Origin of the sequence: Bradyrhizobium sp. th-b2, assembly GCF_000426785.1 — a bacterium.
Classification (GTDB): Bacteria; Pseudomonadota; Alphaproteobacteria; order Rhizobiales; family Xanthobacteraceae; genus Bradyrhizobium; species Bradyrhizobium septentrionale.
Genome location: NZ_AUGA01000005.1, coordinates 277,365 through 318,826, shown reverse-complemented (window position 1 = coordinate 318,826; position 41,462 = coordinate 277,365). Strand labels below are relative to the sequence as shown.

General features: G+C 63.9%; 34 protein-coding genes and 1 riboswitch (1 of these 35 only partly in view). Of the genes, 19 read left to right on the top strand and 15 right to left on the bottom strand.

The window, feature by feature from the left end; all coding sequences use genetic code 11:
* Positions 1–619: 619 nt before the first annotated feature.
* The 9 genes from K359_RS0111025 to K359_RS0110985 all read left to right on the top strand — a co-directional run bounded on the left by K359_RS0111025 (position 620) and on the right by K359_RS0110985 (position 12,913).
* The gene (locus tag K359_RS0111025; RefSeq protein WP_029079397.1) at positions 620–1,054 is read left to right on the top strand and encodes a hypothetical protein; all 435 of its coding nucleotides are present in this window, start codon (positions 620–622) and stop codon (positions 1,052–1,054) included.
* Positions 1,055–1,850: 796 nt separating this feature from the next.
* On the top strand, positions 1,851–2,861 hold the full coding sequence (locus K359_RS0111020; protein ID WP_245284574.1) for a helix-turn-helix domain-containing protein: 1,011 nt from the start codon (positions 1,851–1,853) through the stop codon (positions 2,859–2,861).
* Positions 2,862–3,212: 351 nt separating this feature from the next.
* Positions 3,213–7,766: an S-layer family protein gene (locus tag K359_RS0111015; RefSeq protein ID WP_029079395.1), complete on the top strand. Its 4,554-nt coding sequence runs from the start codon at positions 3,213–3,215 to the stop codon at positions 7,764–7,766.
* Positions 7,763–8,341, top strand: coding sequence for an invasion associated locus B family protein (locus tag K359_RS0111010; protein WP_029079394.1), 579 nt, complete (start codon positions 7,763–7,765; stop codon positions 8,339–8,341). Before K359_RS0111015 ends, K359_RS0111010 begins: the two co-directional genes overlap by 4 nt.
* Before the next feature lie 23 nt (positions 8,342–8,364).
* Entirely contained in the window at positions 8,365–9,087 is a 723-nt protein-coding gene (locus K359_RS57210) for a hypothetical protein (RefSeq protein ID WP_156928442.1), read from the top strand.
* A 199-nt stretch (positions 9,088–9,286) separates the two neighbouring features.
* The gene (locus K359_RS0111000) at positions 9,287–10,159 is read left to right on the top strand and encodes an AraC family transcriptional regulator (protein ID WP_029079393.1); all 873 of its coding nucleotides are present in this window, start codon (positions 9,287–9,289) and stop codon (positions 10,157–10,159) included.
* A 100-nt stretch (positions 10,160–10,259) separates the two neighbouring features.
* Positions 10,260–11,456, top strand: a complete 1,197-nt coding sequence (locus K359_RS0110995) for a CaiB/BaiF CoA-transferase family protein (protein WP_029079392.1) — start codon at positions 10,260–10,262, stop codon at positions 11,454–11,456.
* A gap of 64 nt (positions 11,457–11,520) precedes the next feature.
* Positions 11,521–12,264 carry an SDR family NAD(P)-dependent oxidoreductase gene (locus K359_RS0110990; RefSeq protein WP_029079391.1) on the top strand — a complete coding sequence of 248 codons (744 nt, stop codon included), beginning with the start codon at positions 11,521–11,523 and terminating at the stop codon, positions 12,262–12,264.
* A 4-nt stretch (positions 12,265–12,268) separates the two neighbouring features.
* Positions 12,269–12,913, top strand: coding sequence for a glutathione S-transferase family protein (locus tag K359_RS0110985; protein WP_029079390.1), 645 nt, complete (start codon positions 12,269–12,271; stop codon positions 12,911–12,913).
* Positions 12,914–12,968: 55 nt separating this feature from the next.
* On the opposite strand, the gene K359_RS0110980 is transcribed toward K359_RS0110985, so the two are convergent.
* The 6 genes from K359_RS0110980 to K359_RS0110955 all read right to left on the bottom strand — a co-directional run bounded on the left by K359_RS0110980 (position 12,969) and on the right by K359_RS0110955 (position 20,154).
* Positions 12,969–13,811: an ABC transporter ATP-binding protein gene (locus tag K359_RS0110980; RefSeq protein ID WP_029079389.1), complete on the bottom strand. Its 843-nt coding sequence runs from the start codon at positions 13,809–13,811 to the stop codon at positions 12,969–12,971.
* Positions 13,812–13,887: 76 nt separating this feature from the next.
* Positions 13,888–15,213, bottom strand: a complete 1,326-nt coding sequence (locus K359_RS0110975; protein WP_035976421.1) for an ABC transporter substrate-binding protein — start codon at positions 15,211–15,213, stop codon at positions 13,888–13,890.
* A gap of 106 nt (positions 15,214–15,319) precedes the next feature.
* Positions 15,320–16,447: a branched-chain amino acid ABC transporter permease gene (locus tag K359_RS0110970; protein WP_029079387.1), complete on the bottom strand. Its 1,128-nt coding sequence runs from the start codon at positions 16,445–16,447 to the stop codon at positions 15,320–15,322.
* 15 nt (positions 16,448–16,462) lie between these two features.
* Positions 16,463–17,392, bottom strand: coding sequence for a branched-chain amino acid ABC transporter permease (locus tag K359_RS0110965; protein WP_084518351.1), 930 nt, complete (start codon positions 17,390–17,392; stop codon positions 16,463–16,465).
* Between the two features lie 9 nt (positions 17,393–17,401).
* Positions 17,402–18,187 (bottom strand): ABC transporter ATP-binding protein, encoded by a 786-nt coding sequence (locus tag K359_RS0110960; RefSeq protein ID WP_029079385.1) that lies wholly within the window; start codon positions 18,185–18,187, stop codon positions 17,402–17,404.
* Positions 18,184–20,154: an AMP-binding protein gene (locus K359_RS0110955; RefSeq protein WP_029079384.1), complete on the bottom strand. Its 1,971-nt coding sequence runs from the start codon at positions 20,152–20,154 to the stop codon at positions 18,184–18,186. The genes K359_RS0110960 and K359_RS0110955 overlap by 4 nt, the downstream gene beginning before the upstream one ends.
* 740 nt (positions 20,155–20,894) lie before the next feature.
* Positions 20,895–21,005: riboswitch (guanidine-I (ykkC/yxkD leader) on the top strand.
* A 79-nt stretch (positions 21,006–21,084) separates the two neighbouring features.
* On the opposite strand from K359_RS0110955, the gene K359_RS0110950 reads away from it, so the two are divergent.
* The 7 genes from K359_RS0110950 to K359_RS0110920 all read left to right on the top strand — a co-directional run bounded on the left by K359_RS0110950 (position 21,085) and on the right by K359_RS0110920 (position 30,832).
* The gene (locus K359_RS0110950; RefSeq protein ID WP_029079383.1) at positions 21,085–22,158 is read left to right on the top strand and encodes a putative urea ABC transporter substrate-binding protein; all 1,074 of its coding nucleotides are present in this window, start codon (positions 21,085–21,087) and stop codon (positions 22,156–22,158) included.
* A 43-nt stretch (positions 22,159–22,201) separates the two neighbouring features.
* Positions 22,202–23,020 carry an ABC transporter permease gene (locus K359_RS0110945; protein ID WP_029079382.1) on the top strand — a complete coding sequence of 273 codons (819 nt, stop codon included), beginning with the start codon at positions 22,202–22,204 and terminating at the stop codon, positions 23,018–23,020.
* The gene (locus K359_RS0110940; protein ID WP_029079381.1) at positions 23,017–23,850 is read left to right on the top strand and encodes an ABC transporter ATP-binding protein; all 834 of its coding nucleotides are present in this window, start codon (positions 23,017–23,019) and stop codon (positions 23,848–23,850) included. Before K359_RS0110945 ends, K359_RS0110940 begins: the two co-directional genes overlap by 4 nt.
* Entirely contained in the window at positions 23,847–24,692 is an 846-nt protein-coding gene (locus K359_RS0110935) for an urea amidolyase associated protein UAAP1 (RefSeq protein ID WP_029079380.1), read from the top strand. Before K359_RS0110940 ends, K359_RS0110935 begins: the two co-directional genes overlap by 4 nt.
* The gene (locus tag K359_RS0110930; protein ID WP_029079379.1) at positions 24,689–25,342 is read left to right on the top strand and encodes an urea amidolyase associated protein UAAP2; all 654 of its coding nucleotides are present in this window, start codon (positions 24,689–24,691) and stop codon (positions 25,340–25,342) included. Before K359_RS0110935 ends, K359_RS0110930 begins: the two co-directional genes overlap by 4 nt.
* 3 nt (positions 25,343–25,345) lie before the next feature.
* On the top strand, positions 25,346–28,888 hold the full coding sequence (gene uca / locus K359_RS0110925) for an urea carboxylase (RefSeq protein ID WP_029079378.1): 3,543 nt from the start codon (positions 25,346–25,348) through the stop codon (positions 28,886–28,888).
* A gap of 168 nt (positions 28,889–29,056) precedes the next feature.
* Positions 29,057–30,832, top strand: coding sequence for an adenylate/guanylate cyclase domain-containing protein (locus tag K359_RS0110920; protein WP_029079377.1), 1,776 nt, complete (start codon positions 29,057–29,059; stop codon positions 30,830–30,832).
* Positions 30,833–30,912: 80 nt separating this feature from the next.
* Here the strand turns inward: K359_RS0110920 and K359_RS0110915 are convergent, their stop codons facing one another.
* The 6 genes from K359_RS0110915 to K359_RS0110890 all read right to left on the bottom strand — a co-directional run bounded on the left by K359_RS0110915 (position 30,913) and on the right by K359_RS0110890 (position 37,637).
* A complete protein-coding gene (locus K359_RS0110915; RefSeq protein ID WP_029079376.1) occupies positions 30,913–31,608 on the bottom strand; it encodes an ABC transporter ATP-binding protein in 696 nt (231 codons plus the stop codon).
* Positions 31,608–32,357, bottom strand: coding sequence for an ABC transporter ATP-binding protein (locus tag K359_RS0110910; RefSeq protein ID WP_029079375.1), 750 nt, complete (start codon positions 32,355–32,357; stop codon positions 31,608–31,610). Before K359_RS0110910 ends, K359_RS0110915 begins: the two co-directional genes overlap by 1 nt.
* Positions 32,354–33,646 (bottom strand): branched-chain amino acid ABC transporter permease, encoded by a 1,293-nt coding sequence (locus tag K359_RS0110905; RefSeq protein ID WP_029079374.1) that lies wholly within the window; start codon positions 33,644–33,646, stop codon positions 32,354–32,356. The genes K359_RS0110910 and K359_RS0110905 overlap by 4 nt, the downstream gene beginning before the upstream one ends.
* On the bottom strand, positions 33,643–34,590 hold the full coding sequence (locus K359_RS0110900) for a branched-chain amino acid ABC transporter permease (RefSeq protein WP_029079373.1): 948 nt from the start codon (positions 34,588–34,590) through the stop codon (positions 33,643–33,645). Before K359_RS0110900 ends, K359_RS0110905 begins: the two co-directional genes overlap by 4 nt.
* Before the next feature lie 184 nt (positions 34,591–34,774).
* On the bottom strand, positions 34,775–36,013 hold the full coding sequence (locus tag K359_RS0110895; protein WP_029079372.1) for a branched-chain amino acid ABC transporter substrate-binding protein: 1,239 nt from the start codon (positions 36,011–36,013) through the stop codon (positions 34,775–34,777).
* Between the two features lie 304 nt (positions 36,014–36,317).
* The gene (locus tag K359_RS0110890; RefSeq protein WP_084518350.1) at positions 36,318–37,637 is read right to left on the bottom strand and encodes a TetR family transcriptional regulator; all 1,320 of its coding nucleotides are present in this window, start codon (positions 37,635–37,637) and stop codon (positions 36,318–36,320) included.
* Positions 37,638–37,779: 142 nt separating this feature from the next.
* Here K359_RS0110890 and K359_RS0110885 point away from each other — a divergent pair, with 142 nt between their 5' ends.
* Together K359_RS0110885 and K359_RS0110880 are read left to right on the top strand one after the other, a co-directional pair.
* Positions 37,780–38,844 carry a ketopantoate reductase family protein gene (locus K359_RS0110885; RefSeq protein ID WP_029079370.1) on the top strand — a complete coding sequence of 355 codons (1,065 nt, stop codon included), beginning with the start codon at positions 37,780–37,782 and terminating at the stop codon, positions 38,842–38,844.
* A gap of 137 nt (positions 38,845–38,981) precedes the next feature.
* Positions 38,982–39,176: a hypothetical protein gene (locus K359_RS0110880; protein WP_029079369.1), complete on the top strand. Its 195-nt coding sequence runs from the start codon at positions 38,982–38,984 to the stop codon at positions 39,174–39,176.
* Between the two features lie 276 nt (positions 39,177–39,452).
* Here K359_RS0110880 and rnk read toward each other — a convergent pair whose 3' ends face one another.
* The 3 genes from rnk to K359_RS0110865 all read right to left on the bottom strand — a co-directional run bounded on the left by rnk (position 39,453) and on the right by K359_RS0110865 (position 41,276).
* Entirely contained in the window at positions 39,453–39,872 is a 420-nt protein-coding gene (gene rnk, locus K359_RS0110875) for a nucleoside diphosphate kinase regulator (RefSeq protein WP_029079368.1), read from the bottom strand.
* 310 nt (positions 39,873–40,182) lie between these two features.
* On the bottom strand, positions 40,183–40,713 hold the full coding sequence (locus K359_RS0110870) for a chromate transporter (RefSeq protein WP_029079367.1): 531 nt from the start codon (positions 40,711–40,713) through the stop codon (positions 40,183–40,185).
* Positions 40,710–41,276, bottom strand: a complete 567-nt coding sequence (locus K359_RS0110865) for a chromate transporter (RefSeq protein ID WP_029079366.1) — start codon at positions 41,274–41,276, stop codon at positions 40,710–40,712. Before K359_RS0110865 ends, K359_RS0110870 begins: the two co-directional genes overlap by 4 nt.
* Before the next feature lie 117 nt (positions 41,277–41,393).
* Here K359_RS0110865 and K359_RS0110860 point away from each other — a divergent pair, with 117 nt between their 5' ends.
* Positions 41,394–41,462, top strand: partial view of a LysR family transcriptional regulator gene (locus K359_RS0110860; protein WP_371261144.1) — the 5' portion only. The gene runs 846 nt beyond the window's last position; the window shows 69 of its 915 coding nt (coding positions 1–69); the start codon lies at positions 41,394–41,396; its stop codon lies off the right edge, out of view.

Genomic DNA, 41,462 nt, shown 5'->3' with positions numbered 1-41,462 from the left:
GGGCGATGACAAATGTAGTGGGGACGCAGCTTCGCATTCTCGCGACATATTTGCCCGAGCTTTGCTCTTCGTTTCACCCTCTCTCTTCGCAGAGGGCGCAGGGAAAGCCGGGTGCCGATCGCACCCATGGGCCCCGAGCAAAAGGTAGAAAGCTCGGGGGTAGGACCACAGGTGTAACCGGAAACTCCGGCTTTCCCTGCGCGATGGGTTACGGCTTACTTCGCGCTCTCCCCGGCGAGACTGGGCTTGTTTGTCACCGCCTTCGCAAGACGCAATTGCGTCTTACAAGGGGACACCGGCCACAACTAGGGCGTCAGGACCACACGACTTCACCGTCCGCATCAATCACGCTTCGTCCGTCGTGATCTCAGCGTCCACCGCATCCCACACCGCGTTCGTGACGATCGCGACCCGCCCCTCCTCGGGTGAGACGGGCGAACCATACACTGAGTTGGGTGTTCTGATAAATAGAAATATTTTTGCTGTGGGGGCTTGCGCCGTCGGGCAACTCAGTGATCCGCATCTCGACGATTGCTGCGGCTGCGGTAATAAAGGGACGGGAACCAGAGGTCGCACAGGGCCTCTCGCGCGATCATGGAAGGTCGGAGGAGAAATCGCAGTGCTCGATCACATCCTGAAATTCATGACGCTCGGGACCATCATCGTCGGCATCACCGCGATCTACACCGCGCTCCACACCAACAACCGGCGGCTCGGCGCCGATATCTTCCTCAGATATTCCGACCGCATTTCCGACCTGCGACGCCGCCTGCCAACGGCGGCGTTCCTTGACGAGGGCCCTGCCGGCAGCATTGAGATGATGCCGGAAGAGCGCCGGATCGTGCATGAAGTCATCTTCTCGATCTTCGAGCTCTACGAGCTCAAGGTGAATGGCTTCATTCCGCCGGCGATCTGGAAGATCCGGGAGCCCGACATCGAAAGGGTGCTCTCCCTGCCTGTCTTCCAGCAGGAATTGGCGGCTGTGCGAGTGAGATTCGTGAGGCATCCGCGTTTTGCGGCATGGCTCGACCAGATCGGGCAAAGCAAGGCATAGCCGGGGGCGACGCCCGAACAGAGGTCGTGTCCGCCATCGATGATGAGGGTGCCGGTGATCCGGCGCCGCTCGCGCAACGCGCAGGGTCGCCGCGCAATGTGACGAGCCGTTATGACCTTCGTCATCTCGACGTTCATATGAGGATGCCGCAACCTGCGACAACATGTGCGGCTCGCGCAGCCCGCGTGTTCTGTTCGCATGGATCGCATTCGCGTCGCGCGCGGTGGATTGCCACATGATTAGGCACACGTCTTCAGTCGCGGTCGACGGGAATCCGGTGCGCTGGATTCTCGATATGTCATGTACCGTGCTTACGTCTGTTCTCGGCCGCTACGTGCGTTTCGTCTCAGCGCGAAGATCGCGAAAATTTTCTGAACACGCCGCGACGATGCGTTGCCCGATCGCATCGCACGAAAGCAATTTTGGATTTCTTCACGATGCGCGTTGCCGCTCCTCTGGTTCTCGCGCAGATTGTTCTCTAGATCACTCGAGCGATCTCGGCGATGGGCTCCCGAGCCGGATCCGGCAACCACGCGACAATACAATCGCGACAATGATGAATGCCATGTGTGAGCACGACTGCCGCAGGAACCTGCATCGGCCCTATCAGGAGCGGCCATCGTAAGCAGGGTGACATGCGCGCATCCAGAAAATCCCGCTTCTCCGTCTGCCTGAAAATTCGCCCGTCCGTCAGAGGCCGGCGACGCAACCTTGGGAATGCGCCTCCGTTGAGCCGACGTTCGTCGTTTGCGACAACGGGGGACGAAATTACATGCAAGAAGACGACAATAGGCCGGTGAGCGCAGCCAAGCTCCTGGAACAGGTTCCCCTGCCGCGCGAGCCCCGGGACATCAGGGACACCACGCCGGCGCCGCCGCGTCTCTTCTCGACCAGACCCTATCCGGCGCCGGAACAGTTTGAGGTCTGGAAGACGCGCATGGCCTCGCTGCTCGACGTGGCGCCACCGGACGGCCACGACCCTGCACGCGGGTTCGAGGTCGAATACCTCACCTGCAACATGGCTGACATCGTGTTCTCATCCGGGCAGTTTGCCGGTCAGACCTTTGCGCGTGTGTCCGAGTCGTCGCAGCGTTCCCCGGTCGATATCTGGTGGTTGTTCCGCGTGCGCTCGGGAGAAGCCTGGTTCGAGACCGGCGAGCGGCAAATCCTTGCCGGGCCTGGCGCCATGTTCATGATCTCGCTTGACGACGACTTCCGCGGCCGCATCACGGATTATGACGGCCTGGTGATTGGCTTGCGGCGCGGCGCCTTTGCGGGTGCCGCCGAGCAAGTCGACAGCGTCTGCAACACCATTCTCTCGGGCAATCTGATCGAGCTGCTGGCGGATTATCTGGACCGGCTCGAGATGCGTTTGATTCAGATGTCACCGGACGAGCTGAGGCTGGCCGGACGGGCGACCGCGAACATGATCGCTGCGTGTATCGAGCTGTCCGCCGGGCCGGAGCAGGGACGAAGCACCATCGAATCGATCCTGTTCGAGCGTGCGCGCCGTTATATAGAGGCGCATCTCGGCGACTTTGACCTCACGCCGGACCGCGTGGCGCAGCAATTGCGGATCTCGCGCTCGAACCTCTACCGTGCCTTTGAGAGCGTCGGCGGCGTTGCCGGCTACATCATGCGCAAGCGTCTGCGCGCCGCGCATGCGGAGCTGGTCGGGAGCGCCGACAGGCAGGTGCAGGAGATTGCCTATCGCCACGGCTTCAAGCTGGCATCGGATTTCACGCGCGCGTTCCGCCGCGAATTCGGCGTCAGCCCACGCGAAGCGCGCGAGCGCGCACGCGGCTGATCAACTACCGGTTGAGTTGCGGCGAGATCGTCTGCCGTGTGGCGTGCAGATCGTTCAACTTGTGAGACGATCTGCCAGCTATTTGGACGGGCTGCTGAGTGACGCTGGCAGAATTGTGTCTATCATTTTGCAACATGACGACTCGGGGCATTTTGATGGGGCGGTCGAGCGAGCGCTGGGTGGCAAGAGCGCGCTCGCTGAACGCGACACATCGCTGGCCAGGACCGGAAGGCGCGCGCACATCGCGCCGTCTTCACTTCTCCACCTGCGTTCCCAGAGAACACGCAGGTTGGCACAGTCCGCGGCGTAGCTCCCCGGCGTCTGGACAAGATGTCACAAAGGGGACGCGCCATGGCTGTCGCATGGAACTCTGTTGCACGCGTGAGATCGCAAGGCTTCGTCCGGAGCTGGGTCGCATCTGCAGATGCGGACAGCCGTTCGCTGCGCCGCCGGCTGATGGCGGTGCTGCGCCAGGCGCACCGGAGACTCGGCGTCAAGCGTGACCGGCTCGGGCTCGGCTCACTCGGTGCCGGCGGTGCGGTCGGCGCGCTGCTCGTCGTCATGGGAATCATGACCCCGCAGGCGGCGTTCGCGCAGGTTGCCATCGGCAATGGTGTTTTGAGCAACCCCGCCAACTGCACCAATCCCACCGCTGCAACTGCAGGCAGCACTGCTATTGGTTGCGGCGCCCATGCTGCCGGCACCACCGCAACCGCCATTGGCGCCAATACCAATGCGAATGGCCAGAATTCCCTGGCGGTAGGCGATTCGAACACCGCAAACGGCGATGGTTCGATCATCGTGGGCTATTCCAACTCCGTGAACGGCCTGAATGCGATCGGTATGGGTGTGTTTGCGAACGCGACCGGCACCAACGCTCTCGCCATAGGTGGGAACGCGCATTCCACCGGGGACGGATCCTCATCCTTCGGCGTCAACACCACTGCAAATGGAGTGGGTGCCTTAGCGCTAGGATCGACGGCGAGCGCCTCCGGTGGCGCCTCGATCGCGATTGGATTGTCCTCCGCTGCCTCATCTCCAAACGGCTCGGGCACGGCCATCGGGGTCAGCTCCAAAGCAAACGCCGGAGTCGGCGGCGGGTCGCCAATCGCCATCGGCACGAATGCCAATGCCAGCGGGACCGCGCCCGCCGGCTTCACGTTCGAGGCTGTTGCGCTCGGCACGGGTTCCACCGCCACGGGGGCCTGGTCGACCAGCGTCGGCCCAAGCGCTTCAGCGACGGGCACGGGCTCCAGCGCTTTCGGCACGTCGGCCACGGCGTCGGCAAATCAGGCCACCGCAGTTGGTAACGGGGCGACCGCTTCCGCGGTAGGGGCCGCAGCCGTGGGATACCTCGCCAATGCCAGCGGCTCCAACGCCGCGGCCTTTGGCATCCAGTCGGCCGCGTCGGGCATCAGTTCGTTGGCCGCCGGCAACCTCGCCAAGGCGTCAGCGGATTTCAGCGTTGCCTTGGGCAATCAGTCGCAGGCACTGAGCACCGGGGGCTCGGTCGCGATCGGATCGGGCGCAATCGTCAACAGTGCAGCGACGGGCGGCATCGCACTCGGCAACAATGCGGCATCCGCCGGCATCAGTTCGATCGCGACCGGCGTTGGAGCCAGTGCCGCCGGCACAAGTTCGCTGGCGATCGGCACTGCCTCAAATGCGAGTGCCGCCGCCAGCACTGCGGTTGGCAACACAGCCGTTGCCAGCGGCCAAAACGCCTCCTCATTCGGGTCTGGAGCGAGCGCGGCAGGAGACAACTCTCTCGCGGCCGGCGTCAGCGCCAACGCCAGCGGAGTCGCCAGTACCGCGCTCGGCATCGGCGCCAAGGCGTCGGCTACAAGCGCCATCGCTATTGGTAACAATGCCGCGGCCAGTTCCGCCAACGCGGTGGCCTTGGGCACCAACGCGGTGGCGACCGGCGGCCAGGCGGTCTCGATCGGCGCGAACAACACCGCCTTTGGCAACGGCGCGGTGGCGATCGGCGATCCCAGCTATGCGAGCGGCACCGGCGCCTTCACCGGCGGCGCGAATAACATCGCCAACAGCGACGGCACGGCCAGCGCCACCGCCGCCAACCAGGCCAACGGCGCCGTCGCGATCGGCAACAACAACAAGGCGATCGGGCAGGGCTCCGTGGCGCTCGGCAATGGCTCCACCGCGGGCGCCGCCGGTCTTGCGGGCAATGTCGCACTGGGCAACGGCGCCACGGCGGCGGCAAAATCCGGCGATGTCGCGCTCGGCTCCGGCAGCGTCACGGCTGCCGCGGTCGGCACGCCAAATGCGGTCGTCAATGGCATCACGTATGGGAACTTCGCCGGCACCACGCCCGGGTCCACGATCAGCGTCGGCGCGGTTGGCGCCGAGCGGACCATCACCAACGTGGCGGCGGGCCGGGTCACGCAGACCTCGACCGATGCCATCAACGGCTCGCAGCTCTACAGCGTCGCCAACACGCTGACGAGCCAGATCGCCGCCGGCGCGATCCACGACTACAGCGTCAACAGCACGACGCCGGGAACCGACACCAACTACAACAACGCCGGAGCCACCGGCGCCAATGCGCTCGCGGCCGGCGTCAGTGCGAGTGCCGCCGGCGCGAGCAGTGTTGCGGTCGGCACTGGCGCCGCGGCACGGGCGTCATCCGATACGGCGCTCGGTTCGGGCGCGCTTGCCGCGTCGCTCAGCAATTCGCCGCTGACCGGGGCCGTTGCCATCGGTGCGGGGCAGGCCACGAATGATGGTGCCATCGCGATCGGCAACGCCTTTGGCGGCGGTCCGAAGGCATCCGGTCGCGATTCGATAGCTCTCGGCACCGACGCGACCGCCGCCAACGCCGGCGCTGTCGCGCTCGGCTCCGGCAGCGTCACGGCTGCCGCGGTCGGCACGTCAGGCATCACCATCGGCACCACCGCCTACAGCTTCGCCGGCACGACGCCGCTCTCGACCGTCAGCGTCGGCGCCGTTGGTGCCGAGCGCACCATCACCAACGTCGCCGCGGGACGGATCAGCAACGGCTCGACCGATGCGATCAACGGTTCGCAGCTGTTTGCCGCCACCTCGGCGATCGACAGCCTCTCGACCGTCGTCAGCAACGGCCTGACGCATTATTATAGCGTCAATGACGGCGGCACCCAGCTTGCGAACTACACCAACAACGGTGCGACCGGTGCGAATTCGATGGCCGTCGGCATCGCCGCCTCGGCGACGGCTGCGAACTCCACCGCGCTCGGCTTCAACACCCAGGCCACGGTCGCCGACGGCGTCGCGATCGGCTCGGGTTCGATCTCCAACCGCGCGCTCGCGCCGGCGTCCGGCACGATCGGTGGCACCATCATCCCCTTCAACACCACCGATCTCACGCTGCTCGGCGCGGTGTCGGTCGGCAATGCGACGAGCTACCGGCAGATCACCAATGTGGCTGACGGCACCCAGTCGAGCGACGCCGTCACCGTGCGGCAGCTGACCGGTGCACTGTCGTCGTTCGCGACCACGACGACGAAATACTTCCACGCCAATTCGACGCTCGCGGATTCCCTCGCGGTCGGCAACAACTCGGTCGCGGTAGGTCCGCAGACCGTGGTCAATGGCGACAACGGCATCGGCATGGGCTTTGGCGCAACCGTGGCGCAGACCGCACCCGGCGGCATTGCGATCGGCCAGAATACGGTATCCAACTTCGCCGATTCGATCGCGTTCGGAACCAATGCGCAGGCCAGCGGCATCCAGTCGGTGTCGATCGGCGCAGGATCCCAGACGACCAATCCGACCAGTGTCGCGCTCGGTCCGAATGCCAAGGCGACGGCGCAGGCCGGCGACGTCGCGCTCGGTGCCAATTCGACCACCTCGACCGTGGTCGCGACCGCCAACACCACGATCGGCGGCACCACCTACAACTTCGCCGGCACGACGCCGACCTCGACCGTCAGCATCGGCAGCGGCGGTTCGGAGCGTACCCTCACCAACCTGGCCGCGGGGCAGATCAGCGCGACCTCGACGGACGCGATCAACGGCTCGCAGCTCTGGGCCACCAACACCTCGCTCGACGCGCTCTATACCACCGTCAACAACATCTCTACCGGCAGCGGCGGCATCAAGTACTTCCACGCCAATTCGACCGCAGCGGATTCCTCCGCCACCGGCGCGGAGAGCGTCGCGATTGGACCGCAATCGGTCGCCAGCGGCGCCAACGCGATCTCGATGGGCAATGGTTCCGCAGCGTCCGCGGCCAACTCGGTCGCGATCGGTGCCGGCGCCAAGGCGACGCAGGCCAACTCGCTGGCGCTCGGTGCGAACTCGACCACCACGGCCAATCTGAGCGATGCGGCCTATACGCCTGTCGTCGGCAAGACCGTCGCGGGGGTTGCGACCGGCGAAGTCTCGGTCGGCTCGTCCGGCGCCGAACGCCGCGTCACCAATGTCGCCGCGGGCTCGGCGGCGACCGATGCGGTCAACGTCAGTCAGCTCCAGGCGGTTGCGAGCGGCTCGATCCGCTACGACACCGATGCCTCCGGCAACACCACCAACAAGGTGACGCTGAACAGTGGCGGTAGCGGGCCGGTGACGATCAGCAACGTGGCGGCGGGCGTCGCGGGCACCGATGCGGTCAACGTCAACCAGCTCAACAGTGCGTTCCAGCAGCTCAACGGCCAGATCGGCGAGGTGCGGCAGGACGCCTGGCGTGCGGCCGCGATCGGCATGGCCGCCGCGTCGCTGCGCTATGACGACCGGCCCGGCAAGATCAGCGCATCGGCGGGCGGCGGCGTCTGGCGCAGCCAGGGCGCGCTCGCCTTCGGCATCGGCTACACCAGCGAGAACGGCCGGCTGCGCAGCAACGCCGCGGCAACCACCGCCGGCAGCGACTGGGGCGTCAGTGCCGGCGTGAGCCTGACGCTCAATTGACCCTGGCGTCGACGAGGCGGCTGGCATGTCTGGCTTTTGCAATCTGGCTCTGCGCGGCGGGGAGTGCGGCCGCGCAGGGCGCGCCGCCGTCCGCCTATGCCGTGAAGCCGTCGGACGTCGTGGTGCCGGAGGGCGAGACGCTCGGCGAGTTCAAACGGATGATCCAGCCGTTTCGGAACTGGACCCTGATCTGCGACGAGAGCCTGAAATCGAAGCGCCGGGTCTGCAACGTCACGCAGTCGATCGTCAACGCGCAGGGCGCGGTCGCCTTCAACTGGTCGCTGATTGCGACCGCCGACGGCAAGCCGCTGATGGCGATGCGCATCCCTGCAGCCGCCGGGGTCGGCGCGCAGATCGAGCTCGCCATGGGTGATAGTCCGGACCGCATCGTCGCGCAGACCGATCGCTGCGATGCCAGTTTCTGCTTCGCCACGATTGCGATCGGCAATGTGCTGAGGCGGCACATCCGCGCGGCAACGCCGTGCCTTGTGTCCTATCAGCTGCCGCAAGCAGGGCCGATCGTGCTGACGGCGCCGCTCGACGGACTGTCCGGTGTGCTGGCGAAGCTGAAATGATGGACAAGAGGACGAATACGCCGATGCGACTGAAGACCCCCATCCTGATTTTCGCGGCGGTCGTCGTGGCGGCGCTCAGCGCGGCCGGCGTCGTGGGCTATGCCCAGCAGATGCAGCCTGCCCAGGCGCAGCCGATGCCGCTGCAGCAGGGCGCGCCCGCGCCGGCCAAGAAACCCGCCGCCGCCGCGAAGCCGCAGCCGCACAAGTCGCGTCCGCAGGAAGCACAGCCGCAATCGCCTGCGGTATCGGCGCCGCCGCAGCAGGCGGCGCAGCAGCCGACGGTGTTCGACGATCATGCGCGGCAGGGCAACATCGTGACCTGCGCCAATCTGTTCGGGACGCTCGGCCGCGGTCTCGCGATGAACTCGAACTACACCGCGCAGTCGCAATGGGATGCCAAGGCCGGCAATTCCCATTCGGTGCAGTCGCTGGTCGCGCTCGCACCTGGCCAGGCCGCGCAAGGCAATGCGCAAGGTAACGCGCAAGGCAGCGCGGCGCAGCAGGCCGCCGGCGTAGTGTTTGCCTCGCCGGTTGGATCGTCCTGTGAAGGCAATCTGGTGCGGGTGACGCCACGCACGGAGAGCTGCCCGACAGTTGCCGCCGAGCTCGCCAAGCTCAATGGGCAGAGCGGCGCGCTGGGCGAGCTCTCGACCGTCGCGCTGCCGAACGGCGCGCAAGTGATGCTGATTCCGTTCGGCAATGCCTGCGTCGCGGTGACGGCGCTGCGGATCGCCGCCGGGGGATGACGCGCGGTTGATCGACGCTGGGTCACGCGCGCTCGCCGCGCCGCTTCGGTCGGCGCGACGTTACCGGTAGCCGCAATCAGCAGCATCACGGTTCCGTGCGCCGCGACAGTCCAGCGACAAGGGGCTGGATTTTTCCTCCGGGATAGTCAATTCTGATTCAGAACTTACCCATCCGTGCCATACGCGGAGGAGATATCCCATGGAGGAAGCGCGTCCGGAGCAGTATGTCCGCCAGGTCGGCGGTGAACTTGTGTCCTCCGTCATCGCGCGGTCGAAGCCGATCCGGGTCGAGCTGCTCAGCCGGACCTCGCGGCCCCGCATGAACTGGCATTTCCGCCAGCCTGAACTGACCCTGTTCTGGTTCCGCAACGGCTGCTCGCAATTGCGCGCCACGATCAATGGCCGGCCGGTCGAATCCGAATTCTCCGAGGCGGCCAATCTCGCGCTGTTTCCCGCCGGCACCGAGATCGAGGGCGAATGGTCGGTCGGGCCGGCGTTCGATTATGTGGTCGTGTTCCTCGATCCAAAGTTCGTGCAGAGCCGTCTCAACGGCGTGATCGAACGGCCGGCGCTTGCGTTCGGCCATGACCAGCTCTGCCGCGGCCTCGCCGAGCTCAGCCAGGAAGCCGCCACACCCGACAATCTGTTCGATCTGTTCGCCGAGGGCTGGGCCAGCCAGGCGCTGGCCCATATCGCGCGGCTGTCGCGCGGCACAGAACCTGCGAAGCCCTTGAGCCGCGGCGGATTGCCGGCGCTCAAGCTGCGCAGGATCGAGGAGTTCGTCCGGGCAAACCTTGGCGAGACGATCTCGCTTTCGGCGCTGTCAGATGTAGCCGGCCTGAGCAAGCGGCATTTCCTGCGCGCCTTCCAGGAGAGCACGGGCACCAGCCCGCACCGCTATGTGCTCGATCTCCGCATCGACCAGGCCAAGCGCCGCCTCGGCGAGACCGATGACAGCGTGACCAGCATCGCGCTGGCGTCGGGCTTCAGCCACGCCCAGCATTTTTCGTCGGCGTTCAGGCAGGCCACCGGCATGAGCCCGTCGCTGTTCCGGCAGCAGTGCCGGGCCTGAGTTTCGGCGCTTTTTTGCAAGTCGCGGCGGTTTCCCGGAAGCGCGGGCCTCTGCTCCATCGTACGCCGGCATGGCGTAAAATCGGAGAAGGAAGCAGCGCATGTCAGGACCATTGGCGGGAGTTCGCGTACTTGATCTGACCGGGGTCGTCTCGGGCCCGTTCGCGACGATGTTTCTGGCCGATCAGGGCGCCGATGTTCTCAAGGTCGAGCCGATCGGCGGCGACATCACCCGCCGCAGCCGGGCCAATGTCGACAAAACAGGCGAATTCTCGGCGCTGTTCATCTCGTCGAACCGCGGCAAGCGCTCGCTCTCGATCGACATGAAAACCGATGCCGGCCGCGACGTGCTGGGCAAGTTGGTGCTCGAGGCCGACGTGCTGGTGCAGAATTTCCGCCCCGGAACGATGGAACGTCTCGGGCTCGGTCCGGACGAGGTGCGCAGCAAGAATCCGCGGCTGATCTACGTCTCGATCAGCGGCGTCGGCGAAGACGGGCCCTACGCCAAGAAGCGGGTCTACGATCCGATCGTGCAGGGCTTGTCCGGCTTCTGCGATATCCAGGCGCAGCCGGTCACCAACCGTCCGCAGATGATCCGGACCATCGTGGCCGACAAGACGACGGCGGTCTATGCCGCGCAGGCGATCACCGCGGCGCTGTACGCCCGCGAGAAATCCGGCCGCGGCCAGCACATCCAGGTCGCGATGCTCGACGCGATGATCGCCTATCTCTGGCCGGAAGGCATGATGCAGTACACGGTGGTCGGCCGCGAGCAGACCACGTCGGATCCAAACGACCGTCCCGACCTCGTGTTCCAGACCTCGGACGGCTATCTCACCTGCGGGACCATCTCCGATTCCGAGTGGCAGGGCTTCTGCAGGGCCACCGGCGATCCGGAACTGGCCAATGATCCGCGTTTCGCCACGCCGGCCTCGCGCTCGGTCAACGCGACGGCGCGCATCAACAGGATGCAGGACTATATCGGCCGGCACACCACCGCCGAATGGTTGGCGCGGCTCGATGCGGCCGACGTGCCGTGCGCGCCGATCCTCCGGCGCGGCGAGATCATCGCCAACGAGCAGGTGGTTGCCCGCGGGCTGATCGCCGAGCTGGAGCAGCCCGGGGTCGGCACCGTGCGGCAGCCCAAGCCCGCGGCGCGGTTCGATGTCGATGCTGCCGCGATCGGCGGTCCGGCGCCGCGCATCGGTCAGCACAGCCGCGAGGTGCTGCGCGACCTCGGCTACGGCGATGCGGCCATCGAACAGATGATCGCCGAGAGGGCCGTGCGCGCGGTCTGAGCGGCCGCGCCACGCAACGTCACTATCCTTGAACAGAACAACCGCCGTCGGTGGGAGATGTCCTATGGCCGAGACAAACAAGACTGCCTTGCTGGTTGGCGCGGGCGACGCGATCGGCGCCGCGGTGGCGCGGCGCTTCGCGGCCGGCGGTTACACCGTCTGCATCGCGCGGCGCGATGCCGCGAAATCGAGCGCGCTGGTGGAGGAGTTGACCGGCGCCGGCGGCCAGGTGCATGCGCTCAGCGTCGACGCCCGGCGCGAGACCGAGGTGCAAGAGCTCTGCGAGCGGGTCGAACGCGAGTTCGGGCCGATCGAGGTCTGCCTGTTCAATGCGGGCTCGAACGTCAAGAAGGAGTTGCACGAGACCAGCGAAAAACTGTTCTTCAAGGCCTGGGAGCTCGCCTGCTTCGCCGGCTTCCTGGTCGGGCGCGAGGCGACACGGCACATGCTGCGGCATGGCCGCGGCACCATGCTCTTCACCGGCGCAACCGCCAGCGTGCGCGGCAGCAGCGGCTTTGCGGCATTCGCATCCGCCAAGTTCGGCCTGCGCGCGGTCGCCCAGGCGATGGCGCGCGAGCTCGGGCCGAAGAACATCCATGTCGCCCATCTCCTGATCGATGCCGGCGTCGACAGCCCGGCCATCCACCAGCGGATGAAGGTCGCCACGGGCATCGACGCGTCGGCGATCCCGCCTGACACGCTGACCCGCACGTCCTCGATCGCCGAGGCCTACTGGTTCGTGCACCAGCAAAGCCGCGACGGCTGGAGCCACGAGCTGGATCTGCGGCCCTCCGTCGAGAAATGGTGACGCCATGCCGGAAACGCTGACGCTGTGGGGGGTAGGGACATCGCGGACGATCCGGGCCCATTGGGCGCTGCACGAATTGGGACTGGACTATCACTGCAAGCCGATCCTGCCGCGCTCGGGCGAGACCAAGACGCCGGAATACACGTTGCTCAATCCGCGTCAGAAAATACCCCTGCTGCAGGATGGCGACTTCACGATCGGCGAGAGTGCCGCCATCGTCGCCTACCTGGCGCGCCATTACTCCAACCCGAACATCTCTCTTGTCCCGGTCGAGGAGCACGATTTCGCGCGATGGCTGGAATGGTGCTTCTTCATCGTGGCTGAACTGGACTCGACCAGCCTCTACGTGATGCGCCGCCACGGCCTCAAGGGCCTCGCGCATATCTACGGCCACGCGCCCGATGTGGTCGGAAAGGCCGCGGAGTATTTCCGCCAGCAACTGCGGCACGTCGAGGTCGCGTTGTCGGACGGCCGCCAATATCTGATGGGCGACCAATTCACCAGCGCGGATATCCTGCTGACCACCTGCCTGGTATGGGCGATCGATTACGGCGTCGGGGTCTGCGACGTCGCGACGCCGTACCTCGACCGCGTCACGGCACGGCCGGCCTACAAGGAGAGTGTCGCGGTCAACACTGTGAAGATCTGAGCGGTGACACGTGTCAGGGCCTCCGTGGCCGCTCAAAGGCAAACGTTGCCGTCGGCTAAGCGAGCCAACGCTTGCGCCTCTTGTAGTGCTTCACATCGCGATATGATTTTCGCTTGTCGCCGGCGATGCCAAGATAGAATTCCTTGACGTCCTCGTTGGCGGCGAGGGCGCGCGCTTCGCCATCCATCACCACGCGGCCGTTCTCGAGGATGTAGCCGTGGCTCGCATATCTGAGCGCCATATTGGTGTTCTGCTCGGCCAGAAGAAACGATACACCTTCCTTGACGTTGAGGTCCTTCACGATGTCAAAGATCTCCTCGACGATTTGGGGCGCGAGGCCCATCGAAGGTTCGTCGAGCAGGATCATCTTCGGGCGCGACATCAGCGCGCGCCCGATCACACACATCTGTTGCTCCCCGCCGGACGTATAGCCGGCGGTGGAACCGCGCCGCTCCTTGAGACGGGGGAAATAGGCATAGACCCGTTCCAGATCCTGCTTGATCGCGAACTTGCCATCCCTGCGCGTGAAGGCGCCGGTCAGGAGATTCTCTTCGACCGTAAGATGAGGGAAGGCGCGCCGCCCCTCCATCACCTGAATGCAGCCGCGTCGCACCACGTCGTTTGGCGACATGGACTTCACCTCGACGCCGTTGAACAGGATCGAGCCCTTGGTGACCTCGCCGCGCTCTGCGTGCAGCAGGTTGGAGATCGCCTTCAGCGTCGTCGTCTTGCCGGCGCCGTTGGCGCCGAGAAGCGCGACAATGCCGCCTCGCGGGACCTCCAGCGAGACTCCCTTCAACACGAGGATGACGTGATCGTAGACAACCTCGATATTGTTGACCGATAGAATCAGAGCTGCCGCTTCCGTCGCAGCGGTGACGACCTTGGCGATTGACACGCTCAGACCTCCAAACTGGAACAGGGGCCGGGATCCGGGAGTAGGCAAACCTGCCTCCCGGATCACTTGCACGGGCTCAGGTTTCTTTCGCGCAGTCGCGCGGCGTGATCTTCTTCTCCGCGGCATACTTCGCCGACACATCGGCCACGAGCGGTTCGATGAGCGATTCGTCGGCCGTGTACCAGTCGGAGATCACTTTCCAACCCTTGCCGTCCCATTGCTGGACGCGCCCGTAGCGCGCGCCCTCGTGGTCGGAGCAGGAAATGCTGACCGGCTTCAACATCCCCTCAAAGCCGAGTTCCTTGATCCGATCAGCGGTGAGGATGAGGTTCTCAAGTCCCCAACGGACCTGCTCGCCCGTCAGCGGTTTCTTGCCGAACTTTTCCTGCGCCTTGCGGATCGCCTCCACGCCGAGCATGGCGTTCGTCATGCCGCGGTTGTAGAGAACTTCGCCGATCTTGCCAGGTTCTGTCGAACCCTTGCCCTTGGTGTAGACGTACTTCTCTATCTCCGCGTGTGCCGGGAATTTTCCCGCGCCATGCTGAAGCATCAGCGACTTGTAGCCGGCGGCTTGATCACCTGCCGGCGTCACATCCGGCTCTGCGCCCGACCACCAAACACCGATCATCTTGTCGCGCGGATAGGCGACGGCGGCCGCTTCCTTGATTGCCGTGCTGTTCATGACGCCCCAGCCCCAGACCAGCACATAGTCCGGCCGATTCTGGCGGATCGCCAGCCATTGCGACTTCTGCTCGACACCGGGGTGGGTGACCGGGATCGGCGTGAACTCAAAGCCGTATTTCTGCGCCAACACCTGCAGCATCGGGATCGGTTCCTTGCCATACGGGCTGTCGTGATACAGCAGCGAAATCTTCTTGCCTTTCAGCTTGTCGAACCCGCCGAGCTCCTTGGCGGCGTGCTGGATCGCGATATCCGCCGCGGACCAGTAGGTGCCGAGCAGCGGGAAATTGTACGGGAACACCGCGCCGTTCTTGGAATCGGCGCGGCCGTACCCCATCGTGATGATCGGGATCTTGTCGGTCGTGGTCTTTTCGGTGAGCGCGAAGGTGATGCCGGTCGACAGCGGATTGATGAAGGCCGCGCCGGTTGGACCCTTGCTCTTGAGACGCTCATAGCACTCGACGCCTTTGTCGGTCGCGTAGGCGGTCTCGCACTCCTCGACCAGAAGCTTGACGCCGTTGATGCCGCCGTCGCGCTCGTTGATCAGGTTGTAGTAGTCGGCAACGCCGTTTGCGTAGGGCGCGCCATTCACGGCGTACGGTCCGGTCCGGTAGGACAGAATTGGAATGAACTGCTCGTTTTGCGCTGCGGCCGGTGCGCTAAACGCCGCGCCGGCCAAGGCGGTCGCTAGTATCAGTACACTGCGTGCAATACTTGCCATATTGATATCCTCCTCCTTAGAATCTCTCTTTTCGGTCTGCGATGCTTCCTTCCTCTCGGTTGTCAGCGGCCGCCATCCGCGTTGCGATTGAGGCGCGATCGCTCCTTCAATAGGGAAACGGCCAAAGTCTGAGCTTCTCCTTGCCGATCGATATCAGCCGGGCGAAGCCACGGGGTTCCTTGATCAGCAGATAACAGATCAAAGATCCGAAGATGATGAACTGGAGGTGCGTGATCGTTTGCGTCGACAGTGGCAGGCCGAGTTCGGTTGGAATCACATTCAGCATGATCGGCGCGATGAGGATGAAAGCCGCCCCGATGAACGAACCCATGATCGATCCGAGCCCGCCGATGATGACCATGAACAGAAGCTCCAGCGAGCGGTCGATCGAGAACGCAAGTGGCTCCCATGAACCGAGGTAGACGAACGCCCAGAGCGCACCCGCCACCCCGATGATGAATGAAGAGACCGCGAAGGCTGTGAGCTTGGCATAGAGCGGCCGGATGCCGATCAGTTCGGCGGCGATATCCATGTCGCGGATCGCCATCCACTGCCTGCCGAGATTGCCGCGAACGAGATTCTTCGCCAACACCGCCATCACGGTCACGAAGAGCAGACACAGCAGGTAGCGCTCGACCGGCGTGCGAACGACCATGCCGAAGAAATCCAGCGCCGGTGCATTGACCGATCCCGACGGGGCGTAGTTGGTGAACCAGGGAATTCGCAGGAACGCCCAATCGAAGAAGAACTGCGCGGCGAGCGTTGCGACCGCCAGGTAGAGACCCTTGATCCGCAGACTGGGAATGCCGAACAGGATTCCGGCACCCGCCGCCGTGAACCCGCCAAGCAGAATGGATGCCAGCACGGGCAACGGCGGCATCGAGATCGCGAAGCCCAGCCAGGCAAGCGGGATATGAACGCCTGTCGCCAGCTTGTAGGCGGAATAGGCGCCGATGGCCATGAACGCGCCGCTGCCGAGCGAAATCTGGCCGCAATAGCCGACAAGTATGTTCGTGCCGATGGCGGCGAGCGCCAGGATAAGGAAGGGCAGCAAGATCGCCCACAACAGATAGTCGGTGCGGAACGGCCAGATACGGAAGGTGGCCAACAGCGGCACGCCGACGAAAGCGATCGCGAGCAAGACGGCGAGCGCAATACGGTCCTGACGGATCGGAAAGATCGCCATGTCCTCCGCGTAGCTCGTCTTGAACTGGCCGGCCTCGCGATAAAGCACGACGAACTCCTTGTCTCAGATACGTTCGATGATCCGCTCGCCGAACAGCCCCTGCGGCCGCACGAGCAGCACCGCCAACGCCAACACAAACGCAAACCAATATTCGATGCCGCCACCGATGGATGGCCCCAGATACGCCTCGGCAAGCTTCTCGCCCGCCCCCACGATGAGCCCGCCGACGATGGCTCCCGGAATCGAGGTGAGGCCTCCGATGATCAGAACCGGCAGCGCCTTCAGCGCGAGAAAAGTGATGGAGAATTGCACGCCGAGCTTGGTCCCCCACACGGTCGCCGCGACCAGCGCAACGAGGCCGGCGGCAAGCCAGACGACGAACCAGATCCAACTGATCGGGATACCGACTGAATGCGCGGCCAAATGGTCGTCGGCCACGGCCCTGAGTGCGCGACCGGTCTTGGTACGCTGAAAGAAAATTGCGAGGCCGGCGACCAGGATGCCTGCGATCAGTGCGCCCCAGACATCCAGCTTGTTGACCAGAATCCCACCCGGGAACAAGCCTTCAAACAAAAACCAGGCGTCGGTCGGGAACAGCCGCAACGGGTAGACATCCGATCCGAAGATCATCTCCGCGGCGCCCTCGATGACGAATGTCACGCCGATCGTCGACATGAACAGCGTCAGGCCGTCCTGGTTGACCAGAGGTCCGATCACGAACCGCTCGATGAGCCAGGCCGTTGCCGCCATGATCACGGCGGCAAACCCGACAGCGAGGACGACCGCGACCCAAAGCGGAAAGCCGTTGGCGACCAGGAGGTCGAGGGAGCGAACCAGCGCCAATCCCGCGAGCAATACCATTGCTCCCTGAGCATAATTGAATACGCCGGATGCCTTGAAGATCAGCACGAAGCCGAGCGCGACCAGCGAATAGAGCACGCCGGACATCAATCCGCCGATCAGGACCTCGAGAAACTGACCCAGTGCGATCATGGACGCACCTCAATGCGCGACGCCAAGATATGCGTCGATGACGGCTTGACTTCTCTTCACTTCATCAGGCGTGCCGTCGGCGATCTTTACGCCGTGATCGAGCACCGCTACGCGATCCGACAGATCCATGACCACGGCCATGTCGTGCTCGATCAAGGCGATGGTCGTGCCGTAATGGTTGTTCACATCAATGATGAAGCGCGACATGTCCTCCTTCTCCTCGAGGTTCATGCCTGCCATCGGCTCGTCGAGGAGAAGAAGGTCGGGCTCCATTGCGAGAGCGCGACCGAGTTCGACGCGTTTCTGCAAGCCGTATGGCAAACGCCCAACCGGTACCTTGCGGATTGTCTCGATCTCCAGAAAGTCGATGATCTCCTCGACCTTGCGCCGATGCTCCGCCTCCTCTGCGAGAGCAGGGCCATAACGCAGCACCTGCCAAAACAGCCCCCGACGCACCTTCAGGGTGCGGCCTGCCATGATGTTGTCGAGCGCGCTCATGCCCTTGAACAGGGCGACATTCTGAAAGGTGCGCGCGATGCCGCCGCGCGCCGCCTCGAAAGGCTGCATTTTGGCCCGGGCGCGCCCCTTGAAAGTGATGACGCCATGGTTGGGATGATAGAAGCCGTTGACGACGTTCAGCATCGAGGTTTTGCCGGCGCCGTTGGGGCCGATGATGGCTCGAATTTCGCCTTTTCTGACGTTGAACGAAACGTCCCGCAGTGCCTTGACGCCGCCGAAGGCCAGTGCCACGCCCTCGACCTGCAGCAGGATTTCGTTGGTGTCCGGCGCTCTCATGCTGCTCGTCCCAGCGATTCTGTCGGACCGATGACTTGCATGTCGCGCACCTTGACCCGTGCCGCGATCGTGCCCTTCCGGCCATCCTCAAAAGTCACTTCCGTGGAAATGTCGGCGTCATGCGCTCCGTTGTAGAGTGCCGTGACCAACGGCGCATAGCGTTCGGCAATGAAGCGGCGGCGCACCTTCTGCGTGCGGGTCAGTTCGCCGTCATCCGCGTCGAGTTCCTTGTGCAGAATGAGGAAGCGGCGAATCTGGGCGCCCGCAAGCAGCTTCTCCTTGGCAAGCGAGTGGTTCACCTCGGCGACGTCTTTCGCGACCATGTCGTAGACCATCGAATGCCCGGCAAGCTCCTGATAGGATCCGTAGGCGACGTTGTTGCGTTCCGCCCAATTCGCGACCGCGACCGGGTCGATGTTGAGCATGGCGCAAACGAAATCCCTGGAGTCACCGAACGTGATCGCTTCCTTGATATTGGGATAGAACTTCAGCTTGTTCTCAAGGTATTTCGGGGCAAACATCGTGCCGTCAGCCAGCCGACCGACGTCCTTCGCACGATCGATGATCTTCAGATGCCCGGTCTTCTCGTCGAAAAAGCCCGCATCGCCGGTCCTGACGTATCCGTCGGACGTCATGGCTTCCTCGGTCTTTGCCTGATCCTTGAAATATCCGAGGAACATGCCGGGCGATCGAAACTGCACTTCGCCCGATTCCACAATGCGGATGTCGACGTTGGGCGCCGGCGGACCAACCGTATCCGAGTGGATCTCGCCATCGGGCTGGCACGTGACATAGAGGAACGCTTCGGTCTGGCCGTAGAGCTGCTTCAGGTTCAGACCGATCGAGCGGTAGAACGCGAACAGATCCGGACCGATCGCCTCACCTCCAGTGTATGCGACGCGCAGCCGAGACATGCCAAGAACGTTCTTGAGAGGCTCGTAGACCAGCCAGCGCCCGAGCGCGTAGAGCAAGCGGCCTGACGGCGGCACAGGCCTTCCGGTCAGGACCTGCTCGCCATACCGGCGCCCGACGTCGAGAAAGTAGTTGAACATCCGCCGTTTGATCGGCGCAGCGTCCTCCATGCGGACCATCAGCCGCGTCAACATGGCCTCGAAAATTCGTGGCGGAGCCAAGTAGAAGGTTGGTCCGATCTCATGCCGATCCTGCTCAATCGTGTCGCTGTTTTCGGGACACGCGATGCAGTATCCAGCCACGAGGCCCTGCACATAGCTGACGTAGTGATCGCCCGCCCAGGCCAGCGGCAGATAGGCGAGCACCATGTCCTGGTCGGTCAGTCCGTCGAATCGCGTCGTATCGATTGCGGCATCGATGCAGCCTCGCGACGACAGCATGACGCCCTTCGGCGCGCCGGTCGTTCCCGACGTATAGAGGATGACCGCGATATCAGGACCGTTGCCTGTCTGAACCAATTCATCAATTCGTTCGCCCAGCGCCGCGTCAGCGGCAAGTGCCGCGCGGCCGTCGTCGATGACATCGCCGATTGCAATCGTTCGACTATGATCATAGCCGTCAAGGCCGCGCGGCTCGTCATAGACGATCTTGTCGAGTTGCAGCAGTCGATCGGACACCGACATGACCTTGTCGACCTGCTCCTGGTCTTGCGCCGCGACCAGCTTCGCCTCGGCGTGGGCGAGAACAAAAGCAAGTTCGTCGGCCACTGCATCCGCGTAAACCGGAACGGGAATCGCGCGCAGCACCTGCGCTGCCATCATGGTCCAGTAAAGCTTCGGCCGATTGGAGCCGACCACGGCGATTGTGTCGCCCGGCCGCAAGCCAAGGCGATGCAGACCCGCGGCGTAGGCGCGCACGATCTCGGCAACTTGAGCCCAGGTCCAGCTCTGCCAGATGCCAAGATCCTTATGGCGAAACGCCGGACGCGTGCCCAACTGCGCTGCATTCCGCAGCAGCAATTTGGGGAACGTGTCAAACGATCCGCCACCGGCCATGTCGGTCTCGATCCCAAAAACCGGCGCGTTGGTTCGCCCCTGCTTATGGTGATGCCGGCCCGTTTCGGGCAACAGCCATGCGAGTGCCGCAGGTTCCAAGATGACAGCGGATCGGGAGTCCTACAAGTGCCAGATTGATGGATCTTCCCCGGAGCAGTCCTGCGGGAGAGCGGACTTGCCACCAATTCCCGAGGCGAATCTTGCAGCCAACCAATCAAGAACGTTTCTGCCAGCAGGCTGATCGGCTCAGAAGGGGTAGCCCCAATGCCCGGCGAGCCTCATCTCTGACGGGCTGAGCGCGAGAACAGAGTCTCCGTCGCTCGATCTGCGAGCCCCAGGTCAATCGAATCAAGTCACGTCGTCGGGGCGCGACGCGATAGGACAGGCTTGCTGCCATCTACCTTGCGCGCGTCCAACTAGCGTCGATCTAGGGTATGGCTGCGCATTAGAGAGCCCGCGTCGTGGTCCGCTTCGGACCGCCGACGTCGCATCGCGGCGTCAGGCCGTAGCGGCCATGCAGTCCGCGCCAGAGGGCACTTAAAAGCTTGCGCATCGAACGTCGCTCTCGACATCAGCGATAGCGTGATGCTGCGGATGTTGCCGGCGAAATGACAGCGCCATTTCTGGGCAGGCCTGCGTAGTTTTTGAGCAAACGGCCATCGCGGCGCAGCGACCCGCACCAAAAAATCTTATGAGATTCAAATACCGGCGCTGTGGCACGTGTCGTGCATCACGGGCGTTGAGTTGGCCGCTAGGGTTCCGACCTTGAGAGACAAGGTGCTGGTCCGAGAGCAGCCGCTTGCGGGGGAGACATCCCCGCAGGTGCACGGCGGGATAAAAGCCCGGGAGACCTCGTTAGCCAAGGGATTGGCGGAGCGATGGTCTTTTCGCCAGTCCCTTTTTGTGAAGTTTTCGCAAGAGGGATCGGCAATGCACAAATTCAATTTCTTCCTCCGCTCTGTAGTCATCGGCTGCGCAGTTGCGCTCGCGGCCGCTTCTAGCGCCGACGCCGCACCGAAGAAAAGCTTCAAGGTCGCCTGGTCGATCTATGTCGGGTGGATGCCGTGGGGCTATGCGGCCGACACCGGCATCGTCAAGAAGTGGGCGGACAAATACGGCATCGCGATCGAGGTCAAGCAGTTCAACGACTACGTCGAATCGATCAACCAGTACACCGCCGGCGGCTATGACGCCGTCACCATCACCAACATGGACGCGCTGTCGATTCCCGCCGCCGGCGGCGTCGATACGACTGCGGTCGTGATGGGCGATTTCTCCAACGGCAACGACGCCGTGATCCTCAAGAACAAGGCCGATCTCGCCGCGATCAAGGGCCAGACTGTCAACCTGGTCGAATTCTCGGTGTCGCATTATCTGCTGGCGCGCGCGCTCGAGAGCAGCAAGCTGAGCGAGAAGGACGTCAAGGTCATCAACACCTCCGACGCCGATATCGCGGCGGCCTACAAGACACCTGATGTCACTGCAGTCGTGACCTGGAATCCGATTGTGACCGAAGTCCTTGGCTCGCCCGACGCCAAGAAGGTGTTCGATTCCTCGCAGATCCCCGGCGAGATCATGGACCTGATGGTGGTGAACACGGCGGTCGCCAAGGACAATCCCGACTTCGCCAAGGCGCTGGTCGGCATCTGGTACGAGACGATCTCCAAGATGACGGCGAACGATCCCGCCGCGAGGGCCGCCAAGGAGGCAATGGCCAAGGCCTCCGGCACCGATCTCGCCGGTTTCGACAGCCAGCTCTCGACCACCAAGCTGTTCGACAAGGCCACCGATGCCGAAGCTTTTACGCGCAGCAAGACGGTTGGGGCGACCATGGATCGGGTGCGCAAGTTCCTGTTCGAGAAGGATCTGCTCGGCAAGGGCGCGAAATCGGTCGACGCCGTCGGCATCGAGCTCGCCGACAAGTCGGTGCTGGGCGACAAATCGAACGTCAAGCTGCGCTTCGACCCGACCTACATGGACGAAGCCGCCAAGGGCAAGCTCTGACGCCAAGCTCTGACGTATCGCCCGCCTCAGGCAGGAGCCGACCATGCGACTTGTGAACATACGGCCGGGACGGCAGACGCGATTCTATCTGCTCGCGCTGCCGTTCCTGTTGGTCGCAATCGCCTACTTCGCCGGCTCCAGCGCGCGGCTCACGCAAAACCCGAACGACAAGCTGCTGCCGGCGCTGCCCAGCATGGTGCAGGCCGTCAAGCAGATGGCGTTTGAAGTCGACCCGCGCACCGGCAGCTATCTGATGGCCTCCGATACCGTCGCCAGCCTGGGGCGGCTGGGGTCGGCGCTGGCGATATCGACGGTGGCGGCGCTCATCCTCGGCATCGTGATCGGGCTGTTGCCGGGCGCCAACGCCCTGCTCGGGCCGTTCGTGTCGGTGACATCGATGGTGCCGCCACTGGCATTGTTGCCGATCCTGTTCATCGTGATGGGGCTCGGGGAAAACTCGAAGGTCGCGCTGATCGTGATCGGAACGCTGCCCTGCATGATCCGCGATCTCGCGATGAAAGTGCAGGAGTTGCCGCGCGAGCAGATCGTCAAGGCGCAGACGCTCGGCGCCTCGACCTGGCAGATCGCGCTGAGGGTCGCGGTGCCGCAAACCCTGCCGCGGCTGATCGACGTGCTGCGGCTGCAGCTGGGGCCCGCCTGGCTATTCCTGATCGCGGCCGAGGCGATCGCCTCGGATTCCGGGCTCGGCTACCGGATCTTCCTGGTGCGCCGCTATCTCGCCATGGACGTCATCATTCCCTACGTCGCCTGGATCACGCTGCTGGCGTTCCTGATCGATGTCGGCCTGCGCGTCATGCAACGCAGGCTGTTTCCCTGGTTTGCCTCGGTGAGGGCGGAATGAGCGCGATCCGTTTCGACGACGTCTGGAAGGAATATGGCGACCACATCGTGCTCGAGCGAATCACGATGGAGGTCGAGCCGCGTGCCTTCATTGCGCTGGTGGGCCCGTCCGGCTGCGGCAAGACCACGCTGCTCCGTATGCTGCTCGGCGAGGAGCAGCCGAGCCGCGGCCAGATCCTGGTCGACGGCAAGCCGCTGCCCGGCGAGCCGGACGCCGACCGGGGCGTGGTGTTTCAGCGCTACTCGGTGTTTCCGCATCTGACCGTGTTGCAGAACGTCATGCTCGGCCGCGAATTGCGCGACGCCAAATTCACCGCCCGGCTGTTCGGCGCAGCGCGCCGCGCCGCAGCCGATGATGCCATGAAACTGCTTGCCGAGGTCGGGCTCGCCGGCCAGGAGAACAAATATCCCTCCGCGCTGTCGGGTGGCATGCAGCAGCGCCTCGCGCTGGCGCAGGCGATCATGCGCGAGCCGAAAATCCTTTTGCTCGACGAGCCGTTCGGTGCGCTCGATCCGGGAATCCGCGCCGACATCCATGTTTTGATGAAGCGGCTGTGGAACGAGACCCATCTGACCGTCGTGATGGTCACGCACGACCTCAGCGAAGCGTTCGGGCTCGCAACGCGCGTGATCGCGCTGGAGCGGCAGCGCAACCGGCCGGAGGAACGCGAGCGCTACGGCGCCACGGTGTCGCGCGACCTCGAGATATTCCCGCGCCGCAGCGCCGAGCCGCGGTCATCAGTTCAGCCAGCTCCGATCGGGACGACCCGGTCAGGCAAGGAGCATCAGCCGGGACGGCCCGGCGCTCTCGTCTTGAAGGAGCAACCATGATCCTCACAGAGGAACAGAAGGCCGAGGTCGCGGCGCATACCCGACGTTACAACGAGTTGAAGGCGGCGGGACAGGAGCACGCGCCGCGTGCGCTGCCACAGCCGACCTCGCGCGACGCCGCGCCGATCGCCGCCGACGCGATCATCCACCGGGAGACGATTCCGGCCGGCTGGTACTGGACCACGCGGCTGAACCGCGGCGAGGCACTGCGCATCGTCAACCCGCTGGGGATATCGACCGTCAGCCTGCTGGCCTGGAACAGCGCCGATCCGATCGAGCGGCTCAACCATGCCGACACCATCAAGGTGCAGTGGGCGGCGCGGCTGCAGAAGGGACGGGTGCTGCTGTCGGACATGGGGCGTGCGCTGCTTGGCATCACCGAGGATACCAGCGCCGCGCATGATGCCGTGGTCGGCAGCTCGACTGCCGCCACTAACCTGGCGAAGTACGGCGACGGCGATTTCCGCAACACCCGCGACAATTTCCTGCTGGCCACGGCCAAGCTCGGGCTCGATCGCCGCGACGTCCATCCCTGCGTCAGCTTCTTTGCGCCGGTTGCGATCGACGCGGACGGCAAGTTCGTCTGGTCCCACGCGCGCCGGAAAAAGGGCGATTTCGTCGATTTGCGCGCGGAGATGGATCTCCTGATTGCGCTGTCGAACTGTCCGCATCCGCTCGATCCGGCGGAAACCTATCCGCAGGCGAGCGTGGAGGTCGTGCGCTACCGGGCCGATGCACCCGCAGTCGATGATTTGTGCCGCACCGCGACCGCGGAGGCGATCCGCGCCTTTGAAAATAATGCGCTGTATCTCGGCCAGACCTCGGAAGGAGCCGTGCGATGACCACGCAATCCGCCCGAACCGCCGGCCGCATCGTTCTCGACGTCGAAATTCCCGCGCGCAAGCCGTGGTCGGCCATCATCCGCAAGGGACAGACGCTGCGGATCACGGATACCCATGGTCAGCAGGCGGTCGATACGCTGTTTTATCGCGCCGACGATTTTCAGGAGCGCTACAGCGGCCAGGATACGCTGCGCGCGCAGGGCTCAGCCTATGTCGGCCTCGGCACGAAAATCATGTCCAATGAAGGCCGCGTGATGCTGCGTGTGGTGGCGGACAGCTGCGGCCTGCATGACACGTCGGCGGGCGCCTGCTCCTGCGAGAGCAACACGGTGCGGTTCGGGCACCAGACCCGCTACCAGCACGCCTGCCGCGAGAACTTTGTTTTGGAGGCCGCGAAATACGGCATGTCGAAGCGCGACATCGTGCCGAATTTGAACTTCTTCATGAACGTGCCGATCGACCCTGCCGGCAATTTCACCGTGGTCGATGGAGTCTCCAAGCCCGGCGACGCCATCGAGCTGGTGGCCGAGATGGACGTGCTGTGCCTGATCTCGAACTGTCCGCAGATCAACAATCCCTGCAACGGCTTTTTCCCGACGCCGGTGCAAGTCACGATCTTCGATGCCACGATCTTCGAGCCGGAGGCGTGAGGCATGTTCAGCAAGGTTCTGATTGCCAACCGTGGCGAGATCGCCGGGCGGATCGGCAAAACATTGCACCGCATGGGCATCGGCTCGGTCGCGGTCTATTCCGACGCCGACCGCTTCACCCGGCCGGTGCTCGACGCCGGCGAGGCGGTGCGGATCGGCCCGGCACCAGCGGCCGAGAGCTATCTCAACGTCGATGCGATCATGGCGGCCTGTCTTGCGACCGGCGCAGAGGCGGTGCATCCCGGCTACGGCTTCCTGTCGGAGAATCGCAGCTTTTCCGAGCGGCTCGCCGAGCACGGGATCAAATTTATCGGGCCCCGGCCTGAGCATCTCGACGCCTTCGGTCTCAAGCACAAGGCACGCGAGATCGCCGAGCGAAGCGGCGTGCCGCTGCTGCCGGGCTCCGGCCTGCTCGAGACCATCGATGAGGCGGTGCAGCAGGCTGACGTGATCGGCTTTCCCGTGATGCTGAAGAGCACGGCGGGCGGCGGCGGCATCGGCATGCAGCTCTGCCACGACATGGCGACGCTGCGTGAGAGATTCGAATCGGTGCAGCGCACCGCGCGGGCGAGCTTTGGCGACGCGCGGGTCTATCTCGAGCGGTTCGTTGCGCAGGCGCGCCACATCGAGGTGCAGATATTCGGCAACGGCAAGGGAGACGTTGTGGCGCTGGGCGAGCGCGATTGCTCGCTGCAGCGGCGCAACCAGAAGGTCTTTGAGGAGACCCCTGCGCCGGGGCTTTCAGCAGACATCCGGCGGCGGCTGCACGCGGCGGCGGTCTCGCTCGGCAAGGCGGTCGCCTACGAATCCGCCGGCACCGTGGAGTTCATCTACGACGTCGAGCGCGAGGACTTTTACTTCCTCGAGGTGAACACCCGTCTTCAGGTCGAGCACCCCGTCACCGAGCAGGTCTATGGCGTCGATCTGGTCGAATGGATGATCCGGCAGGCGGCCGGCGAGGATGTGCTGGGCCATGCCGGCGCGCTCACGCCGAAAGGCGCGGCGATCGAGGTGCGGCTCTATGCCGAGAATCCGGGCGCCGGCTTCCGCCCGAGCGCGGGCCGGCTGACGCAGGTCAGCTTCTCGCCGGATGCGCGGATCGACGGCTGGATCGAGACCGGCACGGAAGTGTCGCCGTTCTACGATCCGATGCTGGCCAAGATCATCGTGTCGGCCGAGACCCGCGAGGCCGCGATCGCGAAGCTGACGCAGGCGCTGGATGACACGGTCGTGGCCGGCATCGAGACCAATCTCGCCTATCTGCGTGCGATCGCGGCGTCCGACGTGTTCCGCAGCGGGCAGGTCGCGACCAGCGTGCTCGGCGCGTTCGCCTATCGTCCCCGCACCATCGACGTCGTCGCGCCCGGCGCGCAGAGCGGGGTGCAGGAATTGCCCGGCCGGCTGCATCTCTGGCATGTCGGCGTGCCGCCGAGCGGCCCGATGGACGAGCGGTCGTTCCGCCTCGCCAACCGCGTCGTCGGCAACCCGGAGACGACGACCGCGCTGGAGCTGACGGTCAACGGCCCGACTTTGCGCTTCAACACCGATGCGATCGTCGCGCTGTCGGGCGCTCGAATGAAGGCATCGCTCGACGGCGCCGAGGTTGCATATCACGAGCCGGTCGCGGTGCGCGCCGGCCAGACGCTCGCGATCGGCAGCATCAAGGGCCCGGGGCAGCGCAGCTATCTTGCCGTGCGTGGCGGCATCGACGTGCCGGAAATTCTCGGATCGCGCGCCGTGTTTGCGCTCGGTGCCTTCGGTGGTCATGCGACGGGGTCGCTGAAGGCCGGCGACGTGCTGCATATCGGAGCGGAGACGTCGAGCCTTGCAGCCCCGCGACGCGCAGAGGAAAGCGAGCAGCCAGAGCTCGCGTCAGCATGGCAGATCGGCGTGCTCTATGGCCCGCACGGTGCGCCGGACTTCTTTCTCGACGAAGATGTCGAGACGCTGTTTGCGGCGAGCTACGAGGTGCATTTCAACAGCGCGCGCACCGGCGTCCGGCTGATCGGTCCGAAGCCGCGCTGGGCCCGCGTCGATGGCGGCGAGGCCGGGCTGCATCCGTCGAACATTCATGACAATGCCTATGCAGTCGGCTCGATCGACTTCACCGGCGACATGCCGATCATTCTCGGCCCCGACGGACCGAGCCTCGGCGGCTTCGTCTGTCCGGCGGTCGTTGCGCGCGACGAGCTCTGGAAGATTGGCCAGCTCAGGCCCGGCGACACCGTCCGCTTCGTGCCGGTGAAACGCGACGATCCGGTCGCCGGACCCACGGTGCTGCGGGCGCCCGAGCTCGGTTCGGCGGTGGTCGGACGCAATAATGATGGCCCGATTCCGGTGGTCTACCGGCGCGCCGGCGACGACAATCTGCTGGTCGAATATGGCCCGATGGAGCTCGACATCGCGCTCCGCTTGCGCGTGCATGTGCTGGCGCAGGCGCTCGAGGAAGCGAAGCTCGGCGGCCTGATCGATCTGACGCCGGGCATCCGCTCGCTGCAGATCCATTATGACGGCACGGCGCTGTCGCGGCAAAAGCTGCTCGACGTGCTCAGGCGGATCGAGCGCGAATTGCCGCCGGTCGACGCGATGCGGGTGCCGAGCCGCACCGTGCATCTGCCGCTATCATGGCGGGATCCAGAGGCCGAGCTCGCGATGCGCAAGTATCAGGATCTGGTGCGGGTGGATGCGCCGTGGTGTCCCTCGAATGTCGAGTTCATCCGCCGCATCAACGGGCTTGCGAGCGAGAACGATGTCCGCCGCATCGTGTTCGATGCGGATTATTTCGTGCTCGGCCTTGGCGACGTCTATCTCGGCGCGCCGGTGGCGACGCCGCTCGACCCGCGGCACCGGCTGGTGACCACCAAGTACAATCCAGCGCGGACCTGGACGCCGGAGAACGCGGTCGGCATCGGCGGCGCCTATATGTGCATCTACGGCATGGAAGGGCCGGGCGGCTACCAGCTGTTCGGCCGCACCATCCAGGTCTGGAACAGCTGGCGCACGACGCGGGTGTTTGAGCCGGGCCACCCCTGGCTGCTGCGGTTCTTCGACAAGATCCGCTTCTTCCCGGTCGACGCCGATGAACTGCTCGACGCCCGCGCCGCATTCCCGCACGGGCAATACGACATCAGGATCGAGCAGGGCGAATTCTCCTACGCCGACTATGCCAAGACATTGACGGAAGCGCGCCCATCGATCGCGGCGTTCAAGGCAACCCAGCAGGCAGCGTTCGATGCCGAACGCCAGCGCTGGCGCGAGATGAAGCTCGACGAGGCGCCGGTGGAGTCGATCGATGCGGGTGCCGTCGCGACGGGTATTCCCGACGGCCAGCTCGGCGCCTTCTCGGAGGTGCCGGGCAACATCTGGAAGATCCTGGTCGAGGAGGGCGCCGAAATTGCCGCCGGCGACGTGCTTGCGATCATCGAGTCGATGAAGATGGAGATCTCGGTGCACGCGCCCGCCGCGGGCCGGATTGCATCGGTGCCGGTGAAGCCCGGGCAGACGCTGCGCGCGGGGGATGTGGTGGCGTTGATCCGGCCGGAGTAGAGGGCGCGTACTCATAGAGGTGTGACGTCCGCTTAGCCCTAAACAGCGGCGCTGAAGCGGACGTTGCACGGGTTTTCCGACGGGCAGCAGCCGAACATCGCTGGAGTGGGCTTCTGGTATCAACCTCTGATCTGTTCTACACTATGCCAACCGGTTGGATTGCCAGTCATGGTGCAAGAGCAGCCAGCGCGAGTCGAGCGTAGATTGTCGGCGATATTGGCCGCCGACGTGGCTGGCTACTCGCGGCTTATGCACGATGACGAAGAGACCACACACGCCAAACTTGGCGGTCTCCTAACAGACGTTGTTGAGCCCGCAATCGCCGAACACCGCGGCCGCATCGTCAAGCGAACCGGGGATGGGTTCCTGGCGGAATTTCCAAGTGCGGTCGAAGCGGTGAGAGCTGCTGTACGGTTTCAAGCACGCATCTTTGAACTCACGGCCGGTGACGCGAAAGACAGACGTATTGCTTTCCGCGTGGGCGTCAATATCGGTGACGTCATCGTCGAGCCGCACGACATCTTTGGAGATGGCGTTAACATCGCGGCGCGGCTTGAGGGCATTGCAGAACCCGGTGGCATCTGCATCTCGTCTTCTGCGTACGATCAAGTCCGAGGCAAGGTTGGAGTTGAGTTCGTCGATTTGGGCGAGCAGAGCCTCAAAAACATCGATCGCCCGGTCCGCGCCTATGCCACGGTTTCGTCGACACAAGCGGAAAGCGCAAGGGCGCGCCCGACTTCACCGCCGCCTCTGTCGATTATTGTATTGCCGTTCGCGAATCTCAGCGGCGATCCCAAGCAGGATTACTTCGTCGACGGTGTAACCGAGAGCCTGACAACCGACCTGTCGCGCATCAGGGGCTCGTTCGTGATCGGCCGTCACACCGCATTCACCTACAAGGACAAATCGGTCGATCTCAAGGAGATCGGGCGTGAATTGGGCATCCGCTATGTGCTTGAGGGCTCGGTCCAGCGCAGTGACAACCGGCTTCGGGTGAACGTGCAGCTTGTCGATGCCGAAACCGCCCATCACCTTTGGGCGGAGCGTTTCGACAAAGCTGTTGCCGATCTTTTCGACGTGCAAGACGAGATCGTGTCCCGGCTTGCAAACGCTTTAAATGCTCAACTCATCGCGGCTGAGGCAAGGCGAGCAGAGCGCTCGTTGCAACCGAATTCCTTGGATCTCTATTTTCGAGGCATGGCGCGCTGGAACAAGAGTTGGACCCCAGAGCACATGAAGCAAGCGCGAGGCTATTTCGAACGCGCGCTAGAACTCGATTCTGAAAATGTGGATGCATTGGTGGGAATTGCAGCGATCGACACGGCAAGTGCCGTCCATTTTATTGTCGATGATGTGAGTTCCCGATTTCAAGCGGCCGAGGCCGCTCTTGCGAAAGCGTTGTCGCTCGCTCCGGAACATGCGGCGGCTCACATGTTTCTGGGCTGCGTCCAAGTCTGTTCAGGTCATGCAGCGCAAGGCCTGGCGGAATGCGAGCACGCACTGGTCTTGAACAGGAATCTGGCTGAAGCGCATAGTACGCTCGGTGCCGTAAAGGCAATGGTTGGCCGGGCGGCAGACACCGAGGGACACATACAGGAAGCACTTCGATTGTCCCCGCTCGATGGGGCCGTGCATCGATGGATGAGTTATGTGGCGCTTTCCAAATTGTACTTCGGAGCCGATGCCGAGGCGGTGATATGGTTACGGCGGTCCCTGAAAGCGAATTCAAATTATCCTTGGGGTCACTTCGTACTCGCCGCTGCGCACTCGCTTTCAGGTGAATTGGACGAGGCGAGAGCCGCCACGAAGGCCGGACTCGCACTTGATCCAGGTTTCAACATCCGCCGATTGAAAGCCTTTCCATTCTCCGGCGATGAGTCGTTCCGGGCCGGAATTAGGCGCTTGATCAAGGGCATGCACTTGGCCGGTATACCGGAGGGCTGACTCGGATATGTCGGAGTTGGGTGAGAACCGGCAACGCTCTGATTGAGAACAGGCTTCTGCTCGGCTCCCAAGTGCCAACCTCACACCTCCAGCCATTCCTCGCGAATGGCGGCGTTGTTCTTCAGCTGCTCTGGCGTGCCTTCGAACACTACGCGGCCGTGGCCCATGATGTAGACCCGGTTCGAGATCTTCATCGCGATCGAGAGCTTCTGCTCGACCAAAAGGATCGCGACGCCGGCTTTCGCGATCCGTGCGATCAGCTCGCCGACCTGCTGCACGATCAGCGGCGCCAGCCCTTCGGTCGGCTCGTCGATCATCATCAACTCGGGATCGCCGAGCAGCGTGCGGCAGGTGGTCAGCATCTGCTTCTCGCCGCCCGACAGCACGCCCGCCGGCGTGTCGGCGCGCGCGGCGAGGTTGGGAAACATGTCGAGCATTTCCTGCAGCCGCCACTTGCCGGGGCGGCGCGGGTCCTTGATGCCGAGGATCAGGTTCTGGCGCACCGTCAGGCCCGGAAAGATGTCGCGATGCTCCGGCACATAGCCGAGCCCGAGGCGGGCGATCTTGTGGCTCGGCAGACCCGCGATGTCCTGGCCCTTGAAGCGGATGGTGCCCTGCGGCGGCACCTCGCCCATGATCGCCTTGACGGTGGTGGAGCGGCCGACGCCGTTGCGCCCCAACAGGCTGACCACCTCGCCGGCTGCGATGTCGAGATCGACGCCCTGCAGGATGTGGCTCTTGCCGTAATAAGCGTGGAGATTCCTGACCTCGAGCATCAGTCGACCTCCTCGCCGAGATAGGCTTCCTTGACCTTCGGGTTGCCGCGGATCTCCTCAGGGGTGCCGGAGGCGATGATGTGGCCGTAGACCAAAACCGAGATGCGGTCGGCGAGGCCGAACACCACGCTCATGTCGTGCTCGACGATGACGAGCGTGCGTCCTTCGGTGAGGCGGCGGATCAGCGCGACGGCGCGCTCGGTCTCGGCGTGGCTCATGCCCGCGGTCGGCTCGTCCAGCATGATGACGCTGGCGCCGCCGGCGATCGTGATGCCGATCTCGAGCTCGCGCTGCTCGGCGTAGGTGAGCAGGCCCGCCGGCACGTCGCGGCGATGGCTGAGATGGATGTCGTCGAGGATCTGCGCGGTGCGCTGTCTCACCTCGGGCAGCTTGTCGACGTTCTTCCAGAACGCGTAGCGGTGGCCGGTCGCCCACAGCACGGCGCAGCGGACGTTCTCCCACACCGTCATGCGGGCGAACACGTTGGTGACCTGGAACGAGCGCGACAGCCCGCGCCGGTTGATCTCGAACGGCCGCAAGCCCGAGGTCACCTCGCCGTTGAGCCGGATCTCGCCCGAGGTCGGCTTGATGTGGCCGCTGATCAGGTTGAACGTCGTCGACTTGCCGGCGCCGTTCGGGCCGATGATGGCGTGGCGCTCACCCTTGGCGACGCTCAAATTGAGATCGCGGATGATGGCGACATTGCCGAAGCTCTTCTCGACGGCGTTGACTTGGATGGCAGCGGTCATGCCAGATACCCCCGATCACGGGCCACCGTCGCGGCGCGATCCCAGGCTTCCGCGACGCGCCGCCAGGTGATGCGCGCGACCAGGAAGCCGCCGACCACCAGAACCGCGGCGGCCGCCCAGGTCGTCGGCGCGGTCGGGACAAAGGCAATGCCCAGAAGGTTGATCGCGTCGCCGCTCGCGAAACGGGCGACGGTTTCGATGGTCAGGATGATACCGAGCACCAGCGCGAGTGTCGGGATCACCGCGACCAGGTAGGACGGGATCACGGTGCCAAGGGTGCCGGCGCGGATCAGCGGACGGTGCTTCATCAAAATGCCGGCGATGCCGCCCGGCGCGAACATCACGATGACGATGAAGATAATGCCGAAATAGAGCTGCCAGACCGAGGTGACGTTGCTCAGCCCGAGCTGCAGATAGGTCACCAGGATGGCGCCGAGGATCGGACCGAAGAAATAGGCGGTGCCGCCGATGAACGCGGCAAACAGCACCAGGCCCGATTGCGTCGCGCCGAGATAGGCGGAGTTGGCGATCTCGAAATTGATCGCGGCGAGCCCGCCGGCGATGCCGGCGAAGAAGCCCGCGAACATGTAGGCGAGATAACGCACCACATGCGGATCGTAGCCGATGAACTGGACGCGCTCCGGATTGTCGCGCACCGCGTTGCAGATGCGCCCCAACGGCGTGCGGGTCAGCGCGTACATCGCGATCGCCGAGGCCAGCACCCAGAACGCGATCAGATAGTAGACCTGAATCTGCGGCCCGAAGGTCCAGCCGAACATCGGCGTCAAGGCGGTGCGGTCGGTGGTGATGCCGGATTCGCCGCCGAAAACGCTGCGCAGGATCAGCGACGACGAGGCGACCAGCTCGCCGATGCCGAGCGAGATCATCGCAAACACCGTGCCGGCGCGCTTGGTCATCACCCAGCCGACCAGCAATGCGAAGGCCATGCCGCCGATGCCGCCGATCAGCGGGATCACCGGCAGCGGGATCGGCCAGTTGTGGCTGGCAACCGCATTCATGGCGTGGACCGCGAGGAAGCCGCCGAGGCCGTACTGAACGGCGTGTCCGAACGACAGCAGCCCGGTCTGGCCGAGCAAAATGTTGTAGGACAGCGCGAAGATGATCGCGATGCCGATCAGGCTGAACGAGGTCAGCGAACCGCCGGAGGAGAAGATCAGCGGCAGCACGACGAGGGCGATGGCGGCGAGCAGCCAGACGCCATAGAAGCCGAGGGCGCCACTGGACTCTTGCTTGGCAACGGCGGGAGCGGGGGTTACAGCGTTCGTCATGACTCGCGCGTCCCCAATAGGCCCATGGGGCGGAAGATCAGGACCAGCACCAGCAGCACATAGGGCAGGATCGGCGCGATCTGCGCGATCGTGACGTTCCAGATGTCGGTCAGCGGTGAGGCGCCAAGGCTCGGGTCGAGCGGGCCGAACACGCTGGCGAGCGAACCGTTCAGCGCGACCGCGAAGGTCTGGATCAAACCAATCAACAGCGAAGCGATGAAGGCGCCGGGCAACGAGCCAAGGCCCCCGAACACGATGACGACGAACAGGATCGGGCCGAGCAGCGCGGCCATATCAGACTGCGTCACCAGCGAGGGACCGGCGATGACGCCGGCGAGGCCGGCGAGCGCGCTGCCGACGCCGAACACCAGCATGAAGATGCGCCCGACATTGTGGCCGAGATGGCCGACCATGCTCGGATGGGTCAGCGCGGCCTGCACGATAAGGCCGACCCGTGTCTTCTTCAGCGTGACCAGGAGCGCGATGAAGATCACGACCGACACCACGAGCATGAAGATCTTGTAAGCGGGGTAGTTGGTGGAGAATACGGTGAAGGCGGGGAAGTCGAGCGCCGCCGGGACCCGGTAGTCGACTGGACTCTTGCCCCAGATCATCGAGACAATCTCTTCGATGGCGAAGGCGAGGCCGAAGGTCAAAAGCAGCTCGGCGACATGGCCATGCTTGTGGGTGTTGCGCAGGCCGTAGCGCTCGACGCCCATGCCGACCACGCCGACCAAGAGCGGTGCAATCACCAGCGCCGGCCAGAATCCGATCCAGCGGGTGAGCTGAAAGCCGAAGAACGCGCCGAGCATGTAGAAGCTCGCATGCGCGAAATTGAGCACGCCCATCATGCTGAAGATGACGGTGAGCCCGCTGGACAGCAGGAACAACAGCATGCCGAACAAGACGCCGTTGAGCGTCGAGATGACGATCAGTTCAGCCATGGTGCACCCGCTGAAAACTCGAACGCTTCACGTGATCAAACACCTGTCGAACGAAATGAACTGCGTGTCATTCCGGGGCGCTCGCGTTAGCGAGCGAACCCGGAATCTCGAGATTCCCTGGTGCGCAATTGCGCACCTGCGGTCTGGTGCTTACGCACCATCCCGGAATGACTGAAATAGCCGATCAGGGCCGCTTCATATTGCAGGTGGTCGGAAGCATCGTCTGCGCGGTGTCAATCTTGGAGACAATGCGCCAGCCCCAGCCGGTGTTTTCCTCGTCATACGGCTCCTTGGCCTTGTCGGCCAGCGAGCCGAACGAGGAGATGTAGATCGGCTGGAAGAACTGGTGGTCGTCCTTGCGCATAAAGCCGTCGCCGCCGTCGAACACGTCGAACTTCATGCCCTCGAGCGCCGCCGCGACCTTCACCGGGTCGATCGAATTGGCCTTCTCGGCGGCCGCCTTGAACATCCGCATCTCATTGACCGCGCGCGGATACCACACGGAAATGCCGGTCTTGGCGCGGAAGTCCTTCTCGAAATCCATCGCCGCCTTGTTGCCGGAGTTCGGGACGCCTTCGCTGATCTGGAACACCTGGTTCTCGAGGCCGGTCTGCTTGATCGCGGTCGGTCCGCCGGCGCCGCCGGCATAGTAGGTGTACCAGTTGACCTTGAGGCCGGCGTCGGCAGCTGCCTTCAGTAGCAGCGCGAAGTCCTGTCCCCAGTTGCCGGTCACGACGCTGTCGGCGCCGGACGCCTTGATCTTGGCGATATAGGGCGAGAAGTCGGTGACCTTGAGCATCGGGTGCAATTCGTCGCCGACGAGCTCGATATCCGGCCGCTTTTCACCCAGCATCTTGCGCGCCTGTGATCGCACCGCCTGGCCGAACGAATAGTCCATGTTGATCAGGTAGACCTTCTTGATGGAGGGCAGGCCCTTCATGTAGTTGGTCAGCGCTTCCATCTTGATGTCCGAGTTCGCATCCCAGCGGAAGTGCCAATAGCTGCACTTCTCGTTGGTCATGGCCGGATCGACCGCGGCATAGTTGAAGTAGAGCACTTCCTTGCCGGGGTTGCGCGAATTGTTCTTGGTGACGAAATCCTCCAGCGCCGCACCCACCGACGAGCCGTTGCCCTGGGTGATGTAGCGGATGCCGGCGTCGACCGCCTTCTGCGCCTGCACCAGGCTTTCCTGCGGATTGGTCTTGTTGTCGAGCGGAACGATCTCGACCTTGTGGCCAAGGATGCCGCCCTTGGCGTTCAACTCGTCGGCGAGGTACTGAAACGTCTTCAGGCCGCCTTCACCAACGCTCGCACCGCCGCCGGAGAGCGGATCGATGTAGCCGATCTTGATGGTTTCCTGCGCGGACGCCGCGCTGCCCAGCACCGTCAGCGCTGCCGCGGCGGCAACGATCAGCTTATGCATCCTGGTCTCTCCCTGGCTCTTGTTTCTAATTGATCTTCAGCGATCGAGGCCGTCTCATAACCTCAATTGCCGGACCTTCGCAACTTCCACATTGAATATGGCGTCAAGTTTCAGCGGGAGGTATTATAATGTTATAGGCTATAAGCTTGCGGAATCCGGCGCCATTTTGAATAACCAGTAAACTTTTGGATGAGAGTCCGCGCCGATGCGCAGGCTCGCCCTTTGGACCCGACGTGGTCGTAGGCTCGCATGAAGCGAGCCCATATTCCAGCAGCGCTATAGCCGCGGGCCGCGAATTAATGGTTCAGGCCGGATGCCGGCGCGGCTTGAGGCCCGCGAGGAATAGTCGCGCGAAATGATCGGCAATCTGCGCGGGAGACCAGTCGCGCCTGGTCTTGAACCAGATCGGATACCAATGGCCCATTCCGGTTAGAATACGCTCGGCGAAGTACGTATCGATGCGGCGGAAGCGGCCCTCGTCGATCCAGCGCTGATAGCTGTTCTGGTCTTGCCGGATCGTCGCCAGCACCTGTTTGACATAGGCTTTCCGGTCAATTTCGTTGAGATAGTTGATGTTGTGGTAGGTCGTCTTTGGGCCGCAGGGGGTGTCGTGCAGCATGAGCAACAGGCGGATTCTCTGTACGGTGTGATCGAACGCGCCGAGGTTCTGGTCTTGCAGATGCTCGCGAATGCTGATCTCGCCGGCGAGCCCTCGTCGCAGGCAAGCCAGCAACAGGCTCTCCTTTTCACTGAAATGATAGTAGATGCCGGCGCGGGTCATGCCCGCATCCACAGCGATGCTCTCAAGCGACGTGCCCGACGCGCCCCTTCGATTAAAGCTGTCAGAGGCAATCGAAAGCATCCGGTCGAACTTTGCGGCCCGCTTATTCATCCCCGCGCGAGCTTCGAGGAATGGGGCAAGGCTGAGCGGTTCGGGCATGTCGGGAACAGCGATCTCGCGCCGGTAAACTCCGTGCGTGATGATGTCGTCGATAGCATCGATCGCCTGTTGGCGCGTGTAGTAGTCGCGTTCGGACAGCCAGAACGGAACCCAGTCCAGGATGGAGATAAGCGCCACCGCGGTGAGGAGCGGTTCGTCGCAGGTGATCGAGCCGTCCGCCACGCCGCGGTCCAGAATGTCCGCCAGTAGCGCCGCATTCTGCCAGCGCTTGGCATGGACTTCGTTGCTGTAGGGCGCAGCAAGCGCATCGATATCGGTGAACAGGATCATGCGCCGGCCTTCCGGCCGCAGCCTGCCGCGCACGAAGCGCCTGACGATCTCAAGCCCATCGATACCGGGTTCGACCGCCGCTTCCATTTCGTGCCGATAGATCGCAAGGCCGCGCAGATAGCAGTGAAAGATCAGATCTTCCTTGTCGCGGAAATAATGGTACAGCGCGCCCGGCACGGCCCGAACAGAGGCCGCGACCTGCTCCATCGTCACGTTCGCGTAGGAGTGGCGAGCAAACAGCCGGGAAGCTGAGACGAGGATTTCTTCAGCTCGATCCATCGGGTCGGCGGCGACTTGCAAGCTCCAATGCCCTTCCTGATCGGCGGAACGAAAATCCGCTCGCGAGATAATCCCCTTGGCAGCAGCTTGTCGATCTGCGATAGACGGTGGCATACCATACACCAGCGGTCTTTCCTATCTGGTGAATAGGTTGGCGGGCATCGTTCCATGGATGCGGGACGGCCGGTAATCGACCTGACGTCGGTCAGGTCGCAGCTTCGGGGCAAGGCTTTAGAAAGAGGCTTTTGGAGAGAGCATGGCGCGCAACATTCTGATCCTGGGAGCTTCCTACGGCTCCCTGCTGGGGACCAAGCTTCTGATGGCGGGTCACAATGTGACCCTGGTGTGCCGGAAGAACACGGCCGACCTGATCAACCGCGACGGCACCGAGGTCCGGATCAAGCTGCGCGACGAAAAGGAGCACCGCTCGATCTTCTCGCGCGATCTGCCGGGCAAGCTCGACGCCGTGACACCAGCCGATGTCGATGTGTCGCGCTACGACATGGTAGGGCTCGCGATGCAGGAGCCGCAATACACCAACCACACGGTTCGCGTGCTGATGATCAAGATCGCGGCGGCGAAGCTGCCCTGCCTGTCGATCATGAACATGCCGCCGCTGCCGTATCTGAAGCGGATTCCCGCGCTCGCCGGCATGGACCTCGAGGAGGCCTACACCAATGCGCAGGTGTGGGAGCGCTTCGAGCCGGGACTGGTGACGCTGTGCTCGCCGGATCCGCAGGCCTTCCGTCCGCCGGAAGAGAAGGCCAACGTGCTGCATGTCGGCCTGCCGACCAACTTCAAGGCCTCCGCCTTCGCTGACGACAAGCACAACAAGGTGCTGCGCGAACTCGAAGCCGACATCGACGCGGTCACGCTCGACGGCCAGGACGTGCCGGTGAAGCTGAAAGTGTTCTCGTCGCTGTTCGTGCCGCTGGCGAAATGGTCGATGCTGCTGACCGGCAATTATCGCTGCATCACGCCGAAGGAGCCGCAATCGATCCGCGACGCCGTGCACGGCGACCTGACGCGCTCGCAGGCGATCTACGACCATGTCGATTCGATCGCGCGCCAGCTCGGCGCCGATCCTGCTGACCAGGTGCCGTTCGCGAAATACGCCAAGGCGGCGGAAAGCCTGCTCAAGCCGTCCTCGGCGGCCCGCGCGGTCGCCGCCGGCGCGCCGTTCATCGAGCGCGTCGACCTCCTGGTGAAGCTGATCTCGCACCAGCTCGGCAAGCCCAGCGCCGAGATCGACCGCACGGTCGAGACAGTCGATCAGAAGCTGAACGAGAAGATCGTGCAGGGCGGCTCCGGCGCGGAGTGACGCGCATCAATGGCGGGGGCGATGGCGCCCTCGCCATGCACCGGCGATCGGCAAAACGTAAAACGCGGTTCCCAAACGCATGGCTCGGCCGATCCAGCTGAGGTAGGCTCGCGCAGTTGCGGTTGGGAGCCACGGACATGACGATCAAATCGCTTCCTCTCCTTGCAATCTACGGCGACCTCGACCGCGCGCGCGACATCATGCGCGCCTGGCAGCCGCTCGATCAGCTTTCGCCTGACACGGCCGAGATCGTCGTGAAAGCGATCGCCGAAGGCATCGCACGCGGCCGCCGGCACGGTCTCGAGATGGGCCAGTGCCACCTCGCGGCGTGAGTAGCACGCGATGCGCTGGCGTATCGCGCCATTCTCGTGAGGTGAGCAGAGCTCTCAGGCTCCCTCCCCCCTTGCGGGGGAGGGTGGGGAGAGGGGTGGCCCCGGGCGAGATGATTGACGAGGGCACTAACCGCGCAACTGCGTTCGCCTGTCGCCGCAGCGAAATTCGGAGAGAGTGTGCCGTGTGGCACCCCTCTCCCTAACCCTCTCCCGCAAGGGGAGAGGGAACCCTACCGCTGGTGGCTCCCTTACGGGGAATGCGGCGAAGCCGCGCCGCTAGCCCTGATGCCTCACGGCCAAAATCGTCACCGAACGCGTCTGGTGGCTCGGTGTCTGAAAATCGATGGTTTGTCCGACCGAGAGCCCGATCAACGCGGCGCCGACCGGCGTCAGCACCGAAATGCGTCGCAGCGCGATGTCGGCCTCGTGCGGGTACACCAGCACGACCTCCCTGACGTCGCCGGTCTCGTCGTCGCGATAACGCACGAGCGAGCCCATGCGGACCACGTCCGGCAACTCGGCATCATCGGCGACGAGCTGCGCCCGGTCGGTCTCGCGCGCGAGGAACTCGGCCACGCTGGGAAACACCGCCATGCTGGAATCGGCCAGCACGCTGAGGCGATGCGCCTCGCTCGCGGTGATCACGATCGGCGGCAACGCAGGGGCGGTAAAGCTAGTGTGAATGGTTCTGGTCATGTTGGCTTGACCTTGCGGTTGATCGGGGGCGCGCGCAGATGCCTCGCGCGACGCGACGGACCGAAATGATTTTGATGACGTTATGATTTTTGGGTGACGCTGAGAATCCGGACGGCGCGCAATCGCCGGCCGGCTAATTGCCTGCGTGCAGACGTCCGGCGCGCAATCCGAGGCGCGCAACGCGGGTGTCGATGCTCAACATGTCGATCATGGCACGATCAACATAGCGCTACGTCGCGCCGCATCCATTGCGGCGAATGCGCGCACGTGCCGCGGGGAACGTCGCGCTATCGCCGCAACGAGCCAGGCGTCAGGGCTGGCCGATGCCGGTGAGGCCGAGCACAGCACCAACGGCGAGCGCGAGCAGCGGATGGATGCGGGTCGTCGTCGTGGCGATGGCGACCAGAGCCGCGATCAGGGCCGTGCCCCAGCCTGAGACCGAGGTGTGGGTGATGACGATGGCGCTCGCGGTGACGAGGCCGGCGGTGACGGGCACGAGCCCGGCCTGCACGGTGCGTCGCCACGGCCGGTCCTTGAAGCGCTCCCAGAGCCGCAGCGCGAATCCGGTGACCAGCGACGACGGTCCGAACTTGGCGAGCGAGGTCACCAGCACGCCGGAGAAGCCGGCGACATGCCAGCCCACCAGCGGGACCACCATCATGTTCGGCCCCGGTGCGGCCTGTGCCAGCGCGAACAGCGCGCCGAATTCCTGCGCCGTCATCCAGTGATGGATGTCGACCACCTGACGCTGCATCTCCGGCAGGACGGTGTTGCCGCCGCCAAAGGCGAGCAGCGAGAGCTGGGCAAAGATCAGTGCGAGGGTGACAAGGGTTCCGCTCATGACGCCTGCCTCGATCGCAGAAAGATGCTGAGCGGCGCGAGCGTCAGCAGCGTCGGCAGCAGCGGCAGCCTCAACACCGCGATCGCGAGCACGCAGAGCGCGCCGATGAGCAGGCCGAGGACATCACGCCGCACCGGCCAGGCGATCTTGATCGCGGTCGAGATCAGGAGCCCGGCCGCGGCAGCAGCCAGGCCGCCGAACAGATGGCGGACCACGGGATCGTTCGCGAAGCGGCCATAGATCACGCCGAGGCCGATCACGACCGCGGTCGGCACCGCGATCAGGCCGAGGATCGACGCCAACGCGCCGGGAATGCCGCGAAACTTCAAGCCCACCGCAACCGACATGTTGATGATGTTGCCGCCGGGCAGGAATTGGCAGAGCCCGAGCAGGTCGGTGAACTCGGCGCTGGAGAGCCAGCCGCGCTTCTCCACCATCATGTGCCGCGCCAGCGGCAGCACGCCGCCGAAGCCGGTCAGGCCGAGGATGAAGAAGCCCGTGAACAACTCGCCGACATCGGGCGCCTCGTGCTTGGTGGAGAGGGTGGCGGGTGCTGCATCCATCGGCGCGTCGGCTCCGTTTCTTGTCGTGTTCGATCCGAACCTAGTTTGCGATGCCCCAAATATCAAATATATGGATCAGGTAATTGTCATATATTCCAGATATGGATTCATCCAATGATCGAGCTGCGCCATCTCCGCTATGCCGTCGCGGTGGCCGAGGAAGGTCACATCACCCGCGCCGCCGCG

Bases quoted from the DNA above. Each gene is read 5' to 3' on its own strand.
- K359_RS0111015 (WP_029079395.1), top strand. From the start codon at position 3,213: ATGGCTGTCGCATGGAACTCTGTTGCACGCGTGAGATCGCAAGGCTTC.
- K359_RS57210 (WP_156928442.1), top strand. From the start codon at position 8,365: ATGCGACTGAAGACCCCCATCCTGATTTTCGCGGCGGTCGTCGTGGCG.
- K359_RS0111000 (WP_029079393.1), top strand. From the start codon at position 9,287: ATGGAGGAAGCGCGTCCGGAGCAGTATGTCCGCCAGGTCGGCGGTGAA.
- K359_RS0110995 (WP_029079392.1), top strand. From the start codon at position 10,260: ATGTCAGGACCATTGGCGGGAGTTCGCGTACTTGATCTGACCGGGGTC.
- K359_RS0110990 (WP_029079391.1), top strand. From the start codon at position 11,521: ATGGCCGAGACAAACAAGACTGCCTTGCTGGTTGGCGCGGGCGACGCG.
- K359_RS0110985 (WP_029079390.1), top strand. From the start codon at position 12,269: ATGCCGGAAACGCTGACGCTGTGGGGGGTAGGGACATCGCGGACGATC.
- K359_RS0110975 (WP_035976421.1), bottom strand. From the start codon at position 15,213: ATGGCAAGTATTGCACGCAGTGTACTGATACTAGCGACCGCCTTGGCC.
- K359_RS0110965 (WP_084518351.1), bottom strand. From the start codon at position 17,392: ATGATCGCACTGGGTCAGTTTCTCGAGGTCCTGATCGGCGGATTGATG.
- K359_RS0110960 (WP_029079385.1), bottom strand. From the start codon at position 18,187: ATGAGAGCGCCGGACACCAACGAAATCCTGCTGCAGGTCGAGGGCGTG.
- K359_RS0110955 (WP_029079384.1), bottom strand. From the start codon at position 20,154: ATGGCCGGTGGCGGATCGTTTGACACGTTCCCCAAATTGCTGCTGCGG.
- K359_RS0110950 (WP_029079383.1), top strand. From the start codon at position 21,085: ATGCACAAATTCAATTTCTTCCTCCGCTCTGTAGTCATCGGCTGCGCA.
- K359_RS0110945 (WP_029079382.1), top strand. From the start codon at position 22,202: ATGCGACTTGTGAACATACGGCCGGGACGGCAGACGCGATTCTATCTG.
- K359_RS0110940 (WP_029079381.1), top strand. From the start codon at position 23,017: ATGAGCGCGATCCGTTTCGACGACGTCTGGAAGGAATATGGCGACCAC.
- K359_RS0110935 (WP_029079380.1), top strand. From the start codon at position 23,847: ATGATCCTCACAGAGGAACAGAAGGCCGAGGTCGCGGCGCATACCCGA.
- K359_RS0110930 (WP_029079379.1), top strand. From the start codon at position 24,689: ATGACCACGCAATCCGCCCGAACCGCCGGCCGCATCGTTCTCGACGTC.
- uca (WP_029079378.1), top strand. From the start codon at position 25,346: ATGTTCAGCAAGGTTCTGATTGCCAACCGTGGCGAGATCGCCGGGCGG.
- K359_RS0110920 (WP_029079377.1), top strand. From the start codon at position 29,057: ATGGTGCAAGAGCAGCCAGCGCGAGTCGAGCGTAGATTGTCGGCGATA.
- K359_RS0110915 (WP_029079376.1), bottom strand. From the start codon at position 31,608: ATGCTCGAGGTCAGGAATCTCCACGCTTATTACGGCAAGAGCCACATC.
- K359_RS0110910 (WP_029079375.1), bottom strand. From the start codon at position 32,357: ATGACCGCTGCCATCCAAGTCAACGCCGTCGAGAAGAGCTTCGGCAAT.
- K359_RS0110905 (WP_029079374.1), bottom strand. From the start codon at position 33,646: ATGACGAACGCTGTAACCCCCGCTCCCGCCGTTGCCAAGCAAGAGTCC.
- K359_RS0110900 (WP_029079373.1), bottom strand. From the start codon at position 34,590: ATGGCTGAACTGATCGTCATCTCGACGCTCAACGGCGTCTTGTTCGGC.
- K359_RS0110895 (WP_029079372.1), bottom strand. From the start codon at position 36,013: ATGCATAAGCTGATCGTTGCCGCCGCGGCAGCGCTGACGGTGCTGGGC.
- K359_RS0110890 (WP_084518350.1), bottom strand. From the start codon at position 37,637: ATGCCACCGTCTATCGCAGATCGACAAGCTGCTGCCAAGGGGATTATC.
- K359_RS0110885 (WP_029079370.1), top strand. From the start codon at position 37,780: ATGGCGCGCAACATTCTGATCCTGGGAGCTTCCTACGGCTCCCTGCTG.
- K359_RS0110880 (WP_029079369.1), top strand. From the start codon at position 38,982: ATGACGATCAAATCGCTTCCTCTCCTTGCAATCTACGGCGACCTCGAC.
- rnk (WP_029079368.1), bottom strand. From the start codon at position 39,872: ATGACCAGAACCATTCACACTAGCTTTACCGCCCCTGCGTTGCCGCCG.
- K359_RS0110870 (WP_029079367.1), bottom strand. From the start codon at position 40,713: ATGAGCGGAACCCTTGTCACCCTCGCACTGATCTTTGCCCAGCTCTCG.
- K359_RS0110865 (WP_029079366.1), bottom strand. From the start codon at position 41,276: ATGGATGCAGCACCCGCCACCCTCTCCACCAAGCACGAGGCGCCCGAT.